General features: G+C 66.8%; 50 protein-coding genes, 1 tRNA gene and 2 riboswitches (1 of these 53 cut by a window edge). Of the genes, 24 read left to right on the top strand and 27 right to left on the bottom strand.

Annotated elements, in window-relative coordinates; genetic code table 11:
- The 4 genes from WAS25_RS10275 to WAS25_RS10260 form a co-directional block, all read right to left on the bottom strand.
- Window positions 1-417 (bottom strand): ATP-binding cassette domain-containing protein (locus WAS25_RS10275; protein ID WP_422311717.1); only part of this gene is annotated, 417 nt, incomplete at its 3' end.
- Window positions 414-1,400: a FecCD family ABC transporter permease gene (locus WAS25_RS10270; RefSeq protein ID WP_422311715.1), complete on the bottom strand. Its 987-nt coding sequence runs from the start codon at window positions 1,398-1,400 to the stop codon at window positions 414-416. The genes WAS25_RS10270 and WAS25_RS10275, both read right to left, overlap by 4 nt.
- Window positions 1,397-2,188, bottom strand: coding sequence for an ABC transporter substrate-binding protein (locus tag WAS25_RS10265; RefSeq protein WP_422311713.1), 792 nt, complete (start codon window positions 2,186-2,188; stop codon window positions 1,397-1,399). Before WAS25_RS10265 ends, WAS25_RS10270 begins: the two co-directional genes overlap by 4 nt.
- A 146-nt stretch (window positions 2,189-2,334) precedes the next feature.
- Window positions 2,335-4,362, bottom strand: coding sequence for a TonB-dependent receptor plug domain-containing protein (locus WAS25_RS10260; protein WP_422311711.1), 2,028 nt, complete (start codon window positions 4,360-4,362; stop codon window positions 2,335-2,337).
- A 76-nt stretch (window positions 4,363-4,438) separates the two neighbouring features.
- Window positions 4,439-4,648, bottom strand: a riboswitch (cobalamin riboswitch).
- A gap of 32 nt (window positions 4,649-4,680) precedes the next feature.
- Here WAS25_RS10260 and mtnP point away from each other — a divergent pair.
- Both mtnP and WAS25_RS10250 read left to right on the top strand, forming a co-directional pair.
- Window positions 4,681-5,556, top strand: coding sequence for an S-methyl-5'-thioadenosine phosphorylase (gene mtnP, locus WAS25_RS10255; protein WP_422311709.1), 876 nt, complete (start codon window positions 4,681-4,683; stop codon window positions 5,554-5,556).
- Entirely contained in the window at window positions 5,556-6,053 is a 498-nt protein-coding gene (locus WAS25_RS10250) for a hypothetical protein (protein ID WP_422311707.1), read from the top strand. The genes mtnP and WAS25_RS10250 overlap by 1 nt, the downstream gene beginning before the upstream one ends.
- A 50-nt stretch (window positions 6,054-6,103) precedes the next feature.
- Here the strand turns inward: WAS25_RS10250 and WAS25_RS10245 are convergent, their stop codons facing one another.
- Window positions 6,104-7,645, bottom strand: a complete 1,542-nt coding sequence (locus WAS25_RS10245) for a serine hydrolase (RefSeq protein ID WP_422311705.1) — start codon at window positions 7,643-7,645, stop codon at window positions 6,104-6,106.
- 159 nt (window positions 7,646-7,804) lie between these two features.
- Between WAS25_RS10245 and WAS25_RS10240 the strand changes: the two genes are divergently transcribed.
- Window positions 7,805-8,650 carry a peptidoglycan DD-metalloendopeptidase family protein gene (locus WAS25_RS10240; RefSeq protein ID WP_422311703.1) on the top strand — a complete coding sequence of 282 codons (846 nt, stop codon included), beginning with the start codon at window positions 7,805-7,807 and terminating at the stop codon, window positions 8,648-8,650.
- Window positions 8,647-9,003 carry a cupin domain-containing protein gene (locus WAS25_RS10235; RefSeq protein WP_422311701.1) on the top strand — a complete coding sequence of 119 codons (357 nt, stop codon included), beginning with the start codon at window positions 8,647-8,649 and terminating at the stop codon, window positions 9,001-9,003. Before WAS25_RS10240 ends, WAS25_RS10235 begins: the two co-directional genes overlap by 4 nt.
- Here WAS25_RS10235 and WAS25_RS10230 read toward each other — a convergent pair.
- The 8 genes from WAS25_RS10230 to WAS25_RS10195 all read right to left on the bottom strand — a co-directional run bounded on the left by WAS25_RS10230 (window position 9,000) and on the right by WAS25_RS10195 (window position 15,454).
- Entirely contained in the window at window positions 9,000-9,914 is a 915-nt protein-coding gene (locus tag WAS25_RS10230) for a DMT family transporter (RefSeq protein WP_422311699.1), read from the bottom strand. The genes WAS25_RS10235 and WAS25_RS10230 overlap by 4 nt on opposite strands.
- Window positions 9,915-9,979: 65 nt before the next feature.
- A complete protein-coding gene (locus WAS25_RS10225; RefSeq protein ID WP_422311697.1) occupies window positions 9,980-10,675 on the bottom strand; it encodes an ABC transporter ATP-binding protein in 696 nt (231 codons plus the stop codon).
- A complete protein-coding gene (locus tag WAS25_RS10220) occupies window positions 10,672-11,856 on the bottom strand; it encodes an ABC transporter permease (protein ID WP_422311695.1) in 1,185 nt (394 codons plus the stop codon). Before WAS25_RS10220 ends, WAS25_RS10225 begins: the two co-directional genes overlap by 4 nt.
- The gene (locus WAS25_RS10215) at window positions 11,853-12,494 is read right to left on the bottom strand and encodes a hypothetical protein (protein WP_422311693.1); all 642 of its coding nucleotides are present in this window, start codon (window positions 12,492-12,494) and stop codon (window positions 11,853-11,855) included. Before WAS25_RS10215 ends, WAS25_RS10220 begins: the two co-directional genes overlap by 4 nt.
- A 10-nt stretch (window positions 12,495-12,504) precedes the next feature.
- Window positions 12,505-12,933 carry a hypothetical protein gene (locus tag WAS25_RS10210; protein WP_422311691.1) on the bottom strand — a complete coding sequence of 143 codons (429 nt, stop codon included), beginning with the start codon at window positions 12,931-12,933 and terminating at the stop codon, window positions 12,505-12,507.
- 283 nt (window positions 12,934-13,216) lie between these two features.
- The gene (locus WAS25_RS10205) at window positions 13,217-13,831 is read right to left on the bottom strand and encodes a non-canonical purine NTP pyrophosphatase (RefSeq protein WP_422311689.1); all 615 of its coding nucleotides are present in this window, start codon (window positions 13,829-13,831) and stop codon (window positions 13,217-13,219) included.
- A gap of 82 nt (window positions 13,832-13,913) precedes the next feature.
- The gene (locus WAS25_RS10200; RefSeq protein WP_422311687.1) at window positions 13,914-14,915 is read right to left on the bottom strand and encodes a ThiF family adenylyltransferase; all 1,002 of its coding nucleotides are present in this window, start codon (window positions 14,913-14,915) and stop codon (window positions 13,914-13,916) included.
- 74 nt (window positions 14,916-14,989) lie between these two features.
- On the bottom strand, window positions 14,990-15,454 hold the full coding sequence (locus WAS25_RS10195) for a DUF6941 family protein (RefSeq protein ID WP_422311685.1): 465 nt from the start codon (window positions 15,452-15,454) through the stop codon (window positions 14,990-14,992).
- Window positions 15,455-15,555: 101 nt separating this feature from the next.
- Here WAS25_RS10195 and WAS25_RS10190 point away from each other — a divergent pair, with 101 nt between their 5' ends.
- A complete protein-coding gene (locus WAS25_RS10190; protein WP_422311683.1) occupies window positions 15,556-17,163 on the top strand; it encodes a bifunctional metallophosphatase/5'-nucleotidase in 1,608 nt (535 codons plus the stop codon).
- A gap of 3 nt (window positions 17,164-17,166) precedes the next feature.
- On the opposite strand, the gene WAS25_RS10185 is transcribed toward WAS25_RS10190, so the two are convergent.
- From WAS25_RS10185 to WAS25_RS10165, 5 genes are all read right to left on the bottom strand, one after another.
- A complete protein-coding gene (locus tag WAS25_RS10185; RefSeq protein ID WP_422311681.1) occupies window positions 17,167-18,027 on the bottom strand; it encodes a hypothetical protein in 861 nt (286 codons plus the stop codon).
- Between the two features lie 121 nt (window positions 18,028-18,148).
- On the bottom strand, window positions 18,149-20,074 hold the full coding sequence (gene dxs / locus WAS25_RS10180) for a 1-deoxy-D-xylulose-5-phosphate synthase (protein WP_422311679.1): 1,926 nt from the start codon (window positions 20,072-20,074) through the stop codon (window positions 18,149-18,151).
- Window positions 20,075-20,082: 8 nt separating this feature from the next.
- Window positions 20,083-20,970, bottom strand: a complete 888-nt coding sequence (locus WAS25_RS10175; RefSeq protein ID WP_422311677.1) for a polyprenyl synthetase family protein — start codon at window positions 20,968-20,970, stop codon at window positions 20,083-20,085.
- A complete protein-coding gene (gene xseB, locus WAS25_RS10170; RefSeq protein ID WP_422311675.1) occupies window positions 20,967-21,209 on the bottom strand; it encodes an exodeoxyribonuclease VII small subunit in 243 nt (80 codons plus the stop codon). The genes WAS25_RS10175 and xseB overlap by 4 nt, the downstream gene beginning before the upstream one ends.
- 41 nt (window positions 21,210-21,250) lie before the next feature.
- Window positions 21,251-21,988, bottom strand: a complete 738-nt coding sequence (locus WAS25_RS10165; protein ID WP_422311674.1) for a DUF4412 domain-containing protein — start codon at window positions 21,986-21,988, stop codon at window positions 21,251-21,253.
- 79 nt (window positions 21,989-22,067) lie between these two features.
- Here WAS25_RS10165 and WAS25_RS10160 point away from each other — a divergent pair, with 79 nt between their 5' ends.
- The 7 genes from WAS25_RS10160 to WAS25_RS10130 all read left to right on the top strand — a co-directional run bounded on the left by WAS25_RS10160 (window position 22,068) and on the right by WAS25_RS10130 (window position 26,955).
- Window positions 22,068-23,438, top strand: a complete 1,371-nt coding sequence (locus tag WAS25_RS10160) for a sigma-54-dependent transcriptional regulator (RefSeq protein ID WP_422311672.1) — start codon at window positions 22,068-22,070, stop codon at window positions 23,436-23,438.
- A 171-nt stretch (window positions 23,439-23,609) separates the two neighbouring features.
- Window positions 23,610-24,194, top strand: coding sequence for a hypothetical protein (locus WAS25_RS10155; protein WP_422311670.1), 585 nt, complete (start codon window positions 23,610-23,612; stop codon window positions 24,192-24,194).
- A gap of 91 nt (window positions 24,195-24,285) precedes the next feature.
- Window positions 24,286-25,122 (top strand): deoxyribose-phosphate aldolase, encoded by an 837-nt coding sequence (gene deoC / locus WAS25_RS10150; RefSeq protein WP_422311668.1) that lies wholly within the window; start codon window positions 24,286-24,288, stop codon window positions 25,120-25,122.
- A 43-nt stretch (window positions 25,123-25,165) separates the two neighbouring features.
- Window positions 25,166-25,663: a roadblock/LC7 domain-containing protein gene (locus WAS25_RS10145; protein WP_422311666.1), complete on the top strand. Its 498-nt coding sequence runs from the start codon at window positions 25,166-25,168 to the stop codon at window positions 25,661-25,663.
- 15 nt (window positions 25,664-25,678) lie between these two features.
- Window positions 25,679-26,263 (top strand): GTP-binding protein, encoded by a 585-nt coding sequence (locus WAS25_RS10140; protein ID WP_422311664.1) that lies wholly within the window; start codon window positions 25,679-25,681, stop codon window positions 26,261-26,263.
- Between the two features lie 76 nt (window positions 26,264-26,339).
- A tRNA-Asn gene (locus tag WAS25_RS10135) sits at window positions 26,340-26,415 on the top strand.
- Window positions 26,416-26,466: 51 nt separating this feature from the next.
- Window positions 26,467-26,955, top strand: a complete 489-nt coding sequence (locus WAS25_RS10130; protein WP_422311662.1) for an FKBP-type peptidyl-prolyl cis-trans isomerase — start codon at window positions 26,467-26,469, stop codon at window positions 26,953-26,955.
- Between the two features lie 2 nt (window positions 26,956-26,957).
- Here WAS25_RS10130 and WAS25_RS10125 read toward each other — a convergent pair whose 3' ends face one another.
- The 4 genes from WAS25_RS10125 to thiC all read right to left on the bottom strand — a co-directional run bounded on the left by WAS25_RS10125 (window position 26,958) and on the right by thiC (window position 31,894).
- Window positions 26,958-28,232 (bottom strand): trans-sulfuration enzyme family protein, encoded by a 1,275-nt coding sequence (locus WAS25_RS10125; protein WP_422311660.1) that lies wholly within the window; start codon window positions 28,230-28,232, stop codon window positions 26,958-26,960.
- A gap of 100 nt (window positions 28,233-28,332) precedes the next feature.
- Window positions 28,333-28,433, bottom strand: a riboswitch (SAM riboswitch).
- A gap of 99 nt (window positions 28,434-28,532) precedes the next feature.
- Window positions 28,533-29,393, bottom strand: a complete 861-nt coding sequence (dapF, locus tag WAS25_RS10120; RefSeq protein ID WP_422311658.1) for a diaminopimelate epimerase — start codon at window positions 29,391-29,393, stop codon at window positions 28,533-28,535.
- 13 nt (window positions 29,394-29,406) lie between these two features.
- Window positions 29,407-29,988: a DJ-1/PfpI family protein gene (locus WAS25_RS10115; RefSeq protein ID WP_422311656.1), complete on the bottom strand. Its 582-nt coding sequence runs from the start codon at window positions 29,986-29,988 to the stop codon at window positions 29,407-29,409.
- Between the two features lie 76 nt (window positions 29,989-30,064).
- The gene (gene thiC, locus WAS25_RS10110; protein WP_422311719.1) at window positions 30,065-31,894 is read right to left on the bottom strand and encodes a phosphomethylpyrimidine synthase ThiC; all 1,830 of its coding nucleotides are present in this window, start codon (window positions 31,892-31,894) and stop codon (window positions 30,065-30,067) included.
- Between the two features lie 135 nt (window positions 31,895-32,029).
- Here thiC and WAS25_RS10105 point away from each other — a divergent pair, with 135 nt between their 5' ends.
- The 6 genes from WAS25_RS10105 to WAS25_RS10080 all read left to right on the top strand — a co-directional run bounded on the left by WAS25_RS10105 (window position 32,030) and on the right by WAS25_RS10080 (window position 36,094).
- Window positions 32,030-32,560, top strand: coding sequence for a hypothetical protein (locus WAS25_RS10105; RefSeq protein ID WP_422311654.1), 531 nt, complete (start codon window positions 32,030-32,032; stop codon window positions 32,558-32,560).
- A gap of 39 nt (window positions 32,561-32,599) precedes the next feature.
- Window positions 32,600-32,911: a hypothetical protein gene (locus tag WAS25_RS10100; RefSeq protein ID WP_422311652.1), complete on the top strand. Its 312-nt coding sequence runs from the start codon at window positions 32,600-32,602 to the stop codon at window positions 32,909-32,911.
- The gene (gene pfkA / locus WAS25_RS10095) at window positions 32,908-33,876 is read left to right on the top strand and encodes a 6-phosphofructokinase (protein WP_422311650.1); all 969 of its coding nucleotides are present in this window, start codon (window positions 32,908-32,910) and stop codon (window positions 33,874-33,876) included. The genes WAS25_RS10100 and pfkA overlap by 4 nt, the downstream gene beginning before the upstream one ends.
- Window positions 33,877-33,944: 68 nt before the next feature.
- On the top strand, window positions 33,945-35,015 hold the full coding sequence (locus WAS25_RS10090) for a mannose-1-phosphate guanylyltransferase (protein ID WP_422311648.1): 1,071 nt from the start codon (window positions 33,945-33,947) through the stop codon (window positions 35,013-35,015).
- Between the two features lie 21 nt (window positions 35,016-35,036).
- On the top strand, window positions 35,037-35,396 hold the full coding sequence (locus WAS25_RS10085; RefSeq protein WP_422311646.1) for a phosphomannose isomerase type II C-terminal cupin domain: 360 nt from the start codon (window positions 35,037-35,039) through the stop codon (window positions 35,394-35,396).
- On the top strand, window positions 35,396-36,094 hold the full coding sequence (locus tag WAS25_RS10080) for an outer membrane lipoprotein-sorting protein (protein ID WP_422311644.1): 699 nt from the start codon (window positions 35,396-35,398) through the stop codon (window positions 36,092-36,094). The genes WAS25_RS10085 and WAS25_RS10080 overlap by 1 nt, the downstream gene beginning before the upstream one ends.
- A 433-nt stretch (window positions 36,095-36,527) precedes the next feature.
- Here the strand turns inward: WAS25_RS10080 and WAS25_RS10075 are convergent, their stop codons facing one another.
- Together WAS25_RS10075 and motA are read right to left on the bottom strand one after the other, a co-directional pair.
- Complete coding sequence (locus tag WAS25_RS10075) at window positions 36,528-37,439, bottom strand: flagellar motor protein MotB (protein WP_422311642.1); 912 nt, start codon at window positions 37,437-37,439, stop codon at window positions 36,528-36,530.
- Between the two features lie 5 nt (window positions 37,440-37,444).
- Window positions 37,445-38,311, bottom strand: coding sequence for a flagellar motor stator protein MotA (gene motA, locus WAS25_RS10070; protein ID WP_422311640.1), 867 nt, complete (start codon window positions 38,309-38,311; stop codon window positions 37,445-37,447).
- A gap of 103 nt (window positions 38,312-38,414) precedes the next feature.
- On the opposite strand from motA, the gene WAS25_RS10065 reads away from it, so the two are divergent.
- A complete protein-coding gene (locus WAS25_RS10065; RefSeq protein ID WP_422311638.1) occupies window positions 38,415-39,404 on the top strand; it encodes a deoxyhypusine synthase family protein in 990 nt (329 codons plus the stop codon).
- 6 nt (window positions 39,405-39,410) lie between these two features.
- Here WAS25_RS10065 and WAS25_RS10060 read toward each other — a convergent pair whose 3' ends face one another.
- Complete coding sequence (locus WAS25_RS10060) at window positions 39,411-40,160, bottom strand: class I SAM-dependent methyltransferase (protein ID WP_422311636.1); 750 nt, start codon at window positions 40,158-40,160, stop codon at window positions 39,411-39,413.
- A 17-nt stretch (window positions 40,161-40,177) separates the two neighbouring features.
- On the opposite strand from WAS25_RS10060, the gene gluQRS reads away from it, so the two are divergent.
- Window positions 40,178-41,077 (top strand): tRNA glutamyl-Q(34) synthetase GluQRS, encoded by a 900-nt coding sequence (gluQRS, locus tag WAS25_RS10055; RefSeq protein ID WP_422311634.1) that lies wholly within the window; start codon window positions 40,178-40,180, stop codon window positions 41,075-41,077.
- Here gluQRS and WAS25_RS10050 read toward each other — a convergent pair.
- A complete protein-coding gene (locus WAS25_RS10050) occupies window positions 41,074-41,403 on the bottom strand; it encodes a DUF5329 family protein (RefSeq protein ID WP_422311632.1) in 330 nt (109 codons plus the stop codon). The genes gluQRS and WAS25_RS10050 overlap by 4 nt on opposite strands.
- 232 nt (window positions 41,404-41,635) lie before the next feature.
- Complete coding sequence (gene rpsT / locus WAS25_RS10045) at window positions 41,636-41,899, bottom strand: 30S ribosomal protein S20 (RefSeq protein ID WP_291202149.1); 264 nt, start codon at window positions 41,897-41,899, stop codon at window positions 41,636-41,638.
- 191 nt (window positions 41,900-42,090) lie between these two features.
- Here rpsT and WAS25_RS10040 point away from each other — a divergent pair, with 191 nt between their 5' ends.
- The 4 genes from WAS25_RS10040 to WAS25_RS10025 all read left to right on the top strand — a co-directional run.
- Window positions 42,091-42,921: a transketolase gene (locus tag WAS25_RS10040; RefSeq protein WP_422311628.1), complete on the top strand. Its 831-nt coding sequence runs from the start codon at window positions 42,091-42,093 to the stop codon at window positions 42,919-42,921.
- Window positions 42,922-42,928: 7 nt separating this feature from the next.
- The gene (gene argS, locus WAS25_RS10035; RefSeq protein WP_422311626.1) at window positions 42,929-44,728 is read left to right on the top strand and encodes an arginine--tRNA ligase; all 1,800 of its coding nucleotides are present in this window, start codon (window positions 42,929-42,931) and stop codon (window positions 44,726-44,728) included.
- An 8-nt stretch (window positions 44,729-44,736) separates the two neighbouring features.
- Window positions 44,737-46,332, top strand: a complete 1,596-nt coding sequence (locus WAS25_RS10030) for a CTP synthase (RefSeq protein WP_422311624.1) — start codon at window positions 44,737-44,739, stop codon at window positions 46,330-46,332.
- Window positions 46,333-46,597: 265 nt separating this feature from the next.
- A protein-coding gene (locus WAS25_RS10025; RefSeq protein WP_422311622.1) for an ATP citrate lyase citrate-binding domain-containing protein crosses the window boundary here: on the top strand, window positions 46,598-46,995 show its 5' end (the start). It continues 880 nt past the right edge of the window; 398 of the gene's 1,278 nt are visible here — the first part of the coding sequence; the start codon lies at window positions 46,598-46,600; the stop codon falls past the right edge of the window.

The raw sequence follows: 46,995 nt of genomic DNA, 5'->3' as shown, positions 1-46,995 counted from the left end.
GGCCAGGCCCACGCGGTGGCGCTCGCCGCCGGAGAGGCGCGTCACGGGGCGCTCGGCGAGATGGGTGAGGTCCAGCTCCGCCAGGGCGGCCTCCACTCCGGAGGGATCGTCACCCCAGGCATAGCGGCCCTGGGCCACGACCTCGCGCACGGGGAAGGCGAACTCGAAGTGGGCTTCCTGGCCCACCCAGGCCAGGCGCCGGCCACGCTCCTGCATGGCAATGCGGGACAGGGCCTGTCCACTCCACGCCACAAGACCCTCGGCGGGCAGCAGTCCCGCCAGGGCCTGGATCAGCGTAGATTTCCCCGCCCCGTTGGGACCCACCAGGGCGGTGAGCTCGCCCGGGCCGAGGTCCAGCGACACCGCCTCCAGCCGGCCGGGCACCGCCAGCGCGGTGGCATGGAGGGCGGCGGTCATCGTGGCCTCCTCAGCAGCCACAGGAAGAAGGGGCCGCCGATGAGGGCCGTGACCACCCCCAGGCGCAGACCCAGGGGGAAGGTGCGGGTGACGAGATCGCAGGCCAGCAGGAATGTGGCGCCGCCCAGCATGGAGTAGGGCAGCAGGCGTCGGTGGTCGGGGCCGAAGGCCAGGCGCAGCACGTGGGGCACCACTAGGCCGACGAAGCCCACGATGCCCGCCACGGCCGTGGCGAGCGCGGTGAGAATCGTCGACAGGATGATGAGCTGGCGGCGCAGGCGGCGCACGTCAACGCCGAGGCTCTGGGCGCTCTGCTCGCCCAGGCTCAGCAGGTCCATGGCGCGGCCCAGAGGCAGCAGCAGTAGGCAGGCCACGAGGATGGCGGGCACGCCCATCCACACGTGCTCCCAGCTGCGGCTCTCCAGGCCGCCCATGAGCCAGAAGAGGATCTGCGCATTCACCTCGAAGTGGCCCGCCGTGGTGGTGAGCAGGAAGCTGGTGCCTGCGCCGAGCAGCGCGTTGAGTGCCACGCCGGAGAGCAGCAGTCGCTCGGTGCCCGCGCCCCGCTGCGCCAGCATGAGCACCATGCCCGTGGCGGCGAAGGCGCCCAGGACGGAAGCCAGGGGCAGGGCCCATATCGTGGCCGCGGCGAACCCGAAGATCGGTCCCGTGGCCAGCACCGCCACGGCGCCCAGGGCACCGCCGCTGCTCACGCCCAGCAGGCCCGGACTGGCCAGAGGATTGCGGAAGAAGGCCTGCATCACCACACCGCTGGCCCCCAGGGCCGCACCCACGGCCAGGCCCACCAGGGCCCGGGGCAGGCGGAAGTCCCGCACCACGGTTCTGGCCACCTCGTCCGTGCCGTTTGTGAGGGCGCCCAGCACCTGCCCGAAGCTCAGCCGCAGCTCCCCGAAGGCCAGCGAGGCCAGGAAGGTCAGCACCAGAAGCGCCAGCAGGAGCGGGACGGCGAGGCGGGGCTTCACCGGAAGCGCTCCGGGTGCAGGGCGCGGGCCAGGGCCTCGTAGGCGGCGATGCGGTGGTGGGAGACGCTCGACATCATGGGGCCCGGAAGCATTACCAGGTGCCCGGCTTTGAAGGCGGGCAGGGCCCGGTAGTGCGGGATGGCCGCGAGCTGGGCGCGGGTGCTCTCACCTTCGGAAGCCACCAGCACTTCGACGTTCCAGACCAGCAGCTTCTCGGAGGGCGTTGGGGCATGGCCCCTCAGACCCGCCTCTGTGGCCACGTTCAGGGCCCCGGCGTGGTCGCAGAGATCCTGGAAGGTGGTGCCGGCCCCCGAAGTGAAGGGATAGACCCCCGCGCTGAGCACACGCACGGGCTTCACACCGCTGAGTCGGGCGGCGAGCGCCGCGGCGCGGGCCCTGCACTGGTTGATCACGGTTTCGGCGCGGGCCTCCTGGCCCAGCTCACGGCCGAGGAGACGCAGGCTGGCGTAGATGTCCTCCAGCGTGTTGAAGCGGTCCAGCACCACCAACCGGACCCCGGCCCGCCGGAGCAGGGTCAGGGTCTCGGGGCGGGTGAAGCTGGCGGCCAGCACCAGGTCCGGGCGGAAGCGCAGCACGCTCTCGGCGTCGCTGTCCCGGAGGGCCGAGAAGCGCCTCGCCTCGGCGGCCACGGGGCTGAACTGCGCGTCGTGGCTGATGTGGCTGAGGGCCGCGATCTGCCCCGGATCAGCCAGGGCCAGCAGCAGCTCATCCGTGCCCACCGCCTGGCTCACCACCCGCTGGGGGTGCGCCGCATTCAGGGGCAACACGGCAAAGAGAAGGCATACCAAGATACGAAAAAATGATTCACCACGAAGACAGAAAGACCACCAAGAAGTGAGTGGGGATTGGTCGATGGTCCTTCTTCCTGTCTTCCTGTCTTCGTGGTGGATTTGTTTCCGACCGAGATTCGCCATCACCACCTCCAGGTGGCGCTGAGGGTCCAGCGGGGGCCGGGGGCGGGGAAGCCATAGACCAGGGCTGCGTCGCCGTTCTGGTCGTAGCGGCCGCTAAGCCAGTCCTGAACGCTCTGACGGGGCTGCAGGAGGTGCTCGCCGCGCAGGGCCAGGGTGAGGCTCTGCATGGGCTCGAAGGCGCCGCCCAGGCTGAAGTCGCGGTAGGGCCTGCCCGTGGCGATCACCTGGTAAGTGGTGTCGTGGATGTCGTAGCGGGCACCCACGCGGTCGATGCGGACATCGGCCCGCCAGCGCTTCCCTTGGGCGAAGCCGGCCAGTGAGCCCGTGAAGAAGGGGTGGCGCACGATGGCGGTATTCTGCTGGCCGAAGCGGTCGGCCTCAGTGTTGTGGTCCAGGTCCCGGGTCTCCTGGCTGCGCAGGATCAGGTCCCAGCCGTAAGCCAGGTCTGTGCCGCCCCGCCAGCCCAGGGCGCCTTCGAGGCTCTGGGCGCGGATGCTGCCCTGGTTGGCGTAGTGCGAGGTGAAGAGGGGCGGGTAGGCGAAGCTGGTGTCGTAGACGTAGGCCAGCAGATTGCTGATGCGGGTGCGCTGGGCCTCCAGGCGGTACTCCCAGTGGCCCGCCAGCAGTCCCGTGGCGCCCACCTGGAGCGTGCGGCTGCGCTCGGGGGCCACGGGATAGGTCTTCCCATCCTGATTTTCGGCCTGGGCGTTGAGGGCGAACTCCGTGGTGTTGGGCATGCGGAAGCCCTGGCCCGCGCTGGCGTAGAGCCGAAGCTCCGGCGCCACCACCCAGTTGAGGCCCGAGCGCCAGGTGCCGGCCTCTGCGCTGCCTGCGCGGCTGCGCTGGCCGGTGTCCTGACGGGTCAGATCGCGATGCCCGGCATCGTGGCGCAGGCCCGCCACCCAGTCGAGGCCCTCCAAGACCGTCCAGCGGGCTTCGAGGGCCCCGGCCAGATCGCGCCCCTCGCCGCGGTAGGACACGGCGGCGAAGGTGGCCGGATCGTAGTAGTTCTTCGCGTGGCTCACATCCTCCCGGGCTTCGAGGCGGGCCGAGAGGCGCAGGGCCTTCGAGGGCGTCCAGTGCAGGGTGAGCTGGTCCTCCGCGCGGCGGAAGCTGCGGTCGGTCTGCTGGCGCAGGGGACCGCTGGGATCGCCGGTGCTGCCGGACAGGGCCTGCAGGGTGTTCTCGAGCACCAGGCTTGGTGCGAGGGACCAGCGCAAGCTGGCGCCCCAGCTCTCCTGCCGGGCGCTGGTCTCGCGCTGGGGCTCGTAGCTGCGCCCGAACCCCGGCCAGGCCAGGGTGGTGAAGGGCAGGGAGGCCGTCTGGCCGCTGTTGCGGTAGAAGCCCGTGAGGTCCACGGGGCCGAGGGTGGTGCCCAGGCGCAGGAACCCACCCGCCTGCCGGAAGGCGTCATCCGGGAATCCACTGCCCTGTTTCTGGGCCTCGGCACCGGCGGCCAGCCAGCCCAGGGCACTGGCCAGCTGCACCCGCGTTGAGGCGCCGCGCAGGCCCTTCGTGCCCGCCTTGAGGCCCGCCTGGCCGTGGAAGCCGTCGGCGCCCTTGCCCAGGCTGGTGAGCGCGATGACGCCGCCAATGGCGTCGCTGCCGTAGAGCACGGACGAGGGTCCCAGCACCAGCTCCACACGGCCGATGCCCACGAGGCTGAGGGCGCCCAGGTCGGGGCTGATGGCGGTGGGGTCGTTGAGGCGCAAGCCGTCCAGCAGCACCACGACGTTGCGGCTGAGGGTGCCGTTGAGGAAGGCCGAGGCATTGGCTCCGGGGCCGCCGCTGGCCATCACGGCGCCCGGCTGGAGCACCGCCAGCAGCTCGGCCAGGGTGCGACTGCCCAGGCGGGCCAGTTCCTCGGCCTCCACGATGCGCACGGGGCCCGGCGTGCGGGTGACTTCCACGGGCTGGGCCTCGGCGCTGACCGTGACCGTGGCCTCGCCGAGCTTGCGCTCGGGCTCGGCGCCGCTCGAAAGGACGGACACGGCCGCCAACAGGGATGAGATCCGGGGAATGCCCATCATGCCTCCACGCATGACGTCGCGGCGGCGGGGCGGATTCCCCTGGTGGGAACCACGGCCCGGCCCGTTCCCGCGACGGGGGGTGAGGTGCAGGACCGGTCTCCGGACTCGCACGCGACAGGGGCTTTTCGGCTCCCCCCTTGCCTTCCCGGGATGGTCCCAGTGGCTCGGGCTTGAGGTCTCACGCCAAAGGGGCCGTGGTGCATACCGTTGCGGGGCAGTGCAGGAATCTCACCTGCTTCCCGAACATCCAACACTGAATTGTCAGGACCACCAGAGAAGCACGGCGCCGTCCTCCTTCGCAAGTAGAATGGAGCAATGCGAGCACCCATCGGCATCATCGGCGGCAGCGGGCTCTACCGGATGGAGGGCTTGGCCCTCGACCGGGCGCAGGAGGTGAAGACCCCCTTCGGCGACCCCTCGGGCCCTGTGCATCTGGGCACCCTGGAGGGTGCCCCCGTGGCCTTCCTGGCGCGCCATGGCGAAGGCCACCGCTTCACGCCCAGCGAGGTGAACTACCGGGCCAACCTCTGGGCCCTCAAGTCTGTGGGCGTCGAGCGGCTGATCTGCGTGTCCGCCGTGGGTAGCCTGCAGGCCCGGCACAAGCCCGGCGAGCTGCGCCTGGTGAGCCAGTTCATCGACAAGACGAAGCACCGCAAGGACACGTATTTTGGCGAGGGTCTGGTGGCCCACGTGAGCTTTGCCGAGCCCACCTGTGCCCATGTGTCGGAAACACTGCTAGCCTCGGGCCGCGCACTGAACCTGCCCATCGCGGGCGACGCCCTCTATGTGTGCATGGAGGGCCCCGCCTTCTCCACCCGCGCCGAGAGCAGACTCCACCAGAGCTGGGGCGCGGACCTCATCGGCATGACCCAGGTGACCGAGGCCCGCCTCGCCCGTGAGGCTGAGCTCTGCTATGCCTGCATCGCCCTGGTGACGGACTACGACGCCTGGCGCGAGGAGGAGGAGGGTGTGGATGCCGCCTCGGTGCTGGAGGTCATGCACGCCAACGTGGACAAGGCCCAGGCCCTGCTGCGCCAGGTGGTGCCGCAGCTTTCCGGTGCGCCGCGGTCCTGTCCTTGTGGCGAGGCCCTGAAGATGGCGCTGTTCACCGCCCCGGAGGCCGTCACGCCGGAGGCCCGCCAGCGGCTGGACCTGCTGGTGGCCAGGTACGGCTACGGCGTGGTGCGCTGATGGCCAAGGCCCAGGGCCCAGCCCAGCCCAGCCCCAAGCTGCAGGCCCTACTGAAGGACTTCCAACAGATCGCCAGCATGTCGGGCTACCTGAACCACTCTTTCGACCCGCCCCAGCTGCGCCTCTTCTTCACGCTGTACGGCCGAGTGATGGTGGCCTCGCCCGAGCAGGGCCTGGCCCTCACGCCCCAGCTGCAGGCCTGGTGCGAGGCCCTGTCTACCCGCCTGCGCGAAGGCAGCTCGGCCACCATCATGGCCCCCCAGATCCAGGTGAGCGCCCCCCAGACCATGCCCGACGGTCGCGACTATCTGGTGGCCACCGTGACCTTCAACACCAAGGTCACCGACACCTCGTACCTCCGCATCCGCACCGCCATCCTCGCCGCCTACCAGGACGCCGTGAAGATGCGGGAGGTGGGGTTTGTGGAGGAGACCAGTGTGATCGAGCCCAACCTTGGGGACGTTGCAGGTTTGCCGGCAGAGGGTGTGGATCGCTGAGTCTGGCCGCAGCATCCAGTTCAGCAACCCCTCCCCAATTCAGCGGGTCCTCAGTGCGATGGGCTTGCCTTCGCCACAGGCACTTTCGTAAACGTCAGAGATGGGTTATCCAACACCACCGCGCCGATGCCGCCATCCAGGGCGGTGGTGAAGCCCACGGTGCTCCAACCGCTTCGACCATCTCCGAACCTGGTTCGGAACGTGTCGAAGTGCCAGTGCTCCAGGCGGCCCGCGAAGTTTGGTGAAGGACCCATCCGCAAGGCCAGGACCTGGCCTTCCAGTGTCACTTTCAACTCGCCCCAGGCGGGGTGGGAATAGGTTCCGGTGTAGGCCTGCAGGGGGTGGCTGGGCTTCGTGTCCTTCACCTGCGTCTTCTCCTGTTCGGCTTCCCGGCCCTTGCCCTTCGCCTTCAGGTCGGCGTACAGCTTGAGACATTCGGCATTCCAGTCCCGGTCGGGGGCGCCGAGGCAGAGATCGAGGACCTTCCACAGGAGGGCGTGCCGGAACTCGGCGTGGTCGAGGTTACCGAAGATGAAGACTCCCACCTTCGCCTCGGGGACCAGCCCGATGATGGCCGTGCGGCCATCCGTGCTGCCGGTGTGCATGGCGACGAACTGGCCGCGGTAGTCCTGGAGAAACCAGCCCAGGCCATAGCCCAGCCAACGCGAGCCGGTGAGCTGCATTGTCGGGTAACCCCACTGGTGCGGCGCGACGACGACCTGGGGGATCCACAGCTCCGCGAAGACTTTGGGACTTACCATTGGCTTGTCGCCGACCTTGCCGCCGGCCAGGAGGAAGGCCAGCCACTTGCCGGTGTCGTGGGCCGTGGACCAGACCGCACCGGCCGCAGGCACGCGGTCCACGGTCACTTCGGCGATGGGCCGAACTTGACCGCTGATCTCGAAGTGGGCCGAGGAGACGTTGGCGTCCACGGTGGCTTGCACCGATCCGAGCGTCACGCGGCTCCGGGTCATCCCGAGCGGGATCAGGATGCGCGTGGCGATGAACTGCTCCCAGGGCATTCCTGAGACGGCAGCGATCACCTCCCCGGCGACCTGGTACATCACATTGTGGTAGATGAAATCCGACCGCAGGGCGCTGGTGGGGGGCACCCGGTCCAGGCGCGCGAGGATGTCCTTCGTGCTGAGGTCCTCACGAGCCCAGAGCAGGTCCGCATCCTGGATGCCCGAGGTATGGCGCAGGGCGTCCCGAACGGTGACGTGTTCCGTGAGGTAGGCATCGGGCAGGCGGAAACTGGGCAGGTGCTTGCGGATGGGATCATCCCAGCCCACCTTGCCCTCATCGACGAGCATCGCCATGGCCAGGGCGGTCATCGCCTTGGTGGTCGACATCATGCCGAACAGCGTGTCCGGGTCGACCCTGCCTGGTTTGCCAAGTTCGCGGACACCAAAGCCCTTCTCGTAGACGACGGCACCATCCCTCACCACCACGATGGACAGCCCGGGAATGTTCCAGTCCTTCAGCCCCTTTTCGATGAAGGGATCGAGGACAGGCGCCAGCGTGGGCTGTACCTGGGCGATCAGAGAAGGGGCCTGAACAGCCAGAACCAAGGCCAGCGCGAGGAATCTCAAGGGGGCTCCTGGAGAAAGGTCAGCCCAGGATGGCCGATTCCCATTCATCAGACCACTCGAATCGTGGCGCCAGGAACTGTTGCCGCGCCAGGTCTCGTTCTACCTGACCGGGTGCGCCCTTCGCTATCCTGGAGCCCTCGCTCCTGCGACGTGTTCGGAATGCCTATGACCTGCTGTCTCACAGTCTCCCGTTCCCTGGTATTGCTGATGGCGATGACAGGGGTCCCAGGGGTGGCAGGGGCGGTGGCCAAGGGCCCTTCCTTCAAAGCCTCACCTGTCCCCGGCGGGGTGGCGGTCGTCGCCCTGCCCGCCAAGTCCACGGCGCCTGTGGTTACCTACCTCGGCGAGCCGGTGCTCACGCGGCGCAGTGGCCAGGGCTGGGTGGCGGTGGTGGGCATTCCCCTAAGCGCGAAGCCCGGTGAGCAGGCCATCGAGGTGGATGGTCGGGCGGTGCCCTTCGCGATTCGACCGAAGCGCTATCCCGAGCAGCGCGTCAAGCTGGCGAACCAGCGGCATGTGACGCCCAACGCCGAGGACGAGGCCCGCATCGCCAGGGAGCAGGTTCTGATGGCGCCGGCCTGGAAGGCCTGGCCCGAGGCGCTGGTGCCTTCGCTGAGTTTCCGCCAGCCCACGCCAGGGGCCCTCACTGCCTCCTTCGGTCTGCGGCGCATCTTCAACGGCGTGCCCCGCTCGCCGCACTCGGGCCTGGACATCCGGGCTCCCCAGGGCCAGGCGGTGCGGGCCCCGGCGCCGGGCCGGGTGGTGCTCATGGGCGACTTCTTCTACAGCGGCAACGCCGTGTTCATCGCCCACGGCGAGGGCGTGGTGAGCCTGCTGTGCCACCTGTCGAAGATCTCGGTGAAGGAGGGCCAGGTGCTCCAGATCGGCGATGTGGTAGGCGAGGTGGGAAGCACGGGCCGCGCCTCGGGGCCGCACCTGCACTGGTCCCTGAGCCTCAACAACACCCGGGTGGATCCCCGGATCTTTCTGGGAGGCCAACCATGATCCGGCGGTTGAGCGACCTGCCGGCTGAAACCAAGGCGAACATCCGCGGTGGTGAGGGCCGGGCCCTCGACGTGAGCCTGCTGCAGCTGGGCGACATGGCGGGCGTGCTCAGCCTGGGTCGGATCACGCTGGAGCCCGGCGCCAGCATTGGGGAACACGCGCATCCGAACACCGAGGACCTCTACCTGATTGTCGAGGGACGGGGTACCGGCCTGCTGAACGGCGAGCGCTTCCCCGTGGGGCCCGGGGACCTCTTCCTGGTGAAGGCGGGCGGCAGCCACGGCCTCATCAACAACTCGGAAGCGCCCCTGACTTTCATCGGCCTGCTCACGCGGAGCGAGGAGAAGGTCTAGCGGCCCCCCCGCGCGTAACCCTTCGTCTGCACCAGGATCACGCCGAGGATGGCGATGGCGCCGCCCACGAGGGTGAGCAGGGCGGGGACCTCGCCCAGCCACACCCAGGCGATGAGGCTGGCGAGCACCGGCGATAAGTACAGGAAGCTCGACAGCAGTGAGGCGGGCATCCGGGCCAGGGCATAGTTCCACAGCACGTAGGCGATGGCCGCCGGAAAGATGCCGAGGTAGATGACGGCGAAGGTGGCGGGGGGCGCGGCCACGGGAAAGCGGCGGAGGAGGCCCGGCAGGAAGACCAGCAGGGGTAGGGTGCCCGCCCAGATGGAATAGCAGGTGAACTCCAGGGCGGCATGGCGGCGCAAGAGCTGCTTGGACAGGATCGAGTAGACAGCCGCCACGGTGGCCGCCAGCAGGATGAGCAGGGACCCGGGCGTGAAGTGCAGGCCTCGGCCGCCGCTGAGGGCAATGAGGGCCACGCCGGCGAAGGCCAGCAGGATGCCCAGCCACCCGAGCCCGGTGAGGCGTTCCTTCAGCACGGCCACTGACAGAAGGGCGGTGAACACGGGGGCCGCCGAGATGAGCAGGGAGGCCGCCCCGGCTTGCACCGTCACCTCGCCGAAGTTCAGGGCCACGTGGTAGACGCTTATGCCCAGGAAGCCCGTGAGGCCGATCAGGGGCAGCTCCGAGCGCTCCGGCAGCCGCATCCGCTTGGCCGCCGCGTACAGGGCCAGCAAGGTGGAGGCCGTCCCGAAGCGGAGCAGGGCCAGCTCGCCGGGGCCGTAGCCATCGGGGCCCACGGCGCCCGAGGGGGTGAGGCGCATGCCCGCCCGGATGCCCGCGAAGGCCGAGGCCCACAGCAGCAGCAGGGCCGAGATGGCCAGCCAGGTACGGGGTTCGCGCTTCCACGTCATTCCTTCACCCTACCGGAGTGGCCCGCGGCTCCGCCTCCGGATTCCGGCATGGGCATTCCTGCGCTTCAAGCCTCGCAGGCCCGGCCGTCGCGCATCTCGATGTGGCGGCCGCCGAGGCGGCCCAGGTCGGGGTTGTGGGTGACCATGAGGATGGTCAGGCCTGTGCTGCGGTTCAGCTGCTGCAGGATCTCGCCGATCTCGCCGGTGCGCGTGGTATCTAGGTTGCCTGTGGGCTCGTCGGCCAGGAGGATCTCGGGACGGTTCACCAGGGCCCGCGCGATGGCCACCCGCTGCATCTCGCCGCCGGAGATCTGCCCCGGCAGGTGGTTCATGCGCTGCTCCATGCCCAGCAGGCCCAGCAGGCTCTCCACCTCGCCCTCCACGCCTGGCTTGCGGTAGAAGGCCAGGGGAAGTGCCACGTTCTCCCGCACCGTGAGGGTGGGAATCAGGTAGAAGTTCTGAAAGATGTAGCCGAAGAGCTCGCGGCGGATCCGTGTGAGGTCGCGCTCGCCGAGGACCTCGCTGTTGCCGAAGATGCGCCGGCCCGCCAGGTCCAGCTCGCCCGAGGTGGGGTTCTCTAGGCAGCCCAGCAGGTTCACGAGGGTGGTCTTCCCGGAGCCGGAGGGCCCCATGAAGGAGACGAACTCGCCCTTGCGGATCTGCAGCGAGACGCCATCCAGGGCACGCACCTCCTCGCTGCCGCGACCATAGATCCGGGTGAGGTCCCGTGCTTCGAGGGCGATGCCGTTGGCGGCGCTCATGCCTCACTCCGGATCGAATCCAGGGGCCGGATGCGCCCCGCCTTCCAGGCCGGGTACATACCGCTGACCAGGCCCACGACCACGATGGTCAGCAGGGTCATGGCGGAGAGCCGGAGGTCGATGGCTACGAGCTCCCCGCCCGGCGCGTAGGGGAGGGCCCGGCGGACCAGTAGGTCGGAGAGCCGGGCGAAGACCAGGGCCAGCCCGATGCCGAGAACGCCGCCGCTGGCGCAGAGGATGAGGGTCTCGGTCCAGACCAGGCGGAAGATGTCGCCGGGCATGGCGCCCATGGTCTTCAGGATGCCGATCTCGTGCTTGCGCTCCAGCACGGACATGAGCACGGTGTTCACCACGCCCACCATGGCGATGAGCAGGGCAATGACGGCGATGGAGAGCACCATCACCCGCGCCGTGGCGATGAGCTTCATGATGGTCTGCTTCACTTGGCTGAAGCTCACCACCTGCATGTCCGGCAGCTGGTAGAGCGAGGCCTCCAGCTTGGTGAGGTCGGCGTCCTTCCTGGCCTTGATGCCGATGGTGGTGATCTTGTCGAGGCCGGTGATCTTCTGCAGGGTGCGCAGGGGCACGAAGATGGTGCCGTCGTCCTGGGTGCCCGTGCGCTGGAGGATGCCCACAACCTTGAGTTGCACGTTCTTCTCGGGAACGAGGATCAGGTCCCCCACCTCGCGCTGCTCAAGTTCGGCCGCCTCGTAGCCCATGACCGCCTCCTCGGCGTTGGCATCGGCGAACCAGCCACCCTTATGAAAGCGCAGGAAGGGCTTCATGGCCGGGAAGGTGGCGAGGTCCACGCCGAAGTAGCCCGCGATTCCGCCACCATCGCCCTTGTTGGGATCGAAGAAGGCCTGCATGAGGATGGGCGTGACCTTGTCCACTTCCGGCCGGGCCTCGATGGTCTTCACCACATCCTCTTCGATGTAGCGGAGCCCGGCCCCGCCCTGCAGCATCATGGTGGCGGCCTCGTACGGGCAGCCCTTGGCCATGACCATGATCTGGTAGCCCATGTTGTCGATGTCGCGGTTCAGGGCCTTCTCGTAGCCGCGGTTGAAGCCCAGCAGGCTCACGAGCACCCAGGAGGACAGGATGATCCCCACCAGGGTGAGGACGGTGCGGGCCTTCTTTCGCAGCAGGTTCTTGGAGGCGATCTGGAACTTACTGATCATGGCTGCTTCTTCTCGGCCGAGTAGAAGAACTCGTCCATCAGGATGAGGTTCTTGTTCAGGGCCCGCAGGACACCCAGGAAGTCGGTCAGGGCCTCGGGCACCGGGTTGACTACGGCGGCCAGGCGGCCGGTGCCCTTGCCGGCAATAAAGTCAAAGGTCGCGAAGTCCTTGAGGGTCATACCCACGAACTGGGTGCCGAACTTGCGGGCAGTGAACTTGTTCGCCCAGGAGCCGGCCACGCGCTGCAGGTAGAAGGCCTTGATCCGGCCTTCGAGATCCAGGGAGACGAAGACCTCGAGCACGCCGAACTGTCCCTTCTGATTCACCCCGTGGATGTAGCCGATCTTCTCCTTCCCCTTGTAGATCTCGTAGAGGGTATAGGGCACGTCCAGGGGGGCATAGAGGGCGGGAACCCCGGCGAGGCGGCTTACGACCCTCTTGAACACGGGCTCACCGCCCCGGCTCGCGAAGGAGAAGTAGAGGGTCTTGTAGCTGGTGGACTCGGGGAAGAGGCGGGGCACGTCAGAGGCGGGGTTGTTCAGCTCGCAGCTGACCGCCGCCGGCAGGGGCGCGGCCACGAAGGCCAGGGGGAGGAGCAGGAGGAGGCGCCTCGAAGGGAGGCCGCGCTGGGGATTCATGGCGCGCCCCTTAGAGGTCGAACAGGTAGGCGCCGCGGAGGACGGCCTGCCCGTTTTTCAGGAAGGTGAACCGGATTTCCCAGTCGCCGGGCATCACCAGCTGGACTGGCAGCAGGTAGGCGCCCTTCTTCGAGAGCGCGAAGGCCTTGGGACCGCTGCTGTGGGCCCCCCGCATGGAGGGCATGTCCGCGTCGCCCTGGATGGCGAAGCTCGTGTCCCGTTTGCCGTCCTGGGTGAAGACCTCCACCCGCATGACCGCCGTGCCGAGCTTGGGCTGCTGAGTGAAGCCGTAGGTGAAGTAATGGTCCTTGCCCAGGGGCACCTTGCGGCCGGGTTTGGACAGGGTGGGGTAGTCGACCTGGGCAGAGGTAGGCGCGGCAAGGATCACCGGTGTCGCGAACACCATCCCGAGGAATGACGCAATGAGGACCTTGGACATGGACTGGCTCCTGGGTTCATCCGGGGCATGGAAAGATTGATCCTACCCGGACATCGCGAGTTGAGGGCCCGGAAGCTGGCTGGGGGAAACCATGTATTTGGTCTCGATGAGGGAGGCTGGAGAAGCCTGAAATGAACGCAGAACCGGATTTACGGGAGAAGCACGACAAGGTGCGCGACCAGCCCGGGTCGGATTTTTGGATGTCCAGGCGGGCTCCAAAATCCTCCACTTGAGTGGAACTTGTCCTGACGGCGAAACCCTCACTTGCGCCTGTGCGCCCCGCTCACATTCCCTCGCCGAGCAGCCGGCGCCAGAGGGCCTGGCAGGCCCGGGCCCGGTGGCTGAGGGAGTGTTTCGTCTCCGCGGGCAGCTCGCCGAAGGTGTGGTCGTGGCCTTCCGGCAGGAAAATGGGATCGTAGCCGAAGCCGCTCTCGCCGCGGGGCTCCAAGGCCAGGCTGCCCTCCACGGAGCCACTGATGGTAAAGGGGGGGGCCTGAAGGGGGGCGTAAGCCAGGACGCATACGAAGCGCGCGGTCCTGACCGCGCCCTCCGGCAGCATGGCCAGCAGGCGGCGGATCTTGTCGCGGTAGGCGGGCAGGTCCGGGGCGAAGCGGGCGCTCAGCACGCCGGGACCACCCCAGAGGGCATCCACGCAGAGCCCGGAGTCATCGGCCAGCACCCCGTCCACGGGCTCAGTGCCGTGGGCCAGCCACCAGGCCCGGGCGCCCTCTGCCTTCTGCAGGGCGTTGTCCTGAAAAAAGGCGCCGGTCTCCGGCAGCTCAGGCGCATCCGCAGGCCAGGGGACGACCTGGATGTCCGGCAGGAGCTCCGCGAACTCGCGCAGCTTGCCGACGTTGCGGGAGGCCAGAACGACCTTGAGTGGGGAGTGGACGATCAAGCATTCACCTGATGGAGAGGGGAATCATGGCTGGGTGGTGAGGTCTTGCGTGTCGCCACAGGCGATACCAAGAGAAGGACTTTCAGCATCCCACCACCTCGGTGTACCAGCTGCGGGCCCGCTCGGGGGTCATGGGGCCGTGGACGAGGGCGCGGCCATCGGCGAAGAGGGTGATCTCATCGGCACCGTCGCGGCCCTTGAGCATCAGGCCCGCCTGCCTCCAGGGGCTGCGGGTGCGGGCTTCGAGGCGTTCCTTCAGGACGGCGAGATCAAGCTTCCCCGGCGGGTTCACGCGGATCTGGACGCCTTCCAGGCCGCAGAGGGCGCTGGCTTTCAGGCTCCAGCGGGCCTCCAGGAACTCGGTGACCTTCTCTGTGCAGAAGCGGCAGCGGGTCTTCGGGGCCTTCAGGAACTGCCGCTCGTCGTGCCAGAAGTCGAAGCGGGCCAGTTCGGTGTGGGGCGCCTGGCCCGTGAGCACCTTGAGCGCCTCCATGGCCGCCCAGCTGCCGATGATGCCCACGGTGGGGCCCAGCACGCCGGCGCTGTCGCAGGTGTCCACATCGCCGCCCGCGGGGGGCTCCTCTATGAGGCAGCGCAGGCAGGGGGTGTGGGTCGGGTGCAGCGGCCAGACCACCCCCTCACCGCCGATGGCTCCGGCGTAGATCCAGGGAGTGCCCGTGAGGATGGCCACATCGTTGATGAGGAAGCGGGCCTCGAAGTTGTCGGTGCCATCGCAGATGAGGTCGAAACCGGACAGCAGCTCGCGGGCGTTGCCGCTGGTGAGATCGGCCACCACGGGAGCCAAATCGATGCTCGAATTGGCTTCGTGCAGCCGCTCTACGGCCACTTCAGCCTTCGGACGGCCCAGATCCGACTCGCCGTAGAGGAGCTGGCGCTGGAGGTTCGAGAGCTCCACCAGGTCCCGGTCGATGAGGGTGAGGTGGCCCACGCCGGCCCGGGCCAGCCAGGGGGCGATGACCGATCCCGTGGCGCCCAGGCCCAGGACCGCCACCCGCTTCGCCCGCAACGCCTCATCGGCCTCGCGGCCCAAAAAAATGCGCTGCTTCGCGTAGCGGTCGGACATGGTTACTCCGCTCTCAGTCTAAAAGCAACGGCGCCCCGCCGGGGCGCCGTTGCTTTTAAGACAGATGGAGAGACTTAGTTGCCAGCCTGGCCAGCTTCGGCCATGGCCTTCTCATACTCAGCCTGGAGGCGGCTGGCGTCGGAGATGGCGAACTTGTAGACGTACTCGAAGCGGTCGGCGCCCTTGGTGAGGGCGATGATCACTTCATAGACGCCCTCGCCAGTCACCTCGAAGGGGCTGGCGATGACGTTGAAGGTGCCTTCCTTGGCGCCGTCGGGGATCTGCACATCGCTGTCGCGGATCACGTCCTTGCGGTCGCCGGTGGGGCTCACGATGGAGAAGCCGAACTTGAACTGGCCGTCCATGCGGGAGAACCGGGTGTAAAAGCACACCTTGGGGAGGGTGAAGGGCACCTGGGGCACCACGATGTGGTGGTCGTACAGGCCCATCAGCGAGGTCTTGCCGCCCATCTCCTGGCGGATGTCGTCGCAAAGCAGCGTGAATTCGTGCTTGGGGGCCTTGATCTGGACTTCTTGCATGGGGGGCTCCGAAAGAGGGGGCATCCTTGGGTGAGGGGAAAGTTTACCCTTGAAGTCGGCCCCATCCAACCCTGGGTTGCCGGAGTCACCCTGGAGCGCGCATGCGTCATTGGTTCTGGATCCTGCTGATCACCTTGGGCCTCCAGGCTCAAGAGGCCCGGATTCAGATTCTTGGGACCACCGATATGCATGGCCATGTCATGGCCGAGGACACCTTCAGCCTGCAGGCGGCGAACCAAGGTTGGGCAAAGGTCACAACTCTGATCAGGCACCAGAAGGCACTGAATCCGAACACGATCCTGGTGGACTGTGGCGATACGATCCAGGGCGAGCCGGTCAACTACGTGCGGAACGTGCTCCGGCGCGACCTGCCCGAGCCCAGCGTCGCCATCATGAATGCCCTGGGGTTTTCCGCCATGGTGGTGGGGAACCACGACTTCGACTTCGGCCTACCGGTGCTCCGCGAGGTGGAGAAGCAGGCGAAGTTCCCGCTTCTGTCGGCCAATGCGGTGGACGTCAAGGGCCGCCCTGGTTTCCAGCCCTATGCCCTGGTGACGGTGGCCGGCGTGCGTGTGGCCCTCCTGGGCTTCACCACGCCCGGGGTGCCCGCCATGACCGAGCCCGGCAACTATGCCGGCCTGGCCTTCCAGGACATCGTGGCCACGGCGAAGCGCCTGGTGCCCTACCTGCGGGACAAGGAGCGGGCCGATGTGGTGGTCGTCCTCATGCACTCCGGACTTGGCGAGGTTCGCGGGGTGGAGGGCGACGAGAACGCCGCCCTACGGCTGGCGGATCAGGTCAGGGGCGTGGACGCCATCTTCGCGGGACACACCCACCAGACGCTGCAGACCGAGCACAAGGGCGTGCCCATCATCCAGGGAGGCTGTTTTGGCCGCGCCCTGGCTGTGCTGGATCTGGACCTCAGCCTGGAGGGTGGGCGCTGGCGGGTGGTGGCGGGCAAGGGCCGGACGATCAAGCCAGAGGACCAGACCCCCGCTGATCCTGAGGCCCTGAGGCTGACCGCGGAGCTTCGTGCCACCACGGACCGCTACCTCGACACGGCTGCCACGAACCTGCTGGTGGATCTGGACAGCCGCTGGGCGCGGATGGAGGACACGCCGCTCATGCAGCTCATCCACCAGGTGCAGCGCCAAGCCACTGGCGCCCAGCTGTCCGCCGCTGCAAGCCCCGGGGCGAAGCTGTTCATCCCCAAGGGACCCACGAGCGTGCGCCAGTTCTACGCCCTGGCGCCCTATGAAAGCCAAGTGGCCCGGATCCGTATCAGCGGGGATCAGCTGAAGCGCTACCTGGAGCACGGGGCGCGACACTACCTCCTCAGCTGGCAGCCGGAGCTGTACAACCGCGAGGTCCCCTTCTACAACTACGACATGGTGGACGGGGTGAGCTACGCGCTGGATCTGGGCAAACCCGTGGGCAGCCGCGTCCGGAACCTCAGCTACCAGGGGCAGCCCGTGAAGCCGGACCAGGTCTTCACCCTGGCGATCTCAACCTACCGCCTGCGCGGAGGGGGCGGCTACATGGCGGCCATCGGCTTCATGGGCACGGCCGACCTGATCACGCCGGCCTCCCAGCGGAATCTCATCCTCGAGCATGTCCTGGGTCGCCCCGCGCTGAATCCCGCGCCCACGAACACCTGGCGAACGATCCCCTTCCTGGACCGGGAGCGGGTGCTGAGCCTGGCGGGCTGAGAACTACTTGATCTTCACCAGCATCAGCCCGCCCCTGGGGTTGACGAAGATCGCGTCGGAATCCAGGACGCCCACCAGGATGTGGGACTCGTCCAGCCCTGTGGGAAGGAACTCCAGGCGGGACTGTGCGAAGTCGAGGCGCGCCAGGGCCTGGCCCTGGAGCGTTGCCCGAAGGGGGGCGGGAATCTGGGCGGCCTTGACCGCCGCGAAGACCACGCCCTTGCCGGGCCAGATCACCAGGGGGCCGCGCTCCACAACATAGCCCTCAAGGGCGGGCGCCGGCTGGCCAGGGCCCAGCAGGAGACTGGTTTCAGCAAGCTTCCTTCCGGTGTTCCCATCCAGGATGGCGAGGTTCAGGGCATTGCCGTCGGCCATCAGCACATTGCCCGCATCGTCCAGGACGATCGGGCGCCGGTTCAGGGGCGCAGGCCCCTCACCCCTGGAGGGCTTGGCTCCGAAGGACCACAGGAGGCCGCCCTTGAAGTCGCGCTTCTCCAGGTATGGCTCCGGAGCCTTGTAGGACAGCACGAAGCCCTTGGGGTCCCAGCAGACATCGCCCACTTCGGCGGGTAGCTTGAGGTTGAGGATGACGTGCCCGGTCTTGTCGATCTGGGTGATGGTGGTGCCCCGGGCGACCCAGGCGTTGTTCCGCGGGTCCAGCAGCCACCGTTCGGGAGCCTCGTCGGACTTGCCCACGGGCACGCTCCCGAGGACGCCGCCGTCGCGTAGCCAGGTATGGAGCATCCGGCTGCCGGCGTCGAAGAACGTGAACGAGTCGTCCTTGTCCTGCTTGGCCCAGCTGCGGGCTTGGGTGGCGGCATCCCAGGACTGCGCGCACAGGGTGGGCCCGGACAGGCCGATCAAGGCGCTCAGAATGGATAAGCGGATGCAGCTATTCCTCACGAGAAATCCTCAAGTCTGATCAATCACCAGGGCGGGGTGATTCCAACCATAGGAAATCCTGGGGGGGTTCGCAAGTTTTTACTTAGATTTGACTGGAAAACCCTTGAATCCGTTCCAGCAGCTTCTGGGGGCCCAAGCCTTCGTCCTCGAGCAGCTGTTTGGGGTCTCCGTGGTGGACGAGATGATCGGGCACCGCGCAGCGGAGCAGGGGGCGGAGGATGCCGGCGTCTGCCAGGGATTCTGCGACCGCCCCGCTGAACCCCCCGGGCGCGCAGCCTTCCTCCAGCGTCACCACGCCCCGGCAACGGCGAGCCCAGGCGTGCAGGAGGGGCGCATCGAGCGGCTTGACGAAGCGGGCGTTGATGACCGCGCAGGAGCGCCCTTCCGCGGCCAGGCTCTCAGCCAGGGCCTGGGCCGGGGCCACCATGGCGCCAATGGCGCAGAGCAGGAGGTCGTCACCCTCCCGCAGTAGCTCGCCCTTGCCGATGGGCAGTGCGCTGATGGGCTCCTCCAGCGTGACGCCCAGGCCGTTGCCCCGGGGGTAGCGGATGGCTGCGGGGTGGCCGCAGTAGAGGGCGGTCATGAGCATGCGCCGCAGCTCGTTCTCATCCTTGGGGGCCATGAGGATGATGTTCGGCAGGCAGCGCAGGTAGGCCAGGTCGTAGAGGCCGTGGTGGGTCGGGCCGTCGGCCCCGACGATGCCGGCGCGATCCAGCGCGAAGGTCACGGGCAGGTCCTGGATGCAGACATCGTGGGCCACCTGATCGAAGCCGCGCTGAAGGAAGGTGCTGTAGATGGCGCAGACGGGGCGCATGCCCTGGGTGGCGAGGCCGGCGGCAAAGGTGACTGCATGCTGCTCGGCGATGCCCACGTCGAAGCAGCGGTCCGGGAAGGCCTTCTGGAAGAGGTTCATGCCGGTTCCGTCCAGCATGGCGGCCGTGATGCCGACGATCTTCTCGTCCGTCTTTGCCAGTTCCACCATGGCCTTGCCGAACACGCTGGTGTAGCTGGGTGGAGCAGGCTTGGTCGGGTCTACGGTGACCTTGATGATCTCGCCAGCCTCAGCATCAAAGGCGGTGACGCCATGCCACTTCAGGGGGTCCTGCACGGCGGGTTCGTAGCCGTAGCCCTTCTTGGTCTGGACGTGCAGCAGCACCGGGCCGTCCTTCATCTTCTCCTTGGCTTCGGCCAGGGCCTTCGAAGTGGCGCCAACGTCGTGGCCGTTGACGGGGCCCATGTAGCGGAAGCCCAGGTCCTCGAACAGCAGGCCCGGCACCATGAGCCGCTTGAAGCTCTCTTCGCTCCACTTGGCGGCCTTGGCCACGCCCTTACTGACCGACTCCAGGGGGATGGCCTTGATGGCGTGCTCGATGCGGTCGCGCCAGCGGTGGTAGTACTGGCCCGACATGATCTGGTTCAGGTACCCCTGCAGCGAACCCACGTTGGGGTTGATGCTCATGTCGTTGTCGTTGAGGATAACCAGGAAGTTCTTCGTCTGCAGGTAGCCCGCCTGGTTCAGCGCCTCGAAGGCCATGCCGGCGGTCATGGAGCCGTCCCCGATGACGGCGATGCAGGTGTGGTCCAGCTTCTGGAGGTCCCGCGCCTTGGCCATTCCCAGGGCCGCGGAGATGCTGGTGCTGGCGTGGCCGGCGCCGAAGTGGTCGTAGGGGCTCTCGTCGCGCTTGAGGAATCCCGACAGGCCATGGTGCTGGCGCAGGGTGGGGAAGCGGTCCTTGCGGCCCGTGAGGATCTTATGGGGGTAGGCCTGGTGGCCCACGTCCCAGACGATGCGGTCCTGCAGGAAGTCGAAGTGGTGGAAGAGCGCCACGGTGAGCTCGACGGTGCCGAGGTTCGAGCTGAAGTGGCCGCCAGTCTCGGAGACCGAGGCGATGAGGAAGGCCCGTACTTCGGCCGCCAGCTGCTCCAGCTGGGCGGGCGTGAAGTGCCGCACCTGCTGGGGAGCGGCCAGGGAATCAAGCAGGGGATAGGGGCTGCCGGGAGTCGCCACGGGTCGGGCTACCCGGCCCGCAGCGCCAGATAGCGCGCCCAGGCTGCCAAGGAATTCCGGTTGGGAAGGGATGCTAGCTGACATAAGGCGGTCTCGGTGGCTTCACTTAGGGCATGGCGGGCACCCTCCAGGCCCAGGAGGGAAGGGTAGGTGATCTTACCCCTGGCCGCATCCTTTCCCGCCCGCTTGCCCAGATCGGCATCGGTGGCGGTGGCGTCGAGAATGTCGTCCTGGATCTGGAAGGCCAGGCCGATGGCCTCGCCGTAGGCCCGCAGGGCGACCCGTTCTGTGAGCGTCGCGCCGCCCAGCACGGCTCCGATTTCCAGGGAAGTGCGCAGCAGGGCACCGGTCTTGAGGCGATGGATGAGGCGGAGATGCTCCAGATCGTAGGCTTCGACCTTCTCGCCCTCCAAGTCGAGGGCCTGCCCCCCCGCCATGCCCCGCCATCCCGCCCCTTCGGCTAGAAGGGTCAGGGCCTCGGCGCGGCGCATGGGGTCGAGGCCGGCCGAAGCCAGCACGCCGAAGGCCTCCGTCAGCAGCGCATCGCCCGCCAGGATGGCGTGTCCTTCGCCGAAGACCTTGTGGTTGGTGGGCCGGCCCCGGCGGAGATCGTCGTCATCCATGGCGGGGAGGTCGTCGTGGATGAGGGAATAGGTGTGGATGTACTCCAGGGCCAGGGCCCCGGGCAGGGCCTGCTGGGCGCTGCCGCCGACGGCCTCGCAGGCCAGCAGGCAGAGCACGGGCCGCACCCGCTTGCCGCCGGCCTCCAGGCTGTAGCGCACGGCCTCGCCGAGTCGCACGGCCTCACCCGAGCGGAAGGGCGCGGTGAGTTCGGCGTCCAGGAGCGGCAGCAGCCGGTCGAGGTCGGCGCGGACCTGGCTGGAGGCCTCGCTCACCGGGAGTCCCTTGCTTCGTCAAGCGGCTCTGCGCGGTATTCACCGCCCAGGCCGGCCTTGAGGACCTCCACCCGGCGCTGGGCTTCGGCCAGCTGCCTCTGGAGCCCCTGGCTCAGCTGCACGCCCTCCTCGAAGCGGGACAGGGCCTCCTCGAGGCCCAAGCTGCCCGATTCGAGCTGCTGTACCAGGGCCTCCAGGCGGTCTAGCCCATCATCGAAAGAAGGAGGTTCGGGGGGCATGGGCGGTTCCTTCGGACGTGCGCTGGCTGGGATTCCGGGCCTCAGCGGCCCTTCGCCAGGTTCTCGCGCATCTTCTTCCCGGCGTCCTCCAGCTTATAGCCTTCGGGCAGGGCGAAGGCGGATTCAGGAATGGATCCCTCCTTCAGCTCCGTGGCCACGCTGGTCAGGTCACCCACGATGGGCAGCACGTTGTGGGTTCGGAGGGCGATTCCCTGCACCTTGGCCAGTTCCTCGCCCAGCTTCAGCATGGAGGAGGCACCGGGACCCAGCTGGCCGATGGCGTGCTGGAGGCGCAGGAACCGCTTGTAGGAACCCACGGGCATGGGCGGCTTGAGCGAGGGATCGTTGCTGCTCTCCATGACGGTGGAACCCATGGTGACCTTCCACTTTTTGCATTTCCGACCCAGGATGGTCTCGGATCCCTGCTCTTCGACCACGACCTGGGCATCACTCCCGCCCATTAGCTTCTGGGCGAAGGCGGGCAGGTTCTTCATCTTCTCCGCCATGCCCTCCATGGCCACTTCCAGGTCCTCCCAGCTCATCTTCTGGATGACCTTCTTCTTGTGGTCGATGGTGTAGTGGACGCCCTGGACGAAGTCCACCAGGGTGTCCCGCTGGCCCTCCGGGTGGTTGATCCGCATGAATTTGGAGGACCAGAGGTGGGTCTGCTTCCCTTCGTGCCCCCGGCCGGTGCTCGTCATGGTGAGGGTGAGGTCTCCGGCGAGGAGGCTGGGGATGCAGAAGGCAAGGGCAAGGACTGGCGTCAGAAGCCTGCGCATGGGATTTCTCCGTGATGGTTGCCCATGAGCATACGCGCGGTGGTGGCACTTTGGGGTACCTTCAAACCTGGGGGGAATCATGGCCCGAGTGCTCGTGGTGGATGACAGCAAGGAGACTTGCGAGTTCCTGGAGGAGCTCCTGGGCTCCATGGGGCTGGAGGTCGCGAAGGCCACCCATCCGGATCGGGCCATCGAGCTGATGCACAAGGAGCCCTTTGACCTGCTGCTTTCTGACATCAACCTGGAGGCCAAGAAGGACGGTCTTGACCTCTTGCGCGAGGCCAAACCCCTGGGGGTGGATACGATCCTCTTGTCGGGGTTTGGCACCCTTGAAACGGCCATCGAGGCGGTGCGTGAAGGCGCCTTCGACTTCCTGAGCAAGCCGTGGAACAACGAGGAGCTAAAAGCCCTGGTGCGCCGGGCCTTGGCGCGGCGGCAGTCCAGCGGGCACGGGGTGGTTCCGGGGGCTTCGCCGAAGGGGAAGCGCAGCCTGATGATCGGCTCGAGCCCCAGGATGATGGCGGTCTACAAGACCATCGCGAGCCTGCAGAACAGCCGGGCGACCGTGCTCATCACCGGCGAGAGCGGGACGGGCAAGGAGCTGGTGGCCCGGAGCATCCACCTCTCCAGCGACCGGCGGGATCGCGCCTTTGTGGCTGTGAACTGCGGGGCCCTCACGGAGACCCTGCTGGAATCCGAGCTCTTCGGCCACGTGAAGGGCTCCTTCACGGGCGCCATCGGTGAGAAGCCGGGGCTCTTCGAGGAGGCCTCGGGTGGCACGATATTTCTGGACGAGATCGGCGAGACGAGCCCCAGCTTCCAGGTACGCCTGCTGCGGGTCCTGCAGGAGCAGGAGATCCGGCGCGTGGGCGGGAACAAGACCATCAAGGTGGATGCCCGCGTCATCGCCGCCACCAACCGGGACCTCCAGGTCATGGTCAAGGCTGGGACCTTCCGGGAGGACCTCTACTACCGCCTTGGCGTGGTGGAGCTGGCAGTGCCCGCCCTGCGGGAACGGCGGGAGGACATCCCGGCCCTGATCGACCACTTCCTGTCCGAGTTCGGTCGCAAGGACGACCACACCTACCAACTGCACCCCGAGGCCCGCCGGGTCCTGGAGGCCTACTCCTGGCCGGGGAACGTGCGCGAGCTGAGCAATGCCATCGAGAATCTCACCCAGCTCAGCCGGGGCCTGGAGATCGCCGTGGACGACCTGCCGGCCAAGATCCAGGCCGATGTGCTCAAGAAGGCCCTCCGGCGGCCGGAGTCCGGGGAAGGCGTGCCCGCTCTGATCGAGGACTGGCCCAGCCTGGATGAACTGGAACGCCGCTACATCCAGGTCCTGATTGGCCGCCACAAGGAAAAACAGCGCATTGCCGAGATTCTGGGCGTAGACCGGACCACCCTCTACCGCAAGCTGAAGCGTTACGGGTTCCACGACGGCGAGTAGCGGACCTACGGAGTGGGAATCGTCGCACCCTGCTACAGGTTGCAGAATGCGACGGATTTTGTGAATTTCAAATTGGTTTAAGTCTTTATTTTGCTTGATATGTGGTTTGGCCCAAACCCTGCTTAAGGTTATGCACTTCCGGCCGTGCCGGATCACCCCAGGGAGTAACCCATGAAGAAGCTTGCTGCGCTGCTCGTCGCCGCCGCTCTGATCAGCCCCGTCTTCGCCGAAGAGGTCAAGAAGCCCGAAGCCAAGAAGGCTGAGAAGGTCGAGACCAAGAAGGCCGAGAAGAAGGCCGAGCCCAAGAAGGAAGAGGCCAAGAAGGCCCTGACCGTCGAGGAGAAGAAGGCCGAGCCCAAGAAGGAAGAGAAGAAGGCCGAGAAGAAGGCCGAGAAGAAGGCCGAGCCCAAGAAGGAAGAGGCCAAGAAGGCCCTGACCGCCGAGGAGAAGAAGGCCGAGAAGAAGGCTGACTGCCCCAAGGATTGCAAGAAGGATTGCTGCAAGAAGGGCGAGAAGAAGGCCGAGGCCAAGAAGGCCATGACCGCCGAAGAGAAGAAGGCTGAAGCCGCCCCCAAGGCCGAGAAGAAGGCCAAGAAGGCGAAGAAGGCTGCCGCCAAGGCCGAGCCCAAGAAGGAAGAGGCCAAGAAGGCCCTGACCGCCGAGGAGAAGAAGGCCGAGCCCAAGAAGGAAGCCAAGAAGGCCGAGAAGAAGGCCGAGCCCAAGAAGGAAGAGAAGAAGGCTGAAGCCAAGAAGTAATCGTCCTCACGGATGCATGGGAAAAGCGGGCTTCGGCCCGCTTTTTCGTGGATGCCTTTCCGGGGACCAGCGGGCGGGCCATGATGGAGCCATGATCGATCCCCTCCTCGACCTCACTGCCGAAATCCGGGCCCGGGTGCCGGCCCTGCCCAGGGAGGGCGTCACGCAGTTGCTGGGTTGCGTGGAGGGCTTCGGCCTGTTCAGGGACGCCAAAGGCCTCCATCACCGGTCCTTTGCCCAGGTCGCCCCCACGGAGGGCCCCTGGGATCTGTCGCCGTTGATCGACCACACCCTCCTCAAGGCCGATGCCACCGGCGCCCAAATCGAGGGCCTCTGCGCTGAGGCCCTGGCGCACGGTTTCGCCTCTGTCTGCGTGAACCCCCTCTGGGTGCCCCTGGCGGCCTCGCTGCTCAAGGGCAGCCCCGTTCGCACCTGCACCGTGGTGGGCTTCCCCCTCGGGGCCTCTGCCACCCAGGCCAAGGCCTTCGAAGCCGAGGTGGCCCTGCTGGAGGGAGCCCAGGAGGTGGACATGGTGCTGGCCATCGGGGCGGCCAGGGCCGGCGACTGGGACACCGTCCGCCGGGACTTCGAGGCCCTGCGATCTGCCGTGCCCGCTCCGGCCCTCCTCAAGGTGATCCTCGAGACCTGCCTGTTGGACGAAGCCGAAAAGATCCGGGCCTGCGAACTGGCCGCGGAAGCAGGCCTCGATTTCGTGAAGACCTCGACCGGCTTCTCCACGGGCGGCGCCACCGAGGCGGATGTGGCGCTCATGCGCCGGGTCGTCGGGCCTCGCCTGGGCGTGAAAGCCTCGGGCGGCATCCGGACCTATCCCGGCGCACTCCAGATGGTTCGCGCCGGTGCCACCCGGCTGGGTCTATCCGCTTCCGTGGCCGTGGTCCAGGGCGGCACTGGCGCCGGACCCTACTGAAAAGTGCGGTATCCTCCAACCATCAGTCCCCCTGGAGGCGGTCGTGGCGAAGCTTGATCTCATGTTGTACGAGGAGGAATACAAACTCCTCCAGGAGATCATCGGCCGCCTCGAGAAGGATGCCTCCGCCAAGGTGGTCTTCCTGGTGGACAAGAACGGCCAGCAGATCGCCGCGGCCGGAGACGTGAAGAGCATCGATGCCACCAGCCTGGCCTCCCTGACGGCCGGCAACGTGGCGGCCACCGACGGCTTGGCCAAGCTCATCGGGGAGAAGGAATTCAGCCTGCTTTTCCACGAGGGCGAGAAGGACAACCTCCACATCTCCATCGTGGGCAAGCGCGGCATCCTGGTGGTGATCTTCGACCAGAACTCTAGCCTGGCCCTCGTCCGCCTGCGGGTGAAGAAGGCCAGCAAGGAACTCCAGGACATCTTCGAGCAGGTCGAGCAACGGGCCCAGAAGGAATCCGATGGAGGCAGCCGCTTCGAGAGCCCCTTCTCGGAAATCACGGACGAAGACATTGATCGCCTCTTCGGCGACTGAGCCCCGGGACGCGCCATGACCTTCATCAACTATGCGTCTCGCGAGATCAACTGCAAGATCGTCTATTACGGGCCGGGCCTCTGCGGCAAGACCACCAACATCCAGTGGATCTTCGAGCAGGCCAATCCCGAGAAGCGGGGCAAGCTCGTCAGCCTGGCCACCGAGACGGACCGCACCCTGTTCTTCGACTTCCTGCCCCTCGACATGGGGACGGTCAAGGGCTTCAAGGTCCGCTTCCACCTCTACACGGTGCCGGGCCAGGTCTTCTACGACGCCAGCCGCAAGCTCATCCTACGCGGCTGCGACGGCATCATCTTCGTGGCCGACAGCCAGAAGGCCCGCATGGAGGCCAACATTGAGTCCATCGCGAACCTAGCCACGAACCTGAAGGAGAACGGGTTCGACATCCGTTCCATCCCCTACGTGCTTCAACTGAACAAGCGGGACATGCCGTCCGCTGCGACCGTACCCGAGATGGAACGCCTGCTCCGGTTCCGGAACGAGCCCATGATCGAGGCCGTGGCCAACAAGGGCACGGGCGTCATCGAGACCCTCAAGGCCGCCGCCCGCCAGGTGCTCATGGAACTCCAGCGCGCCTAGTGGCGACCTGGATCACAGGTCCTGAAGCCCTGCCCTTGAAACCCCGCCCCCGTCCGGTAGAATGGTCATTCGCCTTTCCGGAGTAGCTCAGGGGTCAGAGCGGGTGACTGTTAATCACTAGGTCGGGGGTTCAAATCCCTCCTCCGGAGCCAGAATGATCGCCCCGCATTAGCGGGGCGGTCCATTTCAGAGGAGATGCCAAGATGAGATCACCCGTTTGCCTGGTTGTACTGGCCAGCACCCTCCCACTGGCTGGCGCGGACACCGCGAAGCCTGCTTCTCCGACGCAGCAAGCGGTGCCGAAGGTGACTGCACCCGACAAGACGAAGGGACCCGCCATGGTCACCGCCGATTCCGGCCTCAAGTACGTCGACACCGTGGTGGGCACCGGCGCATCGCCAGCCCGCGGCCAACAGTGCCTGGTCCACTACACGGGCTGGCTCAACGATGGCCGGGGCGGGCGCGGCAAGAAGTTCGACAGCTCCGTGGACCGGGGCAAGCCCCTGGCCATCCCCATCGGCGTGGGGCGGGTCATCAAGGGCTGGGATGAGGGCGTCATCAGCATGAAGGTGGGCGGCAAGCGGACCCTGTACATCCCGTCCTACCTGGGCTACGGCCCCCGGGGCGCGGGTGGGGACATTCCCCCCAATGCCGACCTGATCTTCGATGTGGAACTGGTCAGCCTCCAGTAGGTTCAGTCGAAGGTCAGCGCATACGCCAGATCGGCCTGCAGATCCTGAAGATCCTCAAGCCCGATGGAAAGCCGGACGAGGTCATCGGTGATGCCGGCCCGCTGGCGGGCCTCGGGCGTCATGGAGGCGTGGGTCATAGAGGCCGGGTGGGCCACCAGGGACTCCACGCCGCCCAGGCTCTCCGCCAGCGTGAACCAGCGGAAGCGCCGTAGCACGTGATTCAGCCGCGCGTGCCCGCCCTCCTTCAGCTCGAAGCTGAGCATGGCGCCGAAGCCCCGCTGCTGGCGCTTGGCCAGCTCATGCTGGGGGTGGCTGGGCAGGCCCGGGAAATGGACCTTGCCCACGGCGGGATGGGCCGCCAGGAACTCGGCCAAGTGCTGGGCGGTGGCCCCGTGCTGGCGCATGCGCAGGGGCAAGGTCTTCAGGCCGCGCAGCACCAGGAAGCAGTCGTGGGGTGCTTGCGAAGTGCCCAGCAGGTTGTTCACGCTCTGGATCTGCTGCGTGAGGGCGAGCCGGCCGGGGGCTGAGACGACGATGCCGCCCACCACATCGCTGTGTCCATTGAGGTACTTGGTGGTGGAGTGGATGACCAAGTCGGCTCCCAGGTCGAAGGGGCGCTGCAGGTAGGGCGAGAGAAAGGTGTTGTCTACAGCGACCAGGCAGCTGGGCTGGCGGTGGCCGATCTCCGCGACCGCGGCGATGTCGGTGAGCCGCAGCAGGGGATTCGACGGGGTCTCGATCCATATCATGCGGGTGTTTGGCTGGATGGCCGCCTGCACGGCCTCCAAGTCGGCGAGGTCGAGGTAGGTGACCTCCAGCCCGTAGAATTTCTTGGCATGCTCCAGGAGGCGGAAGGTGCCGCCGTAGCAGTCGATGGTGGAGATGAGGTGGCTGCCGTGCTCCAGCAGGTTCAGGGCCACCAGGATGGCGCTCATGCCCGTGCTGGTGCAGGTGGCGCCGTGCCCGCCCTCCAGCAGGGCGATGGCCTCTTCCAGGGCGGCGCGGGTGGGGTTGCCGCTGCGGGTGTAGTCGTAGCCCGCGTTGGTGCAGATGTCCTTGAAGGCGAACGTGGACGAGAGATACAGGGGCGGCATCACCGCGCCATAGGCGGGATCGGGCTGCACGCCGCCGTGGACGCACTGCGTGGCGACTCCGGCGTCGGGCACCAGCCCAGGCCGGTGGATCCAGCCAGCATTGCCCTCCCGGGTGGGGGGCTGGATGGTGAAGTGGTAGGCCGGGTTGCCGGGCACGTTGGTATCGAGGAACTGCTCGCTCACAAGAGCCTCCGAAGGGGGAGGATCCGGTCGGTCTCATCGTGATCCAAAACGCAAAGGGGCCCGATTGCTCGGGCCCCTTCGCATGTCAGCTTCTGACACGTCAGCATCTCTCCGCGAGGACTCGCGGCAGGAATTGGCACCTTGCTTTCGCAGGTTGCCAAGGTTTCACAGGGCCCGTCCCTCCACCTTTCTGGATATCACGTGATGAAACTGACAAAGATCCTGCGGAAGGACAGTATCCAACAGGGCCATTGAATCGCCAAGAAAATTCAATGAAACTCCGGGAGTCCCAAGTCCCTCTCAGGGCTTCCAGTCACCGTGCAGCTGCCCCTCGAAGACGGGCTGCACCGGGCCGGACATGAGGATGTGGCCCTCGGGCGCGAACTCGATGTCGAGGGTGCCGCCGGGCATCTGGACCGTGACGCGGTCCTCCACCAGGTTCAGGCGGCGGCAGGCGGCGGCCGCGGCGCAGCTGCTGCCCGAGGCGGGGGTGTAGCCGGCGCCGCGCTCCCAGATCTCGATGCGGAGGCGCTTGCGGTCGACCACCTCCACCAGCAGGACGTTCACCCGCTCCGGGAACTCCGGGTGGCGCTCGATCTTGGGCCCCAGGCGGCAGGCGTTGGCCTGGGAGACCTCGCCCGGGAAGACCACGCAGTGGGGGTTGCCGAGGCTGAGGGCGGTGATGGTGACGGGCCCCGTGGGGAGGAAGAGGGGCGTTTCCAGGACTTCGAGCTGGGAGGCGATGCCGGTGAAAGGGATGTCGCCCGCCTTGAAGCTGGGCACGCCCATGTCCACCTGGACGAGGCTGCCGTCTGGTGCCAGGAAGCGCGCGGCGGAGAGGCCACCCAGGGTGTGGATCTGGCACTCGGTCCCATGCGCGTGGCCCGCCTCGAACAGGTAGCGGGCGAAGATGCGCAGCCCGTCGCCGCTGGTCTCCGCCTCGCTGCCGTCTGGATTGAAGATGCGCAGCCCGAAGGCGCCGGGATGCTCCGGGACCTCCAGCGGGCCCAGCAGGAGTCCATCGGAGCCGATGCCCAGCCGGCGGTCGCAGAGCGCCTGGATGAGCGGGGGCGACGGCTCGAAGACGGTCCGGGTCGGATCGACCACGAGGTAGTCGTTCCCGAGCACATGGAATTTGGCAAAGCGGAGCGTGTTCGACATGGTCAGGGGCGGCTCACAGGGTGATGCGGGTGCCGAGCACCTGGAGGAACTGGGCCAGCCAGGCCGGGTGAGCGGGCCAGGCCGGTGCGGTGACGAGGTTCCCGTCGGTGATGGCCCCGTCGATGGCGATCTCGGCATACTTGCCCTTAGCCACCTCCACCTCGGCCCGGCAGGCAGGATAGGCGGAGCAGGTGCGCCCCTCCAGCACGCCGGCTGCGGCCAGCAGCTGGGCGCCATGGCAGATGGCGGCCACCGGCTTCTTCGCCATGAAGAAGTGCCGCACAACCTCCAGCACCTTGGGATTGAGGCGCAGGTATTCCGGGGCCCGGCCGCCGGGGATCACCAGAGCGTCGTAGTCGTCGGCCTTGAGGTCCGCGAAGGTGGCGTTGAGGGTGAAGCGATGTCCCGGCTTCTCGGAGTAGGTCTGATGGCCCTCGAAGTCGTGGATGGCCGTGGCGACCCACTCGCCCGCCAGCTTGTAAGGGCAGGCCGCGTGGACCGTGTGGCCCACGGCCAGCAGGGCCTGGAAGGGCACCATGATCTCGTAGTCCTCGCCGAAGTCGCCGACGAGCATGAGGATCTTCTTTGCGGCCATTGAAGTCTCCTTGGGGTGGTGGAACCGCCCCGATGATACGCGTATCCGGAACCGGCCCCCCAGGCAACCTGGGGGGTCAGGCCTGGAGGTAGACCTCGGCGCCCTTCTGCACGAAGGTCTCAGCCATCTCCTCCATGCCTTTCTGCAGGGCCTCCTCCTCGTTGTAGCCGTGGCTCTCGGCATACTGCCGCACGTCGTCCGAGATCTTCATGGAGCAGAAGTGGGGGCCGCACATGGAGCAGAAGTGGGCGCTCTTGGCGCCTTCGGCAGGCAGGGTTTCGTCATGGAACTCGCGGGCCGTGTCGGGATCCAGGGCCAGGTTGAACTGGTCCTCCCAGCGGAACTCGAAGCGGGCCTTGCTCATGGCGTCGTCCCAGATGCGGGCGCCGGGGTGGCCCTTCGCCAGATCGGCGGCGTGGGCGGCGATTTTGTAGGCGATGACGCCATCCTTGACGTCCTTCTTGTTGGGCAGGCCCAGGTGCTCCTTGGGGGTGACGTAGCAGAGCATGGCGCAGCCCCACCAGCCGATCATGGCGGCGCCGATGGCCGAGGTGATGTGGTCGTAGCCCGGGGCGATGTCCGTGGTGAGGGGGCCCAGGGTGTAGAAGGGCGCCTCGTCACAGACCTCCAGCTGCTTGGTCATGTTCTCTTGGATGAGGTGCATGGGCACGTGGCCGGGGCCTTCGATCATCACCTGCACATCGTGTTTCCAGGCGATCTTGGTGAGCTCGCCGAGGGTCTCCAACTCGCCGAACTGGGCTTCGTCATTCGCATCGGCGGTGCTGCCGGGGCGCAGGCCGTCGCCCAGGGAGAAGGCCACGTCGTAGGCCTTCATGATCTCGCAGATGTCCTCGAAGTGCGTGTAGAGGAAGTTCTCCTGGTGGTGGGCCAGGCACCACTTGGCCATGATGCTGCCCCCACGGCTGACAATCCCGGTCACGCGCTTGGCGGTGAGGGGGATGTAGCGCAGGCGGACGCCCGCGTGGATGGTGAAGTAGTCCACCCCCTGCTCGGCCTGCTCGATCAGCGTGTCGCGGAAGATCTCCCAGGTGAGGTCCTCGGCCTTGCCGTTCACCTTCTCCAGGGCCTGGTAGATGGGCACGGTGCCGATGGGCACGGGGCTGTTGCGCAGGATCCACTCGCGGGTCTCATGGATGTTCTTGCCGGTGCTGAGGTCCATGACCGTGTCGGCGCCCCAGCGGATGGACCAGGCCATCTTCTCGACCTCCTCCTCGATGCTGGAGGCCACGGCGGAATTGCCGATGTTGGCGTTGATCTTCACCAGGAAGTTCCGGCCGATGATCATGGGCTCGGTTTCCGGGTGGTTGATGTTGGCGGGGATGATGGCGCGGCCCCGGGCCACCTCGTCCCGCACGAATTCGGGGGTGATGCGGCTCTTCAAGCCGGCGGCGTCGCGGCCCAGGTTCTCGCGGATGGCGATGAACTCCATTTCCGGTGTCACGATGCCCTGTTTGGCATAGTGCATCTGGGAGACATTGCGCCCGACCTTGGCCCGAAGGGGCTTGCGGTCGGCGTGGAAGCGGATAGCGTCCAGGTCCTTGTCCCGTTCCCGCAGCTTGCGGTAGAGGCTGGTGGCGCCGGGCAGCTCCTCCACGTCCCCGCGACCGAGGATCCAGTCCTGCCGGAGGGGCTTGAGCCCCTTGGCCACGTCGATGGTGACGGCGGGGTCCGTGTAGGGGCCCGAGGTGTCGTAGAGCACCACCGGCTCGTTCTCGGTGAGCTGGTCCTTGAAGTCCCGGGTGGGGTGCAATTGGATCTGGCGGAAGGGGACCTGCACGCCGGGCCGGGACCCGGCGACATGGAGCTTGCTGGAGGCGGGGAAGGGAACCAGGCAGGCCGCCAGGGCCGTTCCATTCATGGGTACCGGAGTGGGATTCGACTGCATGGTCATGGAAACTCCGGACTTGGAAAAATCGGGCCGGGATTGATCCCGAATTAGCAAGTTTATCGCGAGGCGGCGCAAGCGACGAATTCAAAGATTATTCACGGGCCGCCGATAAAGCATTCACGGAGCCCGCCCATGCCGGAAAAGCCCCAAGACAACGACCAGGCCATCCCCGATCAGCTCATGCAGATTGCCCGTGAGCAGGAGGGCGGTGCCGAGCGGGTGCTCGACCAGATCGAGGTGGTCCAGAACAGCTTTGAGGAGATCCAGGCCCTCGCCAAGGAGTGCCAGGAGATCCTGCGGAACCTGGTGCCACCTTCCAACGAGTTGGAGACGCTGACCGCCAGGCTCGAACAGATCGGCTTCCATGCGGACAACGGGGCCTACAACATCCAGGGCGCCTTTGACCTCTACCAGTACCAGGATGTGGTCCGGCAGAAGCTGGAACGGGTGGGACGGAGCCTCATCGAGGTGGCCCACTATGTGCTCGGACGGTTGCAGCCTACTGAGGATCACCTGCCCAAAATGGCGCCCTCGGGCCGGGACATCCTCCATCGTGAACCCCAGATGGCCGATGTGACCAAGGCGGATGCGGACTCCGTGGTGGCTGAATTCTTCGCCAAGGCCCTCAAGGAGAAGGCCGCCGCCAAGAAGGCCGAGGGCTGAACCAGCCAGATGCGGGATAATCTGATCCCTGGAGGGATCATGCCGCGTCGCGTCCTGTTCATCAGCAGCCTGGCCCTGAGCCTGGTCGCCTCGACTGCGCCCCAGGAGGATCCGGTCCTGCGAGCCCGCGCGAAGCGGGCCTCAGCCCAGGGGATCTCGGAGGGGGATCTGCCTCCGGTGCCTCGGGGCATCGTGGAGCCTCCCCCGCTGCCTCCGCCGGAAGCCCATGTGAAGGACAGCCGAAAGGGCAAGAAGGCCAAGGCAAAGGCCAAGAAAGGGAAGACTAGCGCCAAGAAGGGCAAGGGGGCTGCCTCCAGCGCCAAGCCTGCAGCCAAGGGGAAGGGTCAATGAAGATCGGTGTACTGACTTCCGGGGGGGACGCCCCCGGCATGAATGCGGCCATCCGGGCCGCGGTGCGGCAGGCGGATGCGCTGGGGCACGAGGCCTGGGGGATCCACCGGGGCTACCAGGGCCTCCTCGAAGGGGACATGGCGCCCCTGCCCAGCCGGGCCTGCGCCAACATCCTGCAGCGGGGAGGCACCATGCTGCAGACGGCCCGTTGCCTCGAGTTCCATCAGCCCGCCACCCGGGCCAAGGCCGCAGGCAACCTGAAGGCCGTGGGCATCGAGGCCCTCGTGGTGATTGGTGGCGATGGCAGCTTCCGGGCCGCGGAGGCCCTTCAGCGGGAGCATGGCGTGGCCTGTGCCGGCATCCCGGGCACCATCGACAACGACTTGGCCGGCACGGAGCGGACCCTCGGCTTCGACACGGCCCTCAATACCGCCGTGGAGGCCATCGATCGCATCCGTGACACCGCCTCCAGCCATGGCCGCCTCTTCCTGGTTGAGGTCATGGGCCGCAGCTCGGGCATGCTGGCAGTCCACACCGCCCTGGCCTGCGGGGCCGAGGCGGTGCTCTATCCGGAGTCGCCGGATGACAGCTATGAGGTCCTGGTCTCCCAACTGGAGGCCAGCTGGCTGCGGGGCAAGCGCAGCTCCATCGTGGTGGTGGCCGAGGGCGATACCGTCGGCCGGGCCATGGCCGTGGGCGAGCGCCTGAAGCGAGATCATCCCCTGGACCTCCGGGTGGTGGTGCTGGGCCATGTGCAGCGTGGTGGCAGCCCGTCGGCCATGGATCGCATCTGGGGCAGCCGCTGGGGCGCCGAGGCTGTTCGCCGGCTGGACCGCGGCGAGAGCGGCTTCTACCTCGGGGAAGTGGGTGGTGCCCTCGTGGCCCAGCCCATCGCCATGGTTCTCGAGCCCCAGCCAGTGCCTCCAGGTGACCTCGGGCGGCTGGTCACAACGCTGGCCAGGTAGGTTGTGGGCCTTCGACCGGACGTGCATCCATGGATTTCCCACCTTCTGGTGGATCGAAAGGAGCTCTGATGTCGGGCACGCATGGTCATCAGTCCTTGGTCGCGGTCGTTATGGCCGGAGGCCGGGGCACGCGGTTCTGGCCCCGCAGCCGGAACGCCCGGCCCAAGCAGTTCCTGGCCATCGTGGGGACGGAGACCCTGCTGCACCAGACCGTCCGCCGCCTGGACGGCCATGTCAGCCCGGAGCGCATCTTCGTGGTCACCACGGAGGATCTGGCCGAGGAGACCCGGCGCATGCTGCCGGAGCTGCCTCCTGAGAACGTCCTGGTCGAGCCCGAGGGCCGCAACACCGCGCCTTGCCTGGCCCTGGCCCTGGTGGAGATCGAGAAGAAGTTCCCCGAGGGCGTCATGGCGGTGCTTTCCGCGGACCACTGGATCGGGGACCGGGAGCTCTTCCTGGAGGACCTGGATCTCGCCGTGAAACATGCGGCCTGGGAACGGGAGCTGGTCACCTTCGGCATCAAGCCCACCTATCCAGAGACCGGCTACGGCTACATCGAATCGGAAGGGCACGGTCCTGTGTTGAAGGTGAGGGCCTTCCGCGAGAAGCCACCCGTCGAGGTGGCCGTCCAGTACCTTGAGTCCGGCCGCCACTACTGGAACGCCGGGATGTTCGTGTGGACCCTGGCGGATTTCCGCGAAGGCCTCCAGAAGCACGCTCCGGAGGTGCTGGCTCCCCTCGACGGCTGGATGAAAGCCGGGGCTGATCCCGCCACCCTCGCCGCGGCCTACCGTCAGCTGCCCAAGCTGGCCATCGACGTGGCCCTCATGGAGAAAGCCGAGACGGTCGCAGTGGTGCCTACCCGCTTCCGCTGGTCGGACGTTGGCTCCTGGCCCGCGGCCATCGAGTTCCAGGAGACGGATTCTGAAGGCAACGTCAGCGTGGGCGAGACGCTGCTGCTGGATACCCGGAACAGCGCCTTCTTCGGCGGGAGCCGGCTCATCGCCGCCAGCGGCGTGGATGACCTCATCGTGGTGGACGCCGAGGATGCCCTCCTCATCTGCCGACGGGACCGCGCCCAGACCGTCAAGCAGATCGTCGAGCGCCTCAAGGCCGAAGGGCGTGAGGATCTTCTCTAGACTAGGAACCGAGGACACACCATGCAGAAACCCGAAACCCTGCACGTCGACAAGCCCTGGGGCTCCTTCGACCAGTACGCCTTGAATACGCCCTGCACCGTGAAGATCCTTACCTGCAACCCGGGCCAGAAGCTGAGTCTCCAGCGGCACTCCCACCGCGGCGAGCTCTGGGTGGCCCTGGATCCAGGTGTGGTGGTGGATCGCGATGGAGAGGAACTGCGGCCTGACGTGGGCGACGAGATCTGGTTGCCCCTGGGCAGCACCCACCGCCTGCGCTGCGATGCCGACACTCCACGCCCTGTGCGCGTGCTGGAAGTCAGCCTGGGCACCTTCGACGAGGCTGACATCGAGCGGCTTCAGGACGATTACGGGCGCCGCTGATGCGGATCCCTCTATTACCGGCGCTCCTGTGGCTCGCTGCCCTGCCAGCCCTGGCCCAGAGCGGCGAGGAGATCCTGGCCCGGGTGGATCGCCTGCGCCACCCCTGGCCCGCCTTCACCATGGAACTCACCCTAAAGGCCCCTGGGCTGTCCCAGCAGTGGAAGGTATCGGCGAGGGAGAACGGAGACGCCAGGCTGGACGGACTTTCCAAAAAGGAGAAGGGCCGGGCGGTGCTGCTCAAGGGCGACCAGATGTGGCTGCTCCTGCCCGGTACCAAGCGCCCGGTGCAAGTCACGCCCCAGCAGCGCCTGATGGGTCCTGCCGCCGGTGGAGACGTCGCCCGCACGCGCTTCCGCGAGGACTACACCGTGGAGACCCTGGCCGAGGAACGTTTGGAGGGTCGGGACTGCTGGCGGTTGGAACTGGTGGCCAAGCGTCCTGCGCTGAGCGCGCGCACGGTGCTGCTCTGGGTGGCCAAGGACGGCACCCTGCCGCTCAAGGCCGAGTTCCGGCTGGCCTCCGGAAAAGTGCAGCGGACCGCCTTCTTCGGGGCGCCGGTGCAGAGCCACGGCCAAGCGGTTCTCTCGAAGCTGGTGATCGAGGAACCTTCCGGGGCCCGGGCCGAGCTTCTGTTCGGGAACTGGGGGAGGGGCGGTGTGGATCCGGCCGCCTTCGAGCTGCCGGATCAGGATCGGTGATAGACTCCCCATCGAGGTGCCCGCAAGGGCTTCCCGCCACCAATCATCCCACCACTTGATACCAGTCCCGTCCGCGGGACTCCCGCTCAACCACCCCACCACTCGAAACCCCGCCAAACCTACCCTCTCGAAGCGCCCGCACCTCCGGGCGCTTCTTTGTTTTCTTTCTGTCCGGGGGGAGGCTCCGATTCCGCGACGAAGGAGCGGGAGCGACCTCCGGAGGAGGCCGCTTCAGGCAGAGGGAGCTCCGCTGCGCTGCGCGCCTCCAGGTATCGCCACGCGGTGCGTGGCTCCCACGCGCTGGAGCGCGTGACCCGGAGCCTACCCCCCCCGGGCCCCCGCGCTCGACCCGGCGAAGCCGTGTCTCGCTTGTTACGCTCCGCTGTAGGCCGCGGCAGGTGGTAGGCACCGCCGAAGCGGTGACGGAGTTGGCCTAGTGTTTGGCCGGTTCCGGCTTGGGGCTGGCGGCCTTCCGGTCCGCCTCCCTGGGCTGGGCCTTGTGGTGCTTGTTCTCGACGGCCTCGTTGGCGGCGGAGACCACGATGATGGAGATGCGGCGGTTCTGGGGATCCTTGGGCTCCTTGCCCTCGAGGGGGATGGTGTCGGCGTAGCCGGTGACACGGCGGACTTGGCCCGACCGCAGGCCCCCGGCGGCGCCTTCCATCACCCGCCGGGCGGCGTTCGCGCGCTCGGCACTGAGTTCCCAGTTGGTGCGGTCCTTACTGGAGTATTGCTGGCTGTCCGTGTGGCCGCCAATCACCACGCGGTTGGGTAGCTTGCCCAGCTCCTTGGCGATCTCCTTCAGGATGGACAGGGTGTAGCTCTTGAGGGTGGCGCTGCCGGAATCGAAGAGCACCTGGGCGGCCTTGTCCTGGATCTGGATGCGCAGACCTTCGTCGGTGAAGTCCATGCTGATCTGGTCCTGGAAGGCCTGGAGCAACTCGTCCTGCTGGAAGGCCTTCTCGATGGCCTCGGCCGTGGCCTCCATGGCCTTCTTCTCCTCTTCAGCGGCGCCCGGGGCCTCCGAGGCTGTGTCGGTGCCGCCATCGCCGTCCGGGCCGGGCGCCATGCCCCGGCCGCCGGGAAGGATGCCCTTGCCGTGGTTCGCCAGGATCTCCTTGCCCCGCTCGCTGTTGAAGAAGTTGGCGTCCTGGAACATCCCGGCGATGCCCGCCTTGGTGTTCTTGTCCGCGCTGTTCAGCAGCCACATCAGGAGGAAGAAGGCCATCATGGCCGTCACCAGGTCGGCGTAGGCCACCTTCCACGCCCCACCATGGGCGGCGGCATGGCCGCCCTTCTTCTTGACGAACTTGATTTTGACTTCGGGTTGCTGCTGGTCCGCCATCGCCGCTACCTCGGCTTGATCTGCCGAACCACCTCTTCCAATTCACCGGAGCCTGGCCGCTCGGTGGAGGGGATGTTGCGCCGGGCGAACTCCACGGCGGTAATGGGGGCGGCGCCGTTGCCGAAGCTGGTGAGACCCGCTCGGATGCAGTTGAAGTAGTAGGCCTCGACGGCGTTCACGGCATCGATGTTCTTGGCCAGGGGCTGGAACACGCCGTATGCCAGCAGGATGCCCAGGAAGGTGCCCACCAGCGCTGCGCCGACCTTGCCGCCGATGATGTTGGGGGGCTGGTCCAGGAAGCCCATGGTGATGACCACGCCCATGACGCAGGCCACGATGCCAAAGGCGGGGAACGCATCGGCCAGGGCACCCATGGCGGCGCCAGGGGCGGCGTTCTCCGCATGGTGGACGTCTAGTTCGGCGTCCATGACCATGTCGATCTCATCCATCTTGGCGCTGCCGTTGATTAGCAACTTCATGGAGTCGCAGAAGAAGTCCAGGGCGTGGTGGTTGTGGGTGAAGGTCTCGTATTTCTTGAAGATGGCTGAATTGTGCGGATCGTTGACATCCTGCTCGAGGGCCAGAAGGCCACCCTTCTTGATGTTCACGTAGACCTCGTACTGCATCATCAGGACTTCCATGTACACGGCCTTGGTATAGGGGCTGCCCTTGAGTGGCTTCATGATGTCCGCCGCCACCCGCTTGATGACATTCAGGGGGTTGGCGGCCAGGAAGGCCCCGGCACCCGCGCCGAAGATGATGAGCCCTTCCGCGGGCAGGGGGTGCAGCAGGGTGGGTATGCTGCCGCCCTCCATCAGGTAACCCCCGATGACCGCGACGAAGACCACCACCAAGCCGATGATGAAGAACATGCTGCAACTCCTGCCGTTTTCATCGGTCAGCAGGATCCAGGCCTGAATTCTGGACGGGAAATGGTCCCGGTCCACTGGCACAATGAAAGGATTGGGAGGATTTATGACCACCGCACCGGCCCTGGGGCCCGTTGGAAGCTATGTGAAGCACCATTTCCGGCACTTCAACGCCGCGGCGCTGGTGGACGCCGCCGAGGGCTACCGGGCCTACCTGGCCCAGGGCGGCAAGATGATGGTCACCCTGGCGGGGGCCATGAGCACCGCCGAACTGGGCCTCTCTTTTGCCGAGATGATCCGCCAGGACAAGGTGCACCTCATCGTCTGCACCGGGGCCAACCTGGAGGAGGACATCTTCAACCTGGTGGCCCACGACTTCTATGAGCGGGTGCCCCACTACCGGGACCTGACCCCCCAGGACGAGGCGGAGCTCCTGAGCCGCCACATGAACCGGGTCACCGACACCTGCATCCCTGAGATGGAGGCCATGCGCCGCATGGAGAAGGCCATGCTCGAGGTGTGGATGGACGCGGACGCCAAGGGCGAGCGCTACTTCCCCCACGAGTTCTTCCAGAAGGTGCTGAAGAGCGGGAAGTACAAGGAGCACTACCAGATCGACCCCAAGCACAGCTGGATGCTGGCCGCCCTCGAGAAGGGGGTGCCCATCGTCGTTCCGGGCTGGGAGGACAGCACCCTGGGCAACATGTACGCCGCCGCCGTCATCCGGGGCGACGTGAAGAACGTGCACACGGTTCGTACCGGCATCGAGTACATGACCTGGTTGGCGAAGCACTACCAGGAGGTCACCAAGACCACGACCCTGGGCATGTTCCAGATCGGCGGCGGCATCGCCGGCGATTTCCCCATCTGCGTGGTGCCCATGCTCCACCAGGACCTCGAGCTGACGGAAGTGCCGCTCTGGGGCTATTTCTGCCAGATCAGCGACTCGACCACCAGCTATGGCTCATATTCGGGCGCCGTGCCCAACGAGAAGATCACCTGGGGCAAGCTGGGCATCGACACCCCCAAGTTCATCGTCGAGAGCGACGCCACCATCGTGGCTCCGCTGATCTTCGCCTACCTGCTGGGCTGGTAGTTCAGCCTACACATCCCACACCAGCAACCGCGCCCCATCGCGCCCCTTCACCGGGATCACGCGGTGGGGCGTTTCGTTGGGCACCTCGAAGCTGTGGCTGATGAAGCGGGTGCCGGGTTTCATCTCCCGGCGCACCTTGGCCCAGAGGGCAGGCATGGGCACCGGGGAGAGGAAGGCATAGGCCACGTCGAACCCGGCGAGATCCGTGCGCCAGAGGCTGCCCAGGTGGACGTGGGCGTTCCTCAGGGGCAGGCAGCGCAGCCAGGCCACCAGCCAGGTGAAGGGCGAGGCCTCCACGCCAACGAAGGTCGAGCCGGGCCGCACTCTGGCGAGGTGTGCCACGGGGCCGCCGAAACCGCAACCCAGGTCCACGAAGCGCAGGTCCGGCCGATCCGGCACTAGGCCCTCCAGCTTCGCCCAGGCATCCTCGCTGGCGTGGTAGAGCGGCACGCGGGTGAGCAGCCCGCCGCCGAAGACCAGGGCCAGCCCCAGGAACAGCAGGAGGTAGACCCAGGCCGGGATGGGCACCCCCCAGAGGGCCCGCACCAGGAAGGGCAGGGTCGCCTGCATGAAGACCCAGCGGGGGCCGAGGTCCAGCCAGCGCGATAGGAACACCGCCAGCACCGCCTGGAGCAGCACCCACACCAGGGGCGGGAAGCGCAGGCCCAGCCGCACCAGAACCACCAGCAACCCGAAGGCCAGGGCCTGCGCCAGCAGGGCGCGGAGGACCGGGGGCAGGCGGCGGAGCAGGGACATCACCCTATGCTAATCGGATGACCCTCGGCCGCTTTGCCCCTTCGCCCACCGGCGTGCTCCACCTGGGCAACCTGCGCACGGCCCTGGCCTCGTGGTTGTCGGCCCGGAGTGCCGGTGGGCGCTGGCTCGTGCGCATGGAAGACGTGGACGGCCCCCGCTGCCGCCGGGACCTGGGCGAGGCCCAGCTGCGGGACCTGGCGGCCCTGGGCCTGGAATCCGATGCGCCCGTGCTCTGGCAATCCGACCGATCAGCGACCTACCGGGAGGCGCTGGCCGACCTGCACCGGGGGAACCGGCTGTATCCCTGCCTCTGCACGCGAAGGGATCTGCAGCTGCTGGCCTCGGCACCGCACACAGAGGATGGCCTGCGCCCCTACCCGGGTCGCTGCCGGGAGCGGGGCTGGGAGGGCTTCGACCGGGCCCTGCGGCTGCGTCTTCCAGACGGCCTCGTGGCCTGGGAGGATCGGCTGCTGGGAGTCCAGGAGGAGGATCCAGCCACCCTCACCGGGGATCCGCTGCTGTTCCGGCGGGATGGCTGCTTCGCCTACCACCTGGCCGTGGTGGTGGATGACGCCGCCCAGGGCGTGACCGAGGTGGTGCGCGGCGCCGACCTGCGCTCCATCACCGCCACCCAGATCCGCCTGCAGGAGGCCCTGGGCCTGGCCCGACCCGCCTACGCCCACCTGGGCATGGTGGCGGCCCCCGATGGGAGTCGCCTGGGCAAGCGGGCCGGGGCCCTGGGACTGGAGGCCCTGGCTGCCAGGGGCGTGTCCCCTGCGGAGGCCCTTGGCTGGCTGGGCTGGAGCCTGGGCTGCCTGGACCGGCCGGAGCCATGCACAGCGTCCGACCTCATTGGGGCCTTCGCCTGGGCCCAGGTGCCGAAGGATGAGGTGCGCGTGCCGGCGGCCTGGACCTAGCGGGAGGTCTCCATCCGCTTCAGCTCGGTCCACAGCCAGTCCCGGGCCGTGACCGTGCGGCCGTCCCTGAGCTGGATCTCGTAGGGCCGGCCGCTCAGGCTGCTGCCAGTGGCGCAGTGCTGGATGAACTCCGGGGCCGTCTTCACCCGGCGGCCGGCGTTCTTCCACTTCAGGCGGAGGTGGTCGGCCGCCTCCTTCGGCGTGTGCTTCGTCCCGTTGCGGATGAACACGGCGCCTTGGAGGTCCGCCACGGCCTGGATCAGGGCCTCGATCTTCTGGGCCTCGGGGAGCGGGGCAGGGGCAGCGAGGAGGAGAGCCGGGATCATGCCTCCAGCATGGCAGGGCAGGTATGGACAAAAGAGAATGAGGGAAGCGGGGACCTCCGCCCAATAAGCCTTTCGAACGTAAAAAGGACCCGGCTCTCCGGGTCCTTTTGGAAAGCTCAGTCGTCGCGTTAGGCCAGCTTGTTCACCCTCTCGGTATCCCCTGCGGGGATAGGCGAGACTACAAAACAAAGGACCCGGCTCTCCGGGTCCATTGGGAAGCATGTTTGGTCCGTTAGGCCAGCTTGTTCACCTTGGCGGCCAGGCGGGACTTGGTGCGGTCGGCGGCGTTCTTGTGCATGACCCCCTTGCGGCAGGCCTTGTCGACCAGGCCCTGGGTCGAGGGCAGCAGCTTGGCGGCCTCGTCCTTCTTGCCACCGGCGATGAGGGCCAGGAAGCTCTTGACGGCGGTCTTCAGGGTCGAGCGGTTGCTGCGGTTACGGAGGCGGGCCTCGGCATCGCGGCGGGCCTTCTTGGCAGCGGACTTGTGATTGGCCATGTTCGGATCTCCAGCTTCCGGGGCAGTCCCTTGTACAGGGGCTTGGGGAAGCGCGAAAGTCCATCCTATCGCAAACACCCCGTAGGTCAAGGGCAAAAGGCGGGGCCCAGGCCTCATTCGACCCCTTCCGGAGGGGGCCTCCCTCGGCCATCCTGATTGGAGGCGAATGGCCTCCCGGGAAGGGTGGGTTCATGCCGCAGCTGAAACTGGAGTCCGTCGCACAGATGGCGGCGAAGGCGAAAGCCGTTCGCAGGGATGTGCTGTTACAGGTCTACAAGGCCCAGAGCGGCCATCCGGGGGGGAGCCTCAGCTGGACGGACATCGGCGTGGCGCTCTACTACCACGAGATGACCGTATTCCCCGAGGACCCGGCCAACCCGGCGCGGGACCGCTTCGTGCTCTCCAAGGGGCACGCCTGCCCGGCCCAGTACGCCATCCTCGCCGACCAGGGCTTCTTCCCCAAGGCCTGGCTGGAGACCTTCCGTCAATACCCGACGAAACTCCAGGGCCACGCTGAGAACCACTACACGCCGGGCGTGGAAGTGACCACAGGCAGCCTGGGCCAGGGCCTGCCCCAGGCCGTGGGCATCGCCATCGGCCTGAAGGTGCAGAACTCCGCCAGCCGCGTCTACTGCGTGGTGGGCGATGGTGAGAGCCAGGAGGGCGTCATCTGGGAGGCGGCCATGGCGGCACCCCACCACAAGCTCGACAACCTCTGTGTCTTCCATGACCTCAACGGCCTACAGATCGACGGCGACGTGAAGAAGGTGATGAACATCAACCCCGTGCCCGACAAGTGGCGCGCCTTCGGGTGGGCCGTGAAGGAGATCGACGGCCACGACTTCACCCAGATCCTGGAGGCCCTGGCTTGGGCCCGCACCATCCAGGGACAGCCTGCGATGATTTGCGCCCGCACCGTGAAGGGCAAGGGCGTGAGCTTCATGGAGAACAACGCGGGCTGGCATGGCGTGGCCCCCAAGACGGACGAGTACGAGAAGGCCTTGGCTGAGCTGGCGGACTGAGGACTGAATGGAAATCCTGCGGCACACCTTCGAACAGCAGCTGGCGGCGGCCCTGCCCGGCGTGGAGATCACGGTGGAACGGCCCAAGTCCGGCGAGCTGGGTGACCTGGCCTTCCCCTGCTTCCGCGCCGCCAAGCAGCTGGGGAAGAACCCCGTGCAGCTGTCGCAGGAACTGGCCGCCTCCCTGTCCATCGAAGGCGGCATCCTGGCGGCTGCGGGCCCCTATCTGAACCTGAAGCTGGCTCCGGAAGCCCGCGCCAAGGCCGTGCTGGGCGCCATCCTGGAAGCCCCGGCCGACAGGCCCTATGGCTCCCGCCGGGCCAACGGCAAGAAGGTGATCGTCGAGTACAGCTCGCCAAACATCGCGAAGCTCTTCACCATCGGCCACCTGCGCTCCACCATGATCGGTCACGCGCTGGCCCAGGTGCACGAGTTCCTGGGCTACGACGTCACCCGCCTCAACCACCTGGGCGACTGGGGCACGCAGTTCGGCACCCTGCTGGCGGCCTACACCCGCTGGGCCCAGGACGGGAACGCCGACCTGAACAAGGACTTCGACTGGGCGGAGCCCGCCCCCGACAAGCGCCGCACGCCCCTGTTCCGGCTCTTCCAGCTCTACGTGCGCTTCCACGCCGAGGAGGAGAGCGACCCGGCCATGCGTGACGAGGCCCGGGGCTGGTTCAAGCGCCTGGAGGCCGGCGATGCCGAGGCCCGGCGCCTTTGGGGCTGGTTCCGCAAGATCTCGCTGAAGGAGTTCCAGCGCATCTACGACCGCCTGGGTGTGACCTTCGACACCCTGGAGCAGGGCGAGGCCTTCTACGAAGACCAGCTGGTTCCCACCATGGATCGCTTGGCGCAGGCGGGCCTGCTGGTGGAGGGCGACAAGGGCGCCCGCATCATCAACCTGGAGGATGTGGGCATCAGCACGCCCTGCCTCGTGCAGAAGGGCGATGGCACCAGCATCTACGCCACCCGCGACCTGGCCGCCGCGCTGTACCGGAAGCAGGCCTATGGCTTCGACCGCTGCCTCTACGTGGTGGGCACGGATCAGGTGCTGCACTTCCAGCAGATCTTCGCCGTGCTCGACAAGCTGGATCCCTGGTTCAAGGGCCGCATGCTGCACACACCCTTCGGCATGGTGAAGCTGCCCGAAGGCAAGATGAGCACCCGCAAGGGCAATGTCATCTTCCTGGAGGACGTGCTGGATGAGGCCCGCGAGCGCGTGGCCGCCATCATTGAGGAGAAGAACCCCGAGCTGAAGGACAAGGCTGAGGTCTCCGAGATGCTGGGCATGGGTGCCGTGGTGTTCTTCGACGCCATGAATGATCGGGTGAAGCCCATCACCTTCACCTGGGATCGCGTCATCGCCCTGGATGGCGACACCGGCCCCTACGTGCAGTATGCCCACGCCCGCATCCTGAGTGTGCTGCGCAAGGCGGGGGGCGATTGGGCGGCCAAGGCCCAGGCCGGAACGCCCGCCGGACCCGTGCTGCCCTTCGAGGCGATGACGCTGCCCGCTGATCTCTCCGGCCTGCAGGCGCCCGAGGCGCAGGCCCTCCTGTTCGAACTGGCTGGCCTGCCCCAGGCGGTCTCCGCCGTGGCCGACGGCTGCATGGCCACGCCGCTGGCGCGCCAGCTGGTGGCCGTCGCACGGTCCTTCAGTGGCTACTACACCAACTGCCCCATCCTGGCCCCCGAGAACACCCCGGAAGTCCGCGAGGCCCGCCTCGCCCTGTGCGTGGCCACGGCCCGCGCCCTCCGCCAGGGCCTGTTCCTCATGGGCATCCAGGCCCCCGACGAGATGTAGGAGACTCCATGACCAAGTATGTGTTCGTCACCGGTGGCGTGCTTTCGAGCCTGGGCAAGGGCATCGCGGCGGCGAGTCTTGGCGCGCTGCTGGAGGCCCGGGGCCTCAAGGTCACCCTCATGAAGATGGACCCCTACCTCAACGTGGACCCGGGCACCATGTCGCCCTTCCAGCATGGCGAGGTCTTCGTCACCGACGACGGGGCCGAGACGGACCTGGACCTGGGTCACTACGAGCGCTTCACCTCCGTGCCCACCACCCAGAACCACACCATCACCACCGGCCGCATCTACAACACCGTGATCCAGAAGGAGCGCCGCGGCGACTACCTGGGCAAGACCGTACAGGTGATCCCCCACATCACGGACGAGATCAAGGGCGTGATGAAGAAGGTGGCCAAGGACATGGACGTGGTGATCGTGGAGATCGGCGGCACCGTGGGCGACATCGAGAGCCAGCCGTTCCTGGAGGCCATCCGGCAGTTCAAGCTGGAGGCGGGCCTGGGCAACGCCATCAACATGCACCTGACCTACGTGCCCTACATCAAGACCGCGGGCGAGCTGAAGTCGAAGCCCACCCAGCACAGCGTGAAGGAGCTGCGTGCCCTGGGCATCCAGCCGGATGTGCTGCTCTGTCGCGCTGACGTGGACATCCCCCGGGATCTGAAGGACAAGATCGCCCTGTTCTGTTCCGTGACGCCGGACGCCGTGTTCAGCGGACGGGACGCCCACTCCATCTACGAGGTCCCCCTGAACCTCCACCTCGAAGGGCTGGACACCAAGGTGGCAGCCCTGCTCGGGCTCGGTGAGAAGAAACCCGACCTCAGCGCCTGGCAGAACCTGCTGCACCGCATCCGCAACCCCAAGGGCAGCGTGCGCATCGCCGTGGTGGGCAAGTATGTTGAGTTCAAGGAGAGCTACAAGAGCCTCATCGAGGCCCTGCACCACGCAGGCTACGGCCTGGAGACGCAGGTCGACCTGAAGTGGATCGAGGCGGAGGAACTGGAGGACCAGGATCCGGCAAGCTTCCTTCAGGACTGCCACGGCATCCTGGTGCCTGGTGGCTTCGGCGTGCGCGGCACCCGCGGCATGATCAAGTCCATCCAGTACGCCCGTGAGCAGCGCATCCCCTTCTTCGGCATCTGCCTCGGCATGCAGATGGCCTCCGTGGAGTTCGCGCGCAACGTGGTGGGCCTCGAGGGGGCCGATTCCACCGAGTTCGACGACGCGCCCAAGCACCGGGTCATCTTCAAGCTGCGGGAGCTGGTGGACGTGGAAGAACTGGGCGGAACCATGCGCCTGGGCGCCTACCCCTGCCGCCTCACCGCCGGCAGCCAGGGCGCCAAGGCCTACGGCACCACCGAGATCAGCGAACGCCACCGCCACCGCTACGAGTTCAACCATGAGTACCGGAAGGCCCTGGAGGAGAAGGGCCTGTCCTTCACCGGCATGAGCCCGGATGGCGTCTTCGTGGAAATCGTCGAGCTGCAGGACCACCCCTACTTCCTGGCCTGCCAGTTCCATCCCGAGTTCAAGAGCCGGCCCCTCAGCCCCCACCCGCTCTTCACGGCCTTCGTCAGGGCCAGCGTCATCAAGCGGGACTGAGGTCCGCCAGCCAACGGGCTTCAGGCTTCGACATGTTGAAAATGTGTCGATATGAGACTTGCAAGCCCCAGAGAAGATTGACGGTGAGTCAAGGCTTATGCCGCGAGGCTTGGCGGAAGGTGCCCTTCTAGGCCTCGTTATATGACCTACCTGTCATTTTTTGCCTTGCTTTGAAAAATGATCTACATATCATTTATGAAGGTCCGGTCCACAGCTTCACACACCGGCAAGCCAGGTCATTGCCAACGTCGATGGAGGAAGCATCATGCAACTCTCGGGCTTGCGCTACGGCTCCAAACTTCTGCAGCTGGTCGAATTTCCCGTCGCGGAGTTCATCGATGGTTCGGCCACGAACCAGGAGATCCAGCACTTCCTGGAGAAGTTCAAGAAGCTGGTGGTGAAGCCGGCCTTCTATGGTGGGGTGGGCAAGAAGGGCAAGGCCGGTCTGGTGCGCATCGTCAGCACGCTCCAGGAGGCCCTGCAGGCGAAGCGGGAGCTGTTCTTCGCCCAGCACACCTACGGGAACAAGACCGTCACGGCCAACGGCGTGACCATGGAGGCCTTCGTCCCGTCGGATCTGGAGGTCTACTTCAGCATCTCCAGCTCGAGCATCCATCGGGGCCCGGTGTTCACCATCACGCCCTGGGGCGGCGTGGACATCGA

Origin of the sequence: Geothrix sp., from assembly GCF_049292215.1 — a bacterium.
In the GTDB taxonomy this organism is placed as follows: Bacteria; Acidobacteriota; Holophagae; order Holophagales; family Holophagaceae; genus Geothrix.
The sequence above is the reverse complement of the archived record's forward strand: the minus strand, read 5'-3'. Positions and strand labels throughout refer to the sequence as shown.

Excerpts from the sequence above, each read along its gene's own strand:
- WAS25_RS10260 (WP_422311711.1), bottom strand. The coding sequence starts at position 4,362 with ATGGGCATTCCCCGGATCTCATCCCTGTTGGCGGCCGTGTCCGTCCTT.
- mtnP (WP_422311709.1), top strand. The coding sequence starts at position 4,681 with ATGCGAGCACCCATCGGCATCATCGGCGGCAGCGGGCTCTACCGGATG.
- WAS25_RS10250 (WP_422311707.1), top strand. The coding sequence starts at position 5,556 with ATGGCCAAGGCCCAGGGCCCAGCCCAGCCCAGCCCCAAGCTGCAGGCC.
- WAS25_RS10240 (WP_422311703.1), top strand. The coding sequence starts at position 7,805 with ATGCCTATGACCTGCTGTCTCACAGTCTCCCGTTCCCTGGTATTGCTG.
- WAS25_RS10235 (WP_422311701.1), top strand. The coding sequence starts at position 8,647 with ATGATCCGGCGGTTGAGCGACCTGCCGGCTGAAACCAAGGCGAACATC.
- WAS25_RS10230 (WP_422311699.1), bottom strand. The coding sequence starts at position 9,914 with ATGACGTGGAAGCGCGAACCCCGTACCTGGCTGGCCATCTCGGCCCTG.
- WAS25_RS10225 (WP_422311697.1), bottom strand. The coding sequence starts at position 10,675 with ATGAGCGCCGCCAACGGCATCGCCCTCGAAGCACGGGACCTCACCCGG.
- WAS25_RS10220 (WP_422311695.1), bottom strand. The coding sequence starts at position 11,856 with ATGATCAGTAAGTTCCAGATCGCCTCCAAGAACCTGCTGCGAAAGAAG.
- WAS25_RS10215 (WP_422311693.1), bottom strand. The coding sequence starts at position 12,494 with ATGAATCCCCAGCGCGGCCTCCCTTCGAGGCGCCTCCTCCTGCTCCTC.
- WAS25_RS10210 (WP_422311691.1), bottom strand. The coding sequence starts at position 12,933 with ATGTCCAAGGTCCTCATTGCGTCATTCCTCGGGATGGTGTTCGCGACA.
- WAS25_RS10200 (WP_422311687.1), bottom strand. The coding sequence starts at position 14,915 with ATGTCCGACCGCTACGCGAAGCAGCGCATTTTTTTGGGCCGCGAGGCC.
- WAS25_RS10195 (WP_422311685.1), bottom strand. The coding sequence starts at position 15,454 with ATGCAAGAAGTCCAGATCAAGGCCCCCAAGCACGAATTCACGCTGCTT.
- WAS25_RS10190 (WP_422311683.1), top strand. The coding sequence starts at position 15,556 with ATGCGTCATTGGTTCTGGATCCTGCTGATCACCTTGGGCCTCCAGGCT.
- xseB (WP_422311675.1), bottom strand. The coding sequence starts at position 21,209 with ATGCCCCCCGAACCTCCTTCTTTCGATGATGGGCTAGACCGCCTGGAG.
- WAS25_RS10165 (WP_422311674.1), bottom strand. The coding sequence starts at position 21,988 with ATGCGCAGGCTTCTGACGCCAGTCCTTGCCCTTGCCTTCTGCATCCCC.
- WAS25_RS10160 (WP_422311672.1), top strand. The coding sequence starts at position 22,068 with ATGGCCCGAGTGCTCGTGGTGGATGACAGCAAGGAGACTTGCGAGTTC.
- WAS25_RS10155 (WP_422311670.1), top strand. The coding sequence starts at position 23,610 with ATGAAGAAGCTTGCTGCGCTGCTCGTCGCCGCCGCTCTGATCAGCCCC.
- deoC (WP_422311668.1), top strand. The coding sequence starts at position 24,286 with ATGATCGATCCCCTCCTCGACCTCACTGCCGAAATCCGGGCCCGGGTG.
- WAS25_RS10140 (WP_422311664.1), top strand. The coding sequence starts at position 25,679 with ATGACCTTCATCAACTATGCGTCTCGCGAGATCAACTGCAAGATCGTC.
- WAS25_RS10130 (WP_422311662.1), top strand. The coding sequence starts at position 26,467 with ATGAGATCACCCGTTTGCCTGGTTGTACTGGCCAGCACCCTCCCACTG.
- dapF (WP_422311658.1), bottom strand. The coding sequence starts at position 29,393 with ATGTCGAACACGCTCCGCTTTGCCAAATTCCATGTGCTCGGGAACGAC.
- WAS25_RS10115 (WP_422311656.1), bottom strand. The coding sequence starts at position 29,988 with ATGGCCGCAAAGAAGATCCTCATGCTCGTCGGCGACTTCGGCGAGGAC.
- thiC (WP_422311719.1), bottom strand. The coding sequence starts at position 31,894 with ATGCAGTCGAATCCCACTCCGGTACCCATGAATGGAACGGCCCTGGCG.
- WAS25_RS10105 (WP_422311654.1), top strand. The coding sequence starts at position 32,030 with ATGCCGGAAAAGCCCCAAGACAACGACCAGGCCATCCCCGATCAGCTC.
- WAS25_RS10100 (WP_422311652.1), top strand. The coding sequence starts at position 32,600 with ATGCCGCGTCGCGTCCTGTTCATCAGCAGCCTGGCCCTGAGCCTGGTC.
- pfkA (WP_422311650.1), top strand. The coding sequence starts at position 32,908 with ATGAAGATCGGTGTACTGACTTCCGGGGGGGACGCCCCCGGCATGAAT.
- WAS25_RS10090 (WP_422311648.1), top strand. The coding sequence starts at position 33,945 with ATGTCGGGCACGCATGGTCATCAGTCCTTGGTCGCGGTCGTTATGGCC.
- WAS25_RS10085 (WP_422311646.1), top strand. The coding sequence starts at position 35,037 with ATGCAGAAACCCGAAACCCTGCACGTCGACAAGCCCTGGGGCTCCTTC.
- WAS25_RS10080 (WP_422311644.1), top strand. The coding sequence starts at position 35,396 with ATGCGGATCCCTCTATTACCGGCGCTCCTGTGGCTCGCTGCCCTGCCA.
- WAS25_RS10075 (WP_422311642.1), bottom strand. The coding sequence starts at position 37,439 with ATGGCGGACCAGCAGCAACCCGAAGTCAAAATCAAGTTCGTCAAGAAG.
- motA (WP_422311640.1), bottom strand. The coding sequence starts at position 38,311 with ATGTTCTTCATCATCGGCTTGGTGGTGGTCTTCGTCGCGGTCATCGGG.
- WAS25_RS10065 (WP_422311638.1), top strand. The coding sequence starts at position 38,415 with ATGACCACCGCACCGGCCCTGGGGCCCGTTGGAAGCTATGTGAAGCAC.
- WAS25_RS10060 (WP_422311636.1), bottom strand. The coding sequence starts at position 40,160 with ATGTCCCTGCTCCGCCGCCTGCCCCCGGTCCTCCGCGCCCTGCTGGCG.
- gluQRS (WP_422311634.1), top strand. The coding sequence starts at position 40,178 with ATGACCCTCGGCCGCTTTGCCCCTTCGCCCACCGGCGTGCTCCACCTG.
- WAS25_RS10050 (WP_422311632.1), bottom strand. The coding sequence starts at position 41,403 with ATGATCCCGGCTCTCCTCCTCGCTGCCCCTGCCCCGCTCCCCGAGGCC.
- rpsT (WP_291202149.1), bottom strand. The coding sequence starts at position 41,899 with ATGGCCAATCACAAGTCCGCTGCCAAGAAGGCCCGCCGCGATGCCGAG.
- WAS25_RS10040 (WP_422311628.1), top strand. The coding sequence starts at position 42,091 with ATGCCGCAGCTGAAACTGGAGTCCGTCGCACAGATGGCGGCGAAGGCG.
- argS (WP_422311626.1), top strand. The coding sequence starts at position 42,929 with ATGGAAATCCTGCGGCACACCTTCGAACAGCAGCTGGCGGCGGCCCTG.
- WAS25_RS10030 (WP_422311624.1), top strand. The coding sequence starts at position 44,737 with ATGACCAAGTATGTGTTCGTCACCGGTGGCGTGCTTTCGAGCCTGGGC.